The organism is Geomonas sp. RF6 (assembly GCF_021044625.1).
Taxonomy (GTDB): domain Bacteria; phylum Desulfobacterota; class Desulfuromonadia; order Geobacterales; family Geobacteraceae; genus RF6.
Genome location: NZ_CP087999.1, coordinates 2,562,544 through 2,612,500, shown reverse-complemented (window position 1 = coordinate 2,612,500; position 49,957 = coordinate 2,562,544). Strand labels below are relative to the sequence as shown.

General features: G+C 61.4%; 50 protein-coding genes (1 of these 50 cut by a window edge). 12 read left to right on the top strand and 38 right to left on the bottom strand.

The annotated features are described in order from the left end of the window. Positions 1–234: 234 nt before the first annotated feature. Positions 235–828, bottom strand: coding sequence for a helix-turn-helix domain-containing protein (locus LPW11_RS11260; protein WP_230998221.1), 594 nt, complete (start codon positions 826–828; stop codon positions 235–237). 166 nt (positions 829–994) lie between these two features. On the opposite strand from LPW11_RS11260, the gene LPW11_RS11255 reads away from it, so the two are divergent. The 5 genes from LPW11_RS11255 to LPW11_RS11235 all read left to right on the top strand — a co-directional run bounded on the left by LPW11_RS11255 (position 995) and on the right by LPW11_RS11235 (position 5,563). Beyond that, a complete protein-coding gene (locus LPW11_RS11255; protein WP_230998220.1) occupies positions 995–2,428 on the top strand; it encodes a DegQ family serine endoprotease in 1,434 nt (477 codons plus the stop codon). A gap of 58 nt (positions 2,429–2,486) precedes the next feature. Beyond that, positions 2,487–2,750, top strand: coding sequence for a hypothetical protein (locus LPW11_RS11250; RefSeq protein WP_230998219.1), 264 nt, complete (start codon positions 2,487–2,489; stop codon positions 2,748–2,750). 82 nt (positions 2,751–2,832) lie between these two features. Further along, entirely contained in the window at positions 2,833–3,789 is a 957-nt protein-coding gene (locus LPW11_RS11245) for an RluA family pseudouridine synthase (protein ID WP_230998218.1), read from the top strand. Between the two features lie 53 nt (positions 3,790–3,842). Further along, positions 3,843–4,637 (top strand): peptidoglycan editing factor PgeF, encoded by a 795-nt coding sequence (gene pgeF / locus LPW11_RS11240; protein ID WP_230998217.1) that lies wholly within the window; start codon positions 3,843–3,845, stop codon positions 4,635–4,637. A 74-nt stretch (positions 4,638–4,711) separates the two neighbouring features. Further along, positions 4,712–5,563 (top strand): hypothetical protein, encoded by an 852-nt coding sequence (locus tag LPW11_RS11235; RefSeq protein WP_230998216.1) that lies wholly within the window; start codon positions 4,712–4,714, stop codon positions 5,561–5,563. 74 nt (positions 5,564–5,637) lie between these two features. Here LPW11_RS11235 and LPW11_RS11230 read toward each other — a convergent pair whose 3' ends face one another. The 8 genes from LPW11_RS11230 to LPW11_RS11195 all read right to left on the bottom strand — a co-directional run bounded on the left by LPW11_RS11230 (position 5,638) and on the right by LPW11_RS11195 (position 16,716). Next, the gene (locus LPW11_RS11230) at positions 5,638–5,805 is read right to left on the bottom strand and encodes a hypothetical protein (protein ID WP_230998215.1); all 168 of its coding nucleotides are present in this window, start codon (positions 5,803–5,805) and stop codon (positions 5,638–5,640) included. After that, positions 5,802–7,262 carry a glycogen synthase GlgA gene (glgA, locus tag LPW11_RS11225; protein ID WP_230998214.1) on the bottom strand — a complete coding sequence of 487 codons (1,461 nt, stop codon included), beginning with the start codon at positions 7,260–7,262 and terminating at the stop codon, positions 5,802–5,804. Before glgA ends, LPW11_RS11230 begins: the two co-directional genes overlap by 4 nt. A gap of 131 nt (positions 7,263–7,393) precedes the next feature. Beyond that, complete coding sequence (locus LPW11_RS11220) at positions 7,394–8,419, bottom strand: galactose-1-phosphate uridylyltransferase (protein WP_230998213.1); 1,026 nt, start codon at positions 8,417–8,419, stop codon at positions 7,394–7,396. Positions 8,420–8,640: 221 nt separating this feature from the next. Continuing rightward, positions 8,641–10,818: a glycoside hydrolase family 57 protein gene (locus tag LPW11_RS11215; protein WP_230998212.1), complete on the bottom strand. Its 2,178-nt coding sequence runs from the start codon at positions 10,816–10,818 to the stop codon at positions 8,641–8,643. A gap of 130 nt (positions 10,819–10,948) precedes the next feature. Further along, positions 10,949–13,468 (bottom strand): mannose-1-phosphate guanyltransferase, encoded by a 2,520-nt coding sequence (locus tag LPW11_RS11210; RefSeq protein WP_230998211.1) that lies wholly within the window; start codon positions 13,466–13,468, stop codon positions 10,949–10,951. Between the two features lie 71 nt (positions 13,469–13,539). Further along, positions 13,540–13,908 carry a response regulator gene (locus LPW11_RS11205; protein WP_230998210.1) on the bottom strand — a complete coding sequence of 123 codons (369 nt, stop codon included), beginning with the start codon at positions 13,906–13,908 and terminating at the stop codon, positions 13,540–13,542. Position 13,909: 1 nt separating this feature from the next. Next, the gene (locus tag LPW11_RS11200; RefSeq protein WP_230998209.1) at positions 13,910–15,532 is read right to left on the bottom strand and encodes a sensor histidine kinase; all 1,623 of its coding nucleotides are present in this window, start codon (positions 15,530–15,532) and stop codon (positions 13,910–13,912) included. Between the two features lie 500 nt (positions 15,533–16,032). Next, a complete protein-coding gene (locus tag LPW11_RS11195) occupies positions 16,033–16,716 on the bottom strand; it encodes a Crp/Fnr family transcriptional regulator (RefSeq protein WP_230998208.1) in 684 nt (227 codons plus the stop codon). A 637-nt stretch (positions 16,717–17,353) separates the two neighbouring features. Between LPW11_RS11195 and lptF the strand changes: the two genes are divergently transcribed. From lptF to LPW11_RS11180, 3 genes are all read left to right on the top strand, one after another. Continuing rightward, positions 17,354–18,517 (top strand): LPS export ABC transporter permease LptF, encoded by a 1,164-nt coding sequence (lptF, locus tag LPW11_RS11190; RefSeq protein ID WP_230998207.1) that lies wholly within the window; start codon positions 17,354–17,356, stop codon positions 18,515–18,517. Further along, on the top strand, positions 18,514–19,593 hold the full coding sequence (gene lptG, locus LPW11_RS11185; protein ID WP_230998206.1) for an LPS export ABC transporter permease LptG: 1,080 nt from the start codon (positions 18,514–18,516) through the stop codon (positions 19,591–19,593). Before lptF ends, lptG begins: the two co-directional genes overlap by 4 nt. Before the next feature lie 106 nt (positions 19,594–19,699). After that, positions 19,700–20,590 carry an IPT/TIG domain-containing protein gene (locus LPW11_RS11180; protein WP_230998205.1) on the top strand — a complete coding sequence of 297 codons (891 nt, stop codon included), beginning with the start codon at positions 19,700–19,702 and terminating at the stop codon, positions 20,588–20,590. Positions 20,591–21,039: 449 nt separating this feature from the next. Here LPW11_RS11180 and LPW11_RS11175 read toward each other — a convergent pair whose 3' ends face one another. The 4 genes from LPW11_RS11175 to LPW11_RS11160 all read right to left on the bottom strand — a co-directional run bounded on the left by LPW11_RS11175 (position 21,040) and on the right by LPW11_RS11160 (position 24,164). Beyond that, positions 21,040–21,456 carry a VOC family protein gene (locus LPW11_RS11175; RefSeq protein WP_230998276.1) on the bottom strand — a complete coding sequence of 139 codons (417 nt, stop codon included), beginning with the start codon at positions 21,454–21,456 and terminating at the stop codon, positions 21,040–21,042. Positions 21,457–21,540: 84 nt separating this feature from the next. Beyond that, positions 21,541–22,266 carry a cytochrome c biogenesis CcdA family protein gene (locus LPW11_RS11170; protein WP_230998204.1) on the bottom strand — a complete coding sequence of 242 codons (726 nt, stop codon included), beginning with the start codon at positions 22,264–22,266 and terminating at the stop codon, positions 21,541–21,543. A gap of 36 nt (positions 22,267–22,302) precedes the next feature. After that, positions 22,303–22,809, bottom strand: coding sequence for a TlpA disulfide reductase family protein (locus tag LPW11_RS11165; RefSeq protein WP_230998203.1), 507 nt, complete (start codon positions 22,807–22,809; stop codon positions 22,303–22,305). Then, positions 22,806–24,164, bottom strand: coding sequence for a sigma-54-dependent transcriptional regulator (locus tag LPW11_RS11160; RefSeq protein ID WP_230998202.1), 1,359 nt, complete (start codon positions 24,162–24,164; stop codon positions 22,806–22,808). Before LPW11_RS11160 ends, LPW11_RS11165 begins: the two co-directional genes overlap by 4 nt. Before the next feature lie 1,026 nt (positions 24,165–25,190). Here LPW11_RS11160 and LPW11_RS11155 point away from each other — a divergent pair. Beyond that, the gene (locus LPW11_RS11155) at positions 25,191–25,742 is read left to right on the top strand and encodes a beta-class carbonic anhydrase (protein ID WP_230998201.1); all 552 of its coding nucleotides are present in this window, start codon (positions 25,191–25,193) and stop codon (positions 25,740–25,742) included. Positions 25,743–25,768: 26 nt separating this feature from the next. On the opposite strand, the gene LPW11_RS11150 is transcribed toward LPW11_RS11155, so the two are convergent. From LPW11_RS11150 to LPW11_RS11140, 3 genes are all read right to left on the bottom strand, one after another. Then, complete coding sequence (locus LPW11_RS11150; RefSeq protein ID WP_230998200.1) at positions 25,769–26,029, bottom strand: hypothetical protein; 261 nt, start codon at positions 26,027–26,029, stop codon at positions 25,769–25,771. Between the two features lie 234 nt (positions 26,030–26,263). After that, on the bottom strand, positions 26,264–27,232 hold the full coding sequence (locus tag LPW11_RS11145) for a polyprenyl synthetase family protein (protein ID WP_230998199.1): 969 nt from the start codon (positions 27,230–27,232) through the stop codon (positions 26,264–26,266). Between the two features lie 362 nt (positions 27,233–27,594). After that, positions 27,595–28,095 (bottom strand): hypothetical protein, encoded by a 501-nt coding sequence (locus LPW11_RS11140; RefSeq protein WP_230998198.1) that lies wholly within the window; start codon positions 28,093–28,095, stop codon positions 27,595–27,597. A 482-nt stretch (positions 28,096–28,577) separates the two neighbouring features. Here LPW11_RS11140 and LPW11_RS11135 point away from each other — a divergent pair, with 482 nt between their 5' ends. Further along, positions 28,578–30,188 carry a glucose-6-phosphate isomerase gene (locus LPW11_RS11135; protein ID WP_230998197.1) on the top strand — a complete coding sequence of 537 codons (1,611 nt, stop codon included), beginning with the start codon at positions 28,578–28,580 and terminating at the stop codon, positions 30,186–30,188. A 151-nt stretch (positions 30,189–30,339) separates the two neighbouring features. Here the strand turns inward: LPW11_RS11135 and rsmI are convergent, their stop codons facing one another. From rsmI to LPW11_RS11065, 14 genes are all read right to left on the bottom strand, one after another. Then, on the bottom strand, positions 30,340–31,170 hold the full coding sequence (rsmI, locus tag LPW11_RS11130) for a 16S rRNA (cytidine(1402)-2'-O)-methyltransferase (protein ID WP_230998196.1): 831 nt from the start codon (positions 31,168–31,170) through the stop codon (positions 30,340–30,342). Positions 31,171–31,304: 134 nt separating this feature from the next. After that, entirely contained in the window at positions 31,305–31,745 is a 441-nt protein-coding gene (locus LPW11_RS11125; protein ID WP_230998195.1) for a DUF4149 domain-containing protein, read from the bottom strand. A 103-nt stretch (positions 31,746–31,848) separates the two neighbouring features. Further along, on the bottom strand, positions 31,849–32,229 hold the full coding sequence (locus tag LPW11_RS11120) for a YraN family protein (protein WP_230998194.1): 381 nt from the start codon (positions 32,227–32,229) through the stop codon (positions 31,849–31,851). 200 nt (positions 32,230–32,429) lie between these two features. Next, complete coding sequence (locus LPW11_RS11115; RefSeq protein ID WP_230994357.1) at positions 32,430–33,425, bottom strand: IS30 family transposase; 996 nt, start codon at positions 33,423–33,425, stop codon at positions 32,430–32,432. Between the two features lie 89 nt (positions 33,426–33,514). After that, positions 33,515–34,207, bottom strand: a complete 693-nt coding sequence (locus tag LPW11_RS11110; RefSeq protein ID WP_230998193.1) for a ribonuclease HII — start codon at positions 34,205–34,207, stop codon at positions 33,515–33,517. A gap of 587 nt (positions 34,208–34,794) precedes the next feature. Beyond that, positions 34,795–35,151 carry a 50S ribosomal protein L19 gene (gene rplS, locus LPW11_RS11105; RefSeq protein WP_230998192.1) on the bottom strand — a complete coding sequence of 119 codons (357 nt, stop codon included), beginning with the start codon at positions 35,149–35,151 and terminating at the stop codon, positions 34,795–34,797. Between the two features lie 136 nt (positions 35,152–35,287). Then, entirely contained in the window at positions 35,288–35,854 is a 567-nt protein-coding gene (locus LPW11_RS11100) for an RNA methyltransferase (RefSeq protein WP_230998275.1), read from the bottom strand. Then, positions 35,854–36,579, bottom strand: coding sequence for a tRNA (guanosine(37)-N1)-methyltransferase TrmD (gene trmD / locus LPW11_RS11095; protein WP_230998191.1), 726 nt, complete (start codon positions 36,577–36,579; stop codon positions 35,854–35,856). The genes LPW11_RS11100 and trmD overlap by 1 nt, the downstream gene beginning before the upstream one ends. After that, complete coding sequence (rimM, locus tag LPW11_RS11090) at positions 36,576–37,091, bottom strand: ribosome maturation factor RimM (protein ID WP_230998190.1); 516 nt, start codon at positions 37,089–37,091, stop codon at positions 36,576–36,578. Before rimM ends, trmD begins: the two co-directional genes overlap by 4 nt. 2 nt (positions 37,092–37,093) lie before the next feature. Next, entirely contained in the window at positions 37,094–37,324 is a 231-nt protein-coding gene (locus LPW11_RS11085) for a KH domain-containing protein (protein ID WP_230998189.1), read from the bottom strand. A gap of 50 nt (positions 37,325–37,374) precedes the next feature. After that, positions 37,375–37,635, bottom strand: a complete 261-nt coding sequence (gene rpsP, locus LPW11_RS11080) for a 30S ribosomal protein S16 (protein ID WP_230998188.1) — start codon at positions 37,633–37,635, stop codon at positions 37,375–37,377. A 116-nt stretch (positions 37,636–37,751) separates the two neighbouring features. Further along, positions 37,752–39,104, bottom strand: coding sequence for a signal recognition particle protein (gene ffh / locus LPW11_RS11075; RefSeq protein WP_230998187.1), 1,353 nt, complete (start codon positions 39,102–39,104; stop codon positions 37,752–37,754). 477 nt (positions 39,105–39,581) lie between these two features. Beyond that, positions 39,582–40,178 carry a sulfurtransferase-like selenium metabolism protein YedF gene (yedF, locus tag LPW11_RS11070; RefSeq protein WP_230998186.1) on the bottom strand — a complete coding sequence of 199 codons (597 nt, stop codon included), beginning with the start codon at positions 40,176–40,178 and terminating at the stop codon, positions 39,582–39,584. 10 nt (positions 40,179–40,188) lie between these two features. Next, positions 40,189–40,446 (bottom strand): DUF3343 domain-containing protein, encoded by a 258-nt coding sequence (locus LPW11_RS11065; RefSeq protein ID WP_230998185.1) that lies wholly within the window; start codon positions 40,444–40,446, stop codon positions 40,189–40,191. An 89-nt stretch (positions 40,447–40,535) separates the two neighbouring features. Between LPW11_RS11065 and LPW11_RS11060 the strand changes: the two genes are divergently transcribed. Both LPW11_RS11060 and LPW11_RS11055 read left to right on the top strand, forming a co-directional pair. Then, positions 40,536–40,793, top strand: coding sequence for a hypothetical protein (locus LPW11_RS11060; protein WP_230998184.1), 258 nt, complete (start codon positions 40,536–40,538; stop codon positions 40,791–40,793). After that, positions 40,786–41,259 carry a DUF721 domain-containing protein gene (locus LPW11_RS11055; RefSeq protein ID WP_230998183.1) on the top strand — a complete coding sequence of 158 codons (474 nt, stop codon included), beginning with the start codon at positions 40,786–40,788 and terminating at the stop codon, positions 41,257–41,259. Before LPW11_RS11060 ends, LPW11_RS11055 begins: the two co-directional genes overlap by 8 nt. Positions 41,260–41,589: 330 nt before the next feature. Here LPW11_RS11055 and LPW11_RS11050 read toward each other — a convergent pair whose 3' ends face one another. The 8 genes from LPW11_RS11050 to LPW11_RS11015 all read right to left on the bottom strand — a co-directional run. After that, on the bottom strand, positions 41,590–41,979 hold the full coding sequence (locus tag LPW11_RS11050) for a GxxExxY protein (RefSeq protein WP_230998182.1): 390 nt from the start codon (positions 41,977–41,979) through the stop codon (positions 41,590–41,592). 299 nt (positions 41,980–42,278) lie between these two features. After that, positions 42,279–43,049, bottom strand: coding sequence for a tRNA1(Val) (adenine(37)-N6)-methyltransferase (locus tag LPW11_RS11045; RefSeq protein ID WP_230998181.1), 771 nt, complete (start codon positions 43,047–43,049; stop codon positions 42,279–42,281). Between the two features lie 9 nt (positions 43,050–43,058). Continuing rightward, positions 43,059–45,545 carry a YfhO family protein gene (locus LPW11_RS11040; RefSeq protein WP_230998180.1) on the bottom strand — a complete coding sequence of 829 codons (2,487 nt, stop codon included), beginning with the start codon at positions 45,543–45,545 and terminating at the stop codon, positions 43,059–43,061. 196 nt (positions 45,546–45,741) lie between these two features. Beyond that, positions 45,742–46,929: a glycosyltransferase family 4 protein gene (locus LPW11_RS11035; protein ID WP_230998179.1), complete on the bottom strand. Its 1,188-nt coding sequence runs from the start codon at positions 46,927–46,929 to the stop codon at positions 45,742–45,744. Next, entirely contained in the window at positions 46,926–48,008 is a 1,083-nt protein-coding gene (locus tag LPW11_RS11030) for a glycosyltransferase family 4 protein (protein ID WP_230998178.1), read from the bottom strand. The genes LPW11_RS11035 and LPW11_RS11030 overlap by 4 nt, the downstream gene beginning before the upstream one ends. Positions 48,009–48,015: 7 nt before the next feature. Then, a complete protein-coding gene (locus LPW11_RS11025; protein ID WP_230998177.1) occupies positions 48,016–49,026 on the bottom strand; it encodes a glycosyltransferase family 2 protein in 1,011 nt (336 codons plus the stop codon). 11 nt (positions 49,027–49,037) lie between these two features. After that, positions 49,038–49,928, bottom strand: a complete 891-nt coding sequence (locus tag LPW11_RS11020; RefSeq protein WP_230998176.1) for an alpha-1,2-fucosyltransferase — start codon at positions 49,926–49,928, stop codon at positions 49,038–49,040. 7 nt (positions 49,929–49,935) lie between these two features. Next, on the bottom strand, positions 49,936–49,957 hold the end of the coding sequence (locus LPW11_RS11015) for a glycosyltransferase family 4 protein (RefSeq protein WP_230998175.1). It continues 1,151 nt past the right edge of the window; 22 of the gene's 1,173 nt are visible here — the last part of the coding sequence; its start codon lies beyond the right edge, outside the window; its stop codon occupies positions 49,936–49,938.

The window sequence follows — 49,957 nt, the reverse complement described above, 5'->3', positions numbered from 1 at the left end:
GAAGTCAACGCAATATTTTCAACGAAGCGGTTAAATCTTTCTTACAGAATTGGAAGCCCTGCCGGAGAGCTCGATGTGCCCCTCCACCCCTTACTGCCAGAGGCCGGTTCGTGCCGCCGGAAATTCATACTGTATTGTCCGGCGACAGCGGCACAGGAATATATACTAGCGCACGCAGCGGGGATGTCAACGGGGAAAATAGCTGATGTATAGGAAGAATTTGCCGCGGCCGCCCTACCCCTTTGTGTACAGGACCGCCACCGCGCGGGCGCGGCTCTCGCCAACCGAGATGTAGCCGTGCGGCTCCGAGGATTCATAGTAGATGCTGTCACCGGGGAAGAGGGTCATCACCTCGTCGGCATAGTGGAACTCCAGCTGGCCGTCAAGGATGTAGAGAAACTCCACCCCTTCGTGGCTGTAAAAGAGGGAATCGTCCCACCCCCGCACCTCGAACTCCACCATGAACGGCTCTACCTTCTTCTGGCGGAACCCCGGCGCGAGCGGCTTGTACATGTATCCCTGGATCGAGTCTTTCCCGGGGCGGCGCTGGCTGCCGCCGAGCGCCTCGCCGCGGGTGAGTACGAATTTCTGCTTCTCCCCCGCCTCCTCGAAGAAGTAGTGGATTCCCACCTTCAGCCCCTTGGCGATCTTTAGCAGGGTGGCGATCGGCGGCGTTACCTGGTCGTTTTCGATCTGCGACAGGAGTGGCTTCGAGAGCCCGGTCGTGTCGGCAAGAGCCTGCAGGGTGAGCCTCTGTTCCTGGCGCAACCCCCGGATCTTCTCCCCCAGCTTCATCTCCTTTATTTCCTGGCGAATCGTCTCTTGCACGCGCTATTCCTCCGTGTGGAATATATATGCAAAACACACTCTTGCGTCAAGGGGGAAAAACGAGGGTTCACGCAGGTGCGTAAATGGGCGAATCGGTTGACATCAGTAGGTTTTTTGGCTAGTCTTAACGCGGTTTCAGCCGGTTAGCCCATCCAAGGAGTAGTTCATGCGAAGCTTCCGTGTCGTCGCCATCATCCTCCTCGTCTCCTGCGCCCTCGTTGCCTGCAAGAAAAAAGAAGGGGTCACCTACTACGAATCGACGCGCAAGGAGAGCGCAGAACCTCCCGTCAAGGAAGTCCCGAAAGACATTCTCGTCACGCAGCAAGCCTTCACCAATCTCGTCCACAAAGTCACCCCGTCCGTAGTGAACATCTCCACCATAGGGAAAAAGAAGCTCGTGCGCCCCTTCTTCGAGTTCTCCCCCTTCTTCGAGGACTTCTTCGGCGACGGTGGCGGACGCCCCCAATACAAGAGGGAGAGCAGCCTCGGCTCCGGGTTCATCCTCAACAAGGATGGCTACATCGTCACCAATGACCACGTCGTGCGCGATGCTGAGACGATCAGGGTGAAGCTCTCCAACGACAAGGTGTACACAGGCAAGGTCATCGGCGCCGACCCGAAGACGGACATAGCGGTCATAAAGATCGACGTGAAAGGTCCGCTTCCCGCCGCCGTCCTTGGCGACTCCGACAAGCTGCAGGTCGGGCAGTGGGCTGTGGCCATCGGCAACCCCTTCGGGCTGGACCGCACCGTCACCGTCGGCGTCATATCCGCGACCGGCAGGTCCGATATGGGGATCGAAACGTACGAGGACTTTATCCAGACCGACGCCTCGATCAATCCCGGCAACTCCGGCGGGCCGCTCCTTAACATATATGGAGAGGTCATCGGGATCAACACCGCCATCGTTGCCGCCGGCCAGGGGATCGGGTTCGCCATCCCGGTGAACATGGCGAAGCAGATCGTGACCCAGCTCATCAGCAAAGGTAACGTCAGCCGCAGCTGGCTTGGCGTCTCCATCCAGACGGTGACGGAAGATGTGGCCCGCTCCTTCGGTCTCTCCAAGGCAAGCGGCGCACTCGTCAACGACGTCGTCCCCGGCGGCCCCGCCGCAAAGGCCGGAATCCAGCAGGGGGACATCATCACCCGCTTTGCCGGCACCGAAGTAAAGGACGTGCGCCAGCTCCAGAGGACGGTGGCGGACACGCCGGTCGGGAAACGGGTAGAGGTGGAGTTCGTGCGGGAAGGAAAGACGCTGAAGGTCTCGCTCGTTACCGCCTCCATGGAGAAGGCCCAGACCCAGGCGCCGAAGTCGAGCGAGCGCGCCACGGAGCTTCTGGGGATCGCGGTGGACGAGTTGCCTGACGAGCTGAAGGCGAAGGGTCTTTCGGGGGTCATCATCACCAATGTCGACCCGGACGGTATCGCCGCGGAAAACGGCATCCGCCCCGGAGACATCATCCTCTCCATCAACCAGAGGAAGGTGAAAAACAGCGCCGACTTCACCCGGGCCATGAAGGACGCCGAGGCGAAAGGATCCGCAGCACTCCTCGTCCGCAGGGGGAACGCAAGCATCTACTTCGCCTTAAGATTAAGGTAGTAAGTTGCAGCGAATCGGGGTATAGTAGGCCGCTGAAATTTACCGCCAGGGGAAGAACATGAGCCTCATAGTGAATAGCGATCAGGCAAGGAGGCTTGCCAGGGCAATCATATCGGACGTGGCGATCTACAACCGCGAGAAGGTGGAGCAGGGGATCAAGGAGGACAACATCTTCGACCTCCTGAAAGAGCAGCTTGCGGAGGGGCGCGAACATTTCGAGTCCCGGGTCGCCAAGGAACTGGCGGAGTCCAATCTCTTCGACCTCGCCGTCGTCGATGTCCTCATCAAGCGGGCCGGAAAGATCGAATCGACCATCTGGTAGGACCGCACAACAGAAACCTACGAACGAGGGCGGGTTCACACGAACACGCCCTCTTTTTGTGGAGCATAAAAGACAGGGAAGCATGGAACCGATCGAACTAACCTACCCCGCCGAAGCTGAACCGGAGCGCCTCGACAGCTTCCTGGCCCGCAGCATCCCCGAGATAACAAGATCCGCTGCAACACGCCTCATCGAGGGGGGAAACGTCACCGTCAACGGGCAGCCGCAAAAGCCCTCCCTGAAGTTGAAAGGAGGGGATGCCCTGCGCGTGCTGATCCCTCCCCCCGTCCCGGCGGAGCCGCAGGCGCAGGAGATCCCGCTGGAGATCCTCTTCGAGGACCCGGATGTCGTCGTGGTGAACAAGGAGGCGGGGATGGTGGTCCATCCAGGCGCCGGCAACCCGGAGGGGACGCTGGTGAACGCCCTCCTTTCCCACTGCCGCGACCTCTCCGGCGTCGGCGGAGAGCTGCGCCCGGGGATCGTGCACCGCATCGACAAGGACACCTCCGGGACGATCGTGGTGGCCAAGAGCGACCGAGCCCACCTCTCCCTTGCGGAGCAGTTCAAGGAGCACACCATAAAGAGGGTGTACCTCGCGCTGGTCTACGGTTCGCCGAAGACGGACCGCGGCAAGATCGAGTCGACGATCGGGCGCCACCCGGTGGACCGGAAGAAGATGTGCGGCAAGGCGCGGCACGGGAAGCACGCGGTCACCCACTGGCGGGTGCTGGCGCGCTACGCCGGAGTCACCCTGATGCAGATGCGGCTGGAGACCGGGCGGACCCACCAGATACGTGTGCACCTCTCCGAGTCCGGCTTCCCGCTCCTCGCCGACGAGGTATACGGCGGCGGCTCCCGCCTCGCCACCATAAAGGACCCGGTGCTCAGGCGCCTGGTAAAGGATCTGGGGCGCCACGCGCTGCACGCGAAGACCTTGGGCTTCCTGCACCCGGTGACGGGGGAGTACCTGGAGTTCGATACCGATATTCCCGCAGACATGGCTGCGATTGTTGATTATCTGGAAGGGAAAGGGGAATAGCCCCTCCCTCACCTCCGTTACGGAGGATATGAAGTCTTGTGAGGACGCCTGAAATGGAAATGCAAAGGACAGGGAAGATCCAGTATCTCAAGCCGAAGCTGGCGGAAAGCGTTGCCGCCGGCTTCACCACCCGCCACGAGGGGGTATCGCGCCCCCCCTACAACTCCCTCAACCTGGGGACGAACACCCTCGACTCCCCGCACAGCGTGGAGGGTAACCGCAGCCTGCTGGCCCGGGCCTTCGGCGGGACGCTGGACAGGTTTCTGACCGTGACGCAGGTGCACGGCACCGACCTCCTGGTGATCGACACCCCGAACCCCGAGTACGGGCACTTCCTGAAGCTGGAATGCGACGGGATCGTCACGAACCAGCCCGGTCTGATGATCGCCATCTGCACCGCTGACTGCGTACCGATCCTGCTGCACGACCCGGTGCGCCAGGTCGTCGCCGCGCTCCACGCCGGCTGGCAGGGGACCGCAAAGAACATCGCCGGGAAGGGGGTGGAGGCGATGGTGAACCTCTTCGGCAGCGCACCGTCCGACATCCTCGCCGCCATCGGCCCCGCCATCGGCGCATGCTGCTACGAGGTGGACGCACCGGTGCGCAACTCCTTCAAGGAGCACGGCGCCCCCTTCGAGCTCGCCTCCGAGGTGAAGGAGGAGGGTAAATGGTCGCTCGACCTGGTGGCGGCAAACCGTGCGCAGCTTGCCGATGCCCGCATCCCTTCCGGCCAGATCGAGATCTCCGGGGAATGCGTCTCCTGCAACTCCGACCTCTTCTTCTCGTACCGGCGCGATGGCGGGGACACCGGGAGGCACGCGGCGTTCATCATGCTCCCGGAGCGGTAATTAAGCTGGCGCGACGGCAGCGCTTTTGCTATAAATGCGCTGCAATTCAATACCCCTGCAGGAGGAACAAATCGATGCGCAAGCTCTTCCGCCTTTGTTTTGTCGTCGTGGCGTCGCTCTCCGTCTTCGGATGCGCGGCGGACCACTACAACGTGCCGCGGGAAACGCTGGAGAAGAAGGTGAAGGTCGTAGGTGTCGCACCGTTCATGGTCGACCCGCAGTCCGACATCAGGCACCCGGAGAAAGAGGTAGTCTCGAACCTTGCGAAGGATGCAAACCAGAAGAACGAGAAGGAGCTGATAGCGCGGCTGCGGGAGACCGGCATCTACTATTCGGTGCGCCAGGTCGACGGTGACCCCGCCGAGCTCTACACCCGGCTCCTGGCACACCGGGAGCGCCGTGACGACGCCGGCATCATCTACAACAAGTACTTCTACAAGAAAGAGGAGATCAGGCAGCTCCTCTCGGCGAACGGGCTCGACGCCATCCTCCTCGTGACGGTGAACGGCCTCACCAGGCCCGGGAAGGTATTTGCCAGCAACTTCCTCTCCTACCTGGAGACGGAGTACAACTATCTTGCGCTGAGCGCGCAGCTCATCGATGCGGAGGGGAACACCCTCTGGGAGTACCCGAACTTCCGGCAGGGATCGCTCTCCTACGAGATGCTCCTGCCGCTGCAGTACCCCGATTTCGACGAGGCTGCGGCGAACCTGAGCGACAAGGTCGACGTGAAGTTCAAGACGGTGGCGGGGATAAAGGCTGCATTCGCACAGGGGAAACCGTCCAAGTTTCCGAACGGCGGGGAGTTCTCCACGCTGTACGGACGGCACTTCGACGAGATGATCTCGCTCCTCACGCCGAAGAAGTCGATTGTCGAGCGGATAACGAAGAAAGAGACCGCGAAGCCCGCGGCGGAAAAGCAGTAGTACTTCTGGATAAAAGAAAGGAAAAGGCCGGGGAGAGATTCCCGGCCTTTTTCGTGCACGCGCCCTGGCGCTATCTAGAGCTCCTCGTCGAGCTCGGTCTCCGCATCCTCTGCATCCTCCGTGTCCTCTTCATCATCGTCGAAATCCTCATCCTCCACCCGCTCGAGGAAATGCTTGTTGCTCTCGATGATGCGCCGGATCTCGGCGGCGAGTCCTTCCAGCTCTTCGGCTTCCACACTCATGCGTCACTCCCCCTCCGTGCCAGCGCCTTCCGGTACAGCTCCAGATACTTCTGCGCCGAAGAGTGCCAGGAAAAATCACACGCCATGCCGCGTCGCATGAGCTTTTTCCACAACGTCCGGTCCTGATAGGCATTGAGCGCACGGGAGATCGCGTCCCACAGCGCTTCCGCGGTGAATTCATCAAAGAGGAAGCCGTTCGGCTGGCGGTCTCCGTCCAGCGGATCGACGATGCTGTCGGCGAGCCCCCCGGTCCGGCGCCCGATCGGCACGGAGCCGTAGCGCATGGCGATGAGCTGCCCGAGGCCGCACGGCTCGAACTGGGAGGGCATGAGGAAAATGTCGCTCCCGGCGTAGATCCGCGGCGCGAGCCCGTTGTCGAAACCGCTGGTAAAGGCGATGTTGCGGGCCCCGGCGGTCTTTGCGTCCCTGAAGGGCTTCAGGTAGCGCTCCTCGCCACTGCCGAGCACCACGAGCTGCAAGGGAGCGGCGGCAAGCTTCGGCAGAAGCTCGCAGATGAGGTCGAACCCCTTCTGCGCCACGAGGCGCGACACCATCCCGATGAGCGGTATATCGGTAGAGCTGTCCAGCCCCATCTGGCGCTGCAGCCCCACCTTGTCCACCACCTTCCCGGAGAGGGAGGCGGGGCTGTAGTTCTTCATGATGTCCTTGTCGATCGCCGGGTTCCACTCCTCGTTATCGATCCCGTTCAGGATGCCGTACAGGTCGTCCTTGCGCTGGTGCAGCACGCCGTGCAGCCCGCACCCCATCTCCTCGGTCTGGATCTCCCGGCAGTACCCCTCCGAAACGGTGGTGACGATGTCGGAGGCGATGATCCCCCCTTTCAGAAGGTTGATCTTTCCGTAGTACTCCAGGTTATCCATGGTGAAGCACGCCTTGGAAAGCCCCATCTCCGTGAGAGTCTCGGGGGGGAAGAGCCCCTGGTAGGCCAGGTTGTGGATGGTGAAGATCACGCCGGTCTTGGTGAAGAACGGATCGTCCTTGCGCTCGTGCCGCAGCAGATGCGGCACCAGGGCGGTCTGCCAGTCGTGGCAGTGAATGATGTCGGGACGGAAGTCCATCTTCTTCAGCAGCTCGAGGACGCACCTGCAGAAAAAGGAGAAGCGCAGATGGTTGTCGGGGTAGTCCCCCGCGGCCGTGCCGTACAGTTCCTCCCGCGCGAAATACTCCTTGTTTTCTATGAGGTAAACGGGGATCTCCCCGAGAGAGGCCTGACGCAGGAACCCCTTCTTCTCGGTGCTCCCGACCATGACCGAGGCGCTCTTTCGCCCCTTGCGGACCACCATACCCCCCTTCTCCACCATGGCGTAGAAAGGCATCATGATGCGCACGTCGTGCCCTTGTGCCTTGAGCGTCTTCGGGAGGGCGCCGGCCACGTCGGCCAACCCGCCGGTCTTGGCAAAGGGAGTGACCTCGGAAGCTACAAACAGGATCTTCATGCAAAGCCTCTAGGAAAACAGGTTATGTTTCAGGTTCAAGTGGTAAGGCCGGAGAACAGGCCAATCTTCATGCCATATCACAGGTGGCGTTGACAGGTCAACATATAGACTGCCGCGGCTCAGCTCCGCCGCTACACCTCCGCCTCGCGCAGGAAAGCGGCGGCGTCCTCCGGGGAGGTGGGGTTTATGTAGAAACCGGTTCCCCACTCGAATCCGGCAATCTGGATCAGGCGCGGCACGAGCTCGATGTGCCAGTGGTAGTCGTACTCCAGCGAGCCCCAGTACTGCGGCTTCCCCTGCCTGTGCTGCATCGGGGGGGCCGTGTGCAGGATGAAGTTGTACGGCGGGTCCCGCAGCACGCACTTCAGGCGGCAGAGCATATCCTTCAGTGCCTGGGCCAGCTCCACGAGGTCAGGGTCCCCCAGAGCCGCGAAGTCGTGCCGGTGCTTCTTCGGGAAAAGGCGCAGCTCGAAGGGGAAACAGGAGGCGAAGGGGGTGACCGTGACGTAGCTCGCGAACTCCTTTACCACGCGAGCCCCTTCCGATATCTCGAAGTCGATCAGGTCACAGTAGATGCACCGCTCCTTCGTGGCGTAGAAGTCGCGGCAGACCTTCATCTCCGTGGCGGCGACCGGCGGGGTCAGCGGCACCGCGATGAGCTGGCTGTAGGAGTGGGAAAGCCCGGCGCCGGCGCGGATGCCGTGGTTCTTGTAGAGCACCATGTAGCGCAGGCGGGGGTCATTCCGCAGGTCCAGGAAACGGGCGCGGTAAGTCGCCAGCACGTCCGTGAGTTCAGCCACGGTAAGATCCGCAAGCCCCCTCTCGTGGTCCGGCGTCTCGATGATGACCTCGTGCGCGCCGACCCCGTTCATCCTGTCGTACGGCCCGTACCCCCGCGTCTTCGCCTCCCCCTCGATGCACAGCGCGGGGTACTTGTTGGGAATTACTCTCACCCGCCAGTTCGGGGAGTTCGCCCCACCGTCTGAGCGCAGCGCGTAGATCTCGTGCGGAGTCTTGTCCTCGTTCCCATAGCAGAAGGGGCAGGTGGTGAGGGAAGACTCCTCCGGCTCCATCTGGAAGTCTCTCGGCCGGCGCCCGCGGTCGGTGGCGATTATCACCCAGTGCAGCTTCACGGGATCCCATCTCAATTCGGACATACACCCTCGCCTTGAAAAGTCAGCTCCCTCGCCGGCCTTTGGGGAGCCGCGCTGGAACGTCCCCTCCCCCCTTGCGGGGGAGGGACAGGGTGGGGGGGAAGGTGCCACCACTTCAAAGATGGCAGCTTCACCCTCCCCCTGTCCCCCTCCCGTCGGGGGAGGGGGGGACCGAAGACGCTAACATATTGCTCCTTTCCGCGACGGCCGCGGGAAGGCTCCGCTCAGATCACCCAGGTCTCCGTCTCCAGCTCCGGACCGGCGTATTTCAGCGGGAGGGGGGTGTCGACGGGCCAGCGCCCCAGTTCTTCCCGCTCGCGCGTCAAGGTAAGATAGCCAAAGAGCTTGTCGCCGGGGGAAAGGGCGAGCGCCTGCACGCTGACGGCGGCCTCGGCGATACGCGCGATGCGATAGCGGCAGCGCGAGCCGCACCCGCTCCATCCGTTCTCCCCCTTTACCAGCAGCTCCCCCTCGTGCGCGCCGACCTCCATGTCGAGCCGAAATTCGCGGCCGTGGATCAGGTACAGGGAAAGGATGTCCCCCTCCCGGAAGGTCCGGTCCAGCGACTGCACGCCGTCGATGCGGAAGAAGAGATCGTGCTCGTCGAAGCCGTAAAAGAACGACTGCAGCACGCTCTCGCCGGCGTGCATCGCCGAGAACTGCTTCGTGAGATCGAAGAGCCCCGCGGCGAGCCACTCGAAGTAGTCGGCGACGATCCCGGTGATCTGCGGCGTGATGAGGGCGGCCGGCTCCCGCACCAGGCCGGCCGGGGTGTGCTTCTTGATCGGCTCGAAGAGCGCGTGCGGCACTTCCAGACCAAGGAGCCGGTACACGCTCATCAGGTGACGCCGAAAGAGGAGGTCGAAGATCCCGCTGTGGGCGGAAAAGTGATCGTCCCCGTACCACCAGAACCAGTCGCTCCCCTCGGCGGCGAAGAGCTCCCGGCACACTTCCCGCGCCAGCACGCTCTCGGAGCTCCCCCCGGCGAGCACCCCCGCCACCTCCGGCGCATGCTGCCGCGCCGCTTCCCTTGCCTCCTCCACCAGGTCCCAGGCCAGATTCTCCTCCGGATGCCCGACCCAGATCCCGTAGTTCGCGTTGATCCAGGACCCCGGATGCACGCTCCCCAGGTGCCTGCGCGCCGGGACCCGTTCCAGCACCTCGGAGAAGGTGGCAAGTTCGAGACCGGGGGTCGCCGCCACCGACTGGTAGAGACGGGTCAGGAACGGGCGGCCGTTCTCCGGGAAGTACTCCCAGGCGTTCTCCCCGTCCAGTATGACGGGGGCGACCGTGCTTCCCGGGAGCCGCTGCCGCACCTCCCGCACCCGCGACACGAAGTCCGCCACCGCCCTCTCCGTATCCCACTGCGAGTAGGTGAAGCCGATCAGATCGGAGAGCGCGTGGTCACGGAAAAAGAGGGAAAGCGCGCCATCCTGATACGAGTACGGATGGTACAGCGCCTCCCGGTCCTTCCCCAGCCCCCCCTGGAGAGAGTGCGCCAGCACACCCTCGTCGCTGGCGCCCCAGCGGATGCCGCACTCCCGCATCACCCCCAGTGCGGCGTCGCTCACCGACCCCTCGGAGGGCCACATCCCGGCGGGGGAGAAGCCGAAGGTTTCCCGGAAAAGGGCGATCCCCGACGAGACCTGCTGCCGGGCATCCTCCGGATGCTCGAAGCGCCGGGAAGGGAGCCGCACCTTCGGCATGGCGACCCGCGCGCTGCGCATGTCGCACAAAAGGGGGAGGATCGGATGAAAGAAGGGGCTCACGGAGATCTCGATCTTTCCTTCCTCGTGAAGCCTCCTGTACAGCGGGATGATCTCGGAAAGAAGCTGGCGCTGCCGGTCGAAGAGGAGCTCCTTGTCACCCTCGCTGAAGTTCTTCCCCTTCCGTACCAGCTCGCGGATCTCCGGGTAGCGCCGCCGCGCGGCCTCACCGGTCCAGGCGAGGAAGAACCACACCTGGAGGTCGAGAAGGTCCTGATCGCGCAACGCCCGCAGCCGCTCCCGCGCCCCCCTCCCGGCCCCGTCTCCGGCAAGGCAGTAGAGCTCCAGGTAGCGGGGGTACGGCTCGATCATCCTCTGGCGGTTCGCGGAGAAAAAGTTCTCCAGCACGAAGAGGCGCTCCTCCTCGCTCATATCCGCCGGCGGCATGGCGCCGCGTATCAAAAAGGGATCCTTCGCCTCCCCCGCGGCGTACTCCGCAATCTGCAGCAAGAGGGAGGGGACGAGGTTGAAGACCGCCTTCGCACCGGGGACGCTCTCCACGATGCACGGCATGTCGTAGTAGTCCTTCACCGCGTGGAGATAGGTCCAGGGGAGGAGGTACTCACCGCGCACCGGGTCCTTGTAATACGGCTGGTGCATGTGCCACAGGAACGATACGTAGAGCGGGTCGGCCATCGATAACCCCGTGGGATGCGTTTTCCCGATCAGGCTCCCTCACCGTGCCGGAGGGGTGATGGTGGGGGCGGACCAGAGCGGAAAGATGACATGAAACAGCCCCCCTCGCCGGCAAGGGGGGCTCGGGACGTCAGGGAGTAGCTCCCTGCAGCTCCTTTTTCCACCGCTCCACCTTCTGGCGGTACTCATCCATGAGCTTCTGCGCGTTCCTCGGCTCCCTTGCCTCCGCCACCAGATGGATCACCGGGTTGTACTGGTCCGGCAGCACGAGAATCCAGTCCTCTCCCACACTTATCTTTATGCCGTCGATGAAGCTCGCCTCCTTGTCGAGGCTGTCCTCGCTCATCTTGCGCATGACTCCCCCCTTCATCTCCCAGACGCACGGTATCTTCCCCTGCAGGAAGGTGCGCTTCGGCAGGTCCTCCATGACCTCGGAGAGGGGGGTGCCGGCGGAGGCTGCGAGTTCCAGCGTTTTCGCGATGGTGAACATCCCGTCAAAGGCCGCCTGGAAACGGGGGAAGGCGAAGCGTCCTCCCATCGTCCCCGCCAGCACGACCTCCGGCGAGAAGGCAGCCTCTATCATGGAACGCTCGGCGCTCTTCGTGCGGCGCACCGAGCAGCCGTGCTCCGCGGTGATCTGCTCGAGAATCGAGGGAGCGGAGACCGGCGCCACGAACGCCCCCTTCCAGCCGCGCCGCAGGGTGAGGGCCACCATGAGGGGGAGAAGCTGCGCCGGAGAGTAGATCGCCCCGGTCTCGTCCACCAGCACGACCTCCTCCACCGTCGGGTCGACCCAGAAGCCGGCGCACGCCTCCAGCGTCACCACGATCTTCGCGAGCTGCTGGAGGCTCTCCGGCTTCTCCTCCGCGCGCTTCGAGCCGCGCTGCTCGTCCAGATAGGTATTGAGACCTATGACCTCGCACCCCATCTCCGTGAGGATCGGGGGGAGGATCTGCCCCGCCGGGGAGTGGTTGAAGTCGATCACCACCTTCGAATTCAGGCGCTTCATGAGGTCGAGGTCTATCCCCCGGAAGAAACCCTCGCGATAGAAATCGACCACGTGCGGGAGCTCGGAGATCCCCCCCGGCTCCATGTGGTGCGCGCGCCGGAAGTTCTCCTTGTAGAAGATACGCTCCACGTTTTTCCCCATGGAGCTGGAGAAATCGAGGCCGTCCGCGTCGAGAAAGACGATCTCCGTGGAGGTCGGATCGTTGTTCGCCTGCCTGAAGTGCACCCCGCCGACCTCGCCGAAGGTGCGCAGCTTGTAGCGCAGGACCGGCAGCGGGATCATCTTCACGTCGCGCACGTTCACACCGGCGGAGAGAATCCCCCCGAGAAAGCTCCTCTTCAGCATGCGGGAGGAGAGGGTGGCGTCGCGCCCGACGAGGACGTGGCTTCCTTTCGGCAGCGAGGTGCCGTAGGCGCAGCCGAGCTTCGCCACGAACTCGGGGGTGAGCTCGATGTTGGTGAGCCCCCTGATCATCTCCCCCTCAAAGAGGGACTTCTTCCAGCGCTCACCCCAGATGAGATTCCCGGTGACCGTGGCGCCGGACTCGATGACCTTGCGGGGCCAGATCTTTACGTCCGGCTTCACGTACGACTCCTCCCCGATGGAGGTATCGTCAGCAACCACACCCCCCTCTTCCATGACGACCCCCTGCCCAACGCTCACGTTGTTGCAGATCACGCAGTCATTGACGCTGGCGCCCTTCTTCACGTAGACGTTATCCCAGATCACGCTGCGATTGAGCTTCACCCCCCCCTCGATGGTGCAGTTCCGGCCGATCACGCTGTCCTTGATCTGGGCGCCTGCATGCACCTGGGTGTTGTCGCCCACCACGACCGTCCCCTCCATGAGGGTCGTCTCCGCCAGCCGGGCGTCGGAGCCGATGCGCAGATCCTTCCCCACCAGATCCTTCTTCGGCTCGTCGATGCGCACGTTCACCAGCCCCTTCAGGATGTCGTGGTGCGCCTCGCGGTAGGAGTCGGTGTTGCCGATGTCGCGCCAGTACCCCTGCACCGTGAAGCCGTACAGCCCCTCCTGGTTCTTCAGAAGGAGGGGGAAGAGGTCCTGGGAAAAGTCGAAATTCTCCCCCTGCGGGATGTATTTGAATATCTCCGGCTCGAGGACATAGATCCCGGTGTTGATGGTGTCCGAAATCACCTCGCCCCACCCCGGCTTCTCCAGAAACTGGGTGATCCTCTTCTCCTTGTCCGTGATGACGACGCCGAACTGGAGCGGGTCCTTCACCGAGGTAAGGGTGATGGTGGCGAGCGCGTTGTTGGAGGTGTGGAAGTCCACAACCTCCTGCAGGTTGAAGTCGGTGAGCAGGTCGCCGCTTATGATGAGAAAGCGGTCGTCCAGGTACTTCTCGGCGTACTTCACCGCCCCCGCCGTCCCCATGTCCTCTAGAGGGGTGACGTAGGTGATCTTCACACCGAAGTCGGCGCCGTCCCTGAAGAAGTTCTTGATGACGCTCGGCTGGTGGTACAGAAGCATCACGAGGTCCGTGATCTCGTACTTCTTCAGGAGTTCTACTATGTGCAGCATGATAGGGCGGTTCATCAGGGGAACCATCGGCTTCGGGAGGTTGCAGGTCAGCGGTTGCATACGGGTGCCGAAGCCCCCCGCCATAATGACAGCTTTCATAGATCAGTGGCTCCTTCGTGTGTGTAGTCGGGTTGTGGTCGGTTCACTTTTCTACGTTCCCGCGCCGTACCTTAAGCCGCGCGGTTCTTCTTCGCAAGCACCCGCTGGATCTCGTCCTTCAGCTCCTGCATGTCGCTCGACTTCACCACGTAGCCGTCGGCGAGCCAGGCGGAGAAATCGTCCTTGTAACAGGAAAAGGCGGTGCAAAGGATCACGGGCAGGGCATGGCGCTCCTTCACGATCCGCTGCAGCAGATCGATGCCGCTCTCGTTTTTCAGCTTGATGTCCAGGATGACGAGGTCGAAGGAGCCGTCGCGGAATTTCTCCACCGCCTCCAGGGCCGACGCCGCCGTCACCACCTCGTACCCCTCGTCCGTCAGTTCCTGCGCGTAAAGAAGCCTGATGTTAGCCTCGTCGTCTACTACAAGAAGTTTTGCCATGTCATGGGTTCTCCTTTCTGATTGCAAGTGTGATCGTATAGCTGTTCCCCCCTTCGGGGCGGGTGGCGACGGAGAAGTTGGAGCCGTGCCGCTCCAGGATCGTCTTGCAAAGGGACAATCCGACCCCCTCCCCCATCTGCTGGGTTACGAAAAAGGGCGTGGTGAGCGCCTCCAGTGCGGACTCCGAGAGGGGGGGCGCGTCGTCGCTTATGCGGATAAGTACTTCATCCCCCTCGGTGAGCGTTTCCACCTTCAGGGTCCCCCCCCGCTCCATGGCGGAAAGGGAGGTGGAGACGATGGCCCGCACGCAGTAGTCGATCTGCTTGTAGTCCATGCGCACCATCGGAAGCTCGGGGGAAAGGTGGCGCACCGCGTGCATCCCCGCCTCCTCCAGGGCCGGGGCGAGCTCGTCCAGCGAATTCACCACCAGCTCGTTCACGTCCCAGAGGTCGAGCACCGGGTGCAGGCTCTCCGAGTAGCTCAAGACCTCGGCGAGCACCTCCTCGAGCTGCTTCGTCTCGCGCACGATGAGCTCCAGGTGGGCGCGCCGCTCATCCTTTTCGGCTGTCCCCTTCAGAAGGGTGCGGGCGAAGCCGCCGATCACCATGAGGGGATTCCTGATGGAGTGGGCGATACTGGAGGTGATCTTCCCCACCAGCGCCATCTTCTCCATCTTCACGATGAGGGTCTGCTGCTCCCGGAGCTTCAGATTCGCCAGCTTCTGCTTCTCCACCTCCTCCTGGAGCCGCTCGTAGAGGGAGGCGCGCTCGAGGGCAAAGGCGACGGGGAAGGCGAAGGTTTCCAGCGACTGCATGTCCTGCAGGGTGATCGGCTTGTGGGTGATGCAGTTGTCCGCGATGATGATCCCGATGCGCCGGTTGCGGGAGATGAGCGGCATGATCAGGAAGGTGTCCACCCCGAGGATGCGGGCCAGTCCCCGGTCGAGCTCCGGGTTGTTGAGCGCGTTCTCCACGAGAATCGGCTTCTTCCCCTTGAGGGCCCTGTTGAAGATGTGCCCCTGATCGGAGAGGGGGACGGTGAGCTGCTCCAGGATGTCGTGGAACTTCACCTTCTCGGAGGAGAGCTTCGTCTTCTGGAAGTTCTTCGCCATCTCCTTCAGGGTGAATTTGCTGCGCCCGATATCGTCCCAGGTACGCCAGGCCTCCTCGTAGTCCTTCGGGCCGACGCCGAGGTACCCCTTTATGTTCTGCCTCTCCTTGTCCGTCATGAGCAGGAAGGCGCGGTTCATGCCGAACCCCTTCCCCGCGGTGATGGCGGTCATGGCGACCGAGAGGACCTCGTCCAGGTTGAGCGACGTCTGCAGCACGAGACCGACCTCGCGCAGGAATCGGAACTCGCGGTTCTTGCTGTTCAGGAAGCCGAGAACCGTCCCCATCTGGGCCTTGTGCTCCTGAAATTCGCTGAGGATGTAGGGGATGACGTCCGCAAGGGGGAACCCCATCTCCTTCATCCGTGCCAGGTCGTTCTTGAAACGGGGACAATCGACGCACTTCTCCACCACCCTGCGCCGATGGGACTGGCACAAGTCCTCCTCACCTTCACCGATGTAGGGGCACTGCTCGGGGGAAATCTCCCCGTAACTCCAACAGCATTCCCAGTCCAAGGGACCTCCGGTCGCGCTGAGCCCGGCCGGGCTCAAGGGAAGGTCCGGCATCCCGGGAAGAAGTGTCTCCCCGGCTGCACGGACCCCTCCCCGCATAAAGAAAAAATGTCGTGGAAATAATAATTTACCACCGGAGACGAGACACTGGCAACCCGCAGGGAGCGGGGGGAGGGTGTGCTGCTGCCGGGGCGATTTCAGGCGCGATATTAGGTCGAAGGGGCACTCCCGAAACGGCAGAAGTATATCAGCAGGGTTTTCGATGGCAACAGAAAAGTGAGAATTTTAATATAATTGTTAATTAATAAAATAGTGAATGTTGTGGGCGGGAAAAACGGAAAACGGCAGTGGAGCGACCGGCGCGGGTGCAGCTCTTCGGAAAGGATCGTATATGGGGTGGGATGGGAAATGAGTCGTGAGAGGAGTTGTCGCCAATGAAATGTGAACGGGAGGAAGGGGTTGAAATGCCGCCACCGCGGTCGGTGGCGGCTGGAAGAGTGTACCTACTTGCCGGAGACCAGCCGCAGCTTCTCCATATCGAGGATCACCACGCGACTCCCGTCGACCTCGATGACCCCTTCATCCTTCAGCTTCCGGAAGGTGCGCGAAAGGGTCTCGCTGACGGTGCCGAGTCTGGAGGCAAGCTCCCCTTTGCGCATGTCGAGTTCCAGATAGGTGCGCCCCTGGTAGCTCGTGGACTTGCGCTCAGCAAGCTCCAGGAGGTACGAGGCGAGACGGGCCGGTGCATCGGCGAAAGATAGCTCCTCGATCTGCCGGGCGAAGCGGCGCAGCAGAACGGAGAGTGAGGCGATGAGGTTCAGTGAAAACCGGGGATTGCGCTCCAGGAGCCCCATGAAGGCGTCGCGCGGGAAGTACAGCGCCTCCCCCCGCTCCACCCCTTTCGCTTCCGCCGGGTAGCTGCCGTCACCGAAGAAGGCGGCCTCCGCGAAGGTCTCCACCGCGTGGACCATGTGCAGCACCTTCTCGCGGCCGTCGGGGGAGATCTTGCAGAGCTTCACCGCCCCCTTGGCGAGGAGGTAGAATCCTTCCGCCTTCTCCCCTTCGGTGAAGAGGGTTTCCCCCTTGGCAAAGGGGCGACGTACCGCGATTTCGGCGACTTCGGCGAGATATTCGTCCGCCAGTCCGGAGAAGAGCAGGGCCTTTTTTATAATGTCCTTGTTTTCCATGCATCCCTTTTACCTTAAAGAGATTGTCGAGGTAAAGAAAAAAGCCGGCAACGTGGCAACCATTGACACCGACGCGACAGCAAGGGCGCATCTCCCCCTCGGGAAGATTCATCCGGGAGTTGCGGGGAAGCAAGGACCTGTGCGTTATCAAGGAGAGGCGAGGCCTTACGTTCCCCCCTTTGCGAAGGTTCATCCGTGACTTCCGGGGGAGCGTCGGTACACTGCCACGAAGCACTGCAGAAGGCCCAACGTTCCCCCCTTTGCGAAGGGGGGGCAGGGGGGATTTGATCTTCAAGTATCCTCCAGAACCGCAGCCCGTTTAAGAGTACATCTCGGTCGTCGAAACGCAGTGCTGCGGCAGTTCTAAAGATCAAGGACATAGGCCCAGCAGTTTTACCAAACTGGATCAAACAAAATGCTGAGACCACAGGAGTTGCGGCACTTTGCAGGACGGTCCTGGCCAAGTCAAATCCCCCCTGTCCCCCCTTCGCAAAGGGGGGGACCCGAGGCCTCGTCTAGCACTTCGTGAAAAAACTCCTAGCTCCCAAGATCGCCAGATGAACCTTCGCATACGCGCCGGCAGCTCTGGCCCCGGCTATTTACTTCCCTATCGTACTGATGTAAGATGCAGGACTTCATGAAAAAGACCCTGCAGCGCTACATCTTCAGTGAGATCCCCGCTCCTTTCCTGGTGGGAATGATCACCTTCACCTTCGTCCTCCTGATGGGGAGGTTCCTGAAGCTCGCCGAGATGGTGGTGGAAAAAGGGGTCCCCTTCACGGACGTCCTCCGGCTCATTACCTACCTTCTCCCCTCCTTCTGGCTCTTCACGCTTCCCATGGCGCTTCTCCTGGCGGTGCTTCTCGCCTTCGGCAGGCTCTCCGGGGACAGCGAGATCACCGCCATGAAAAGCTGCGGCATCAGCCTGTACGGACTCCTCCCCCCCCCGATGATCTTCGCGCTCATCACCACGATCGGGTGTGCGGCAGTAACCATGTACGGTGTGCCATGGGGGAATTCCGCCTTCAAGACGCTCTTTGTGAAGATTGCGCAGTCGAGCGCGGGGGTGGTGATAAAGGAGAAGGTGTTCAACGACACCTTCCCCGGCATGGTGATCTATGCCGATGAAATCGACCCGAAGCGCCAGACGCTGGCCGGCGTGATCATCCACGACGAGCGGGATTCGAAGGAGCCGGCGACGGTCTTTGCCAAACGGGGCGCACTCATTGCCGACCCGAAGCAGAAATCGATGGAGTTCCACCTGCAGGATGGGAGCATCCACCGCACCCAGGGGAAGGGCGATTACAAGATGGTGCAGTTTGCCGAGTACAACCTGCGGGTCTCCCTCAACAAGGAGGAAAAGGCCCACGAAAGGAACGAGACGGAGATGACCCTCGCCGAGCTGAGGCACCCGAAGGGGAGCTTCTCCAAAAAGGAGCTCCTCGACATGCGGCTCGAGTTCCACAACAGGCTGGCGCTGCCATTCTCCTGCTTCGTGTTCACACTGCTGGCCATGCCGCTCGGGATCCAGAACAAGCGCTCCGGGAAGGCGGCAGGATTTTCCCTCAGCATCGCGGTGCTCCTCCTGTACTACATCGCGCTTTCCGGCTTCAAGACGCTGGGGCAGCGCGAGATCGTCCCCGCCTTCGTCTCGAGCTGGGGCCCCAACGTCCTTTTCCTGGCCCTCGCGCTCTACCTCTTCAAGAAGACCGCCGAGGAGGAGCCGCTGCCGCTGACCCAGTTCTTCGGCTCCCTCGTACGCCGGTTCCGGGCACGCTTCTCCAGGAGGGGTCGGGGATGAGAATTCTTAATATGTATGTCGCGCAGATCTACCTGCGCTTTTTCGCCCTGTGCCTCGGCGCATTCACCGCGATCTACCTCGTCGTGGACTTCATGGAGCGCATAGCCCGCTTCACGCGCGCCGGCGCCCACTGGTACCACACAGCCCTCTATTTCCTGTGGAAAACCCCGGAGATCGTGGGGCAGGCGGCGCCCCTGGCGGTCCTCATGGCGACCTTGCTCACCCTCGGCACCCTGTCGATGAACAGCGAGCTCACCGCCATGCGCGGGTGCGGCGTGAGCCTTACCCGGATCAGCAGCCCGATCCTCTTCCTCGCCCTCATCATCAGCATCCTCTCCCTCTTTATCGGTGAGCTCGTGCTCCCGAAGAGCTTCGCGCAGAGGAGCTACATCCAGCAGGTGCTGATAGAAAAGAAGAACCCGAGCACCTTCTTCCGGCAGCACAACATCTGGTACCGCGACCAGGGGACGATCCTCAGGGCGGCGCTCTTCGACCCGGAAACGAGCACCCTGAAAGGGATCACGCTGTGGGAGCTCGACAGGAGCCTCACCCCCACCCGGCGGGTCGATGCCACAAGCGGCATCCTCACCTCCAGCGGCTGGGTCTTCAGCGACGCGGTCGTGCGCGACATCCGCTCCGGCGAGCCGAGCGGCACCAAAACCGTCTCCTCGCTGCACGCCCCCCTGAATCTCCTTCCGGACGACCTGAAGGTGCTGGGAAAATACTCGGACAACATGACGATCGAGCAGCTCAGGCGCTACTGCGACAAACTGCAGGCCGGAGGGTACGACCCGACGCGGTACCTCGCCCAGATGCACGGCAGGATCGCCCTTCCCTTCAGCTCGGCGATCATGGCTTTCCTGGGGATCCCCTTCAGCCTGCGCAGCAGCCGCTCCAGCGGGATAGCGGTCGGCATAGGAGTTTCTCTGGCCATCGGCTTTCTCTACACCATCATCAACTCCGTCATCCTCTCCTTCGGACAGGCGGGGGTCCTCCCCCCGGTGGTGGCGGCGTGGGCGACCAACTTCATCTTCCTCATGGCCGGTATCTGGCTCTGCCTCACCGTGGAGAGTTGACAAGGTAGAGGTGCATGATCTAATTAAACCCGCACCTTTGCGATAGATTTCCTTTGCAATGATTTTTACCGGCTGCGCGCCGGCTTGAGACAGGAGGAGAACCAGCATGCATCGCCTGAGTGCCGTCCTCGTCACCCTTTTCCTTTCCCTCACCATCCCGGCAGCACACGCCCAGACCGCCAAAAAGGGGGGCGCCGAAAAGCTTCCTGCGATCGCGGTACTGAGCATAATCCCGGCCCAGGCGGAGCCGGGTATGACCGTCACCATGAGCGGAACGGGATTCACCGACCGCACGGTCGCCTTCCTCGGCAGCTCTCAACTCCCCACCCGGGTCATCAACCCGAAGCTCCTCTCGGTGGACATACCGGATCTGGCGCCGGGGCTCTACGCCCTCTTCCTGAAGCGGGAGGACGGCTCCACGAGCAAGCCGTACAACTTCCTGATCCAGCCGTTGAAGCCGGTCGTCGCGGGGCTCACCCCGGAGACGGTGTACCAGTGCGCGAGGGGGCGCGAACGTGAGGTGACGGTGCTCGGCAAGAACTTCTTACCGGGGAGCCAGGTCATCTTCGACGGCGGAGCGATCGGCACCCGCTTCATTTCGTCCGACTCCATATCGTTCACAGCCCCCGGCGTCGCAGGGGGGCTGCATCAGGTGCAGGTAAAGAACCCTTCGGAGGCGGTATCGGGGTCCGCCGCCCTCTACATAGAGGGAAAGCCGGAGATCTTCAACATCACCGTCGGGAACGACTTCGTGAACTTCTACGAGCTGATCATCAGCGGCAGGAACTTCACCAGCGACTCCGTCCTCGTGGTCGATGGCGACAAGGTCGGTTCGGGGAGGCCGGCGGTGGGGGACCGTGACAGGGTAATCTATATCGGATGCGAGCAGCTCATCTACCAGCGCTACCCCTACGATCCGACGGCGAAGGAGCACAGGCTGCAGGTACAAAATCCCGGCGGAGAGGGAAGCAGCGTCATTTCCCTCAGCGCACCGTAGCCCCCGCCCCCCGCGCTATCGCGCGGAGGAGTGGAAAAACCAAAGGGGACAGGCTGTTTTTTCTGCAGCCTGTCCCCTTTCTCTGTCCCCTTTTTTCAGGCTCATCCGAGAATTCCGGGGGAGCGTAGGTACATTGCCACGAAGCACTGCAGAAGGCCAAATGTTCCCCCCTTTGCGAAGGTTCATCCAGGAATTCCGGGAATTCAGCCCGGTCCCTTCCGTTGACGTGAGGGGACACTAGTGGCGCCGCGCTGGAGCACAGGCTTCCCAGCCTGTACCGCGGCGCCAGCCGCGCGGTCTGTGGCGGCTGCGCCGCCATCGCAGGCAAGATGCCTACGCTCCAGCGTGGGGGCACCCGAATTCTTTGTAGCGCGTTCCCCAGAATTCCCGGAAGACCCTTCGCAAAGGGGGGGACGCGAGGCCTCGTGCCACCCCCGATGAGCCTCTCTTCAGCGGGCTCCGCCGCCCCTTCGTTCCCCCCCTACCCTCTCCTCCAGCACGACCAGATATCCGTCCGGGTCAAAACACCACAATTCCAGCGTGCCGTACGGCTTTTTCTCCAGGAGATACAGGAGATCGAGTTCCTCCTCCTGCAGGGCGAGATAAATCTCCTCGATCCCGGTTACCGTCAGGTGCAGCGTCATCCCCACCCCTTTCGGAAAGCTGGTGAGGCGGTCGATCAGCACCGGATGGGCCCTCAACACGTCCGCCTCCTCGACGAAGATTACCTGTGCCCCCTCCCACTCCATCACCAGATGCTCCGGCGCACCGGGAGGGGTCAGGGCGCGCTCCACCGGCATGTCGAGGATCCCCTCGTAAAAAGCCTGCGTCGCCCCGAGATCAGCCACTGCCAGCTGTATCACCATCCTTGGCTGCCCCACCGCGTCTCCTTTCTTCCAGATCGATGAAGCTGCGATTCGTGCAGCGGCCGGGATCTTCCTCCTGCGGCGCTACTCGCCGTACAAGGAGCTCATGTATCTGCTGAAAATGGTCAGGTAATTGGTAAAGAGGAGCACCCCCACGATCATCAGGAAGATACCGGTGATGATCTCGAAGAGGCGTATGTACCGCTTGAAGCGGGCGAAAAGCACCAGGAACTGGTGCATGGCGAGAGCGGAGAGGAAAAAGGGAATGGCAAGACCCATGGAGTAGGCGAGAAGGAGTACGACTCCGCGCGTCACCGTCTCCTCCGTGGCGGCGACCATGAGGATCGATGCGAGGACCGGTCCGATGCAGGGGGTCCATCCGGCGGCAAAGGCGATCCCCACGAGAAAGCTCCCGGTATACCCCGCCGGCTTGCGGTGGATCGTCAGTCGCTTTTCCCCCAAGAGCGACCCGATGTTGAGCACTCCGCTGACGTGCGCCCCGAAGAGGACGATCAGCACCCCGCCTGCCCTGCGGATAGCCGTCATGTGCGACTGCAGGAAACCGCCGATGAGGGTCGCGGAGACACCGAGGAGCACGAAGACAAAGGTGAAGCCGGCGATGAAGAGGAGAGAGTGCAGCACCGTCTGCTGCCTCACCTTGTGGGTGGGGTGCTCAGCCTGCAGGTCGGCAAAGGAGAGGCCGGTAAGATAGGTGATGTAGGACGGGATAAGCGGGAGCACGCACGGCGAGAGAAAAGAGAGGAGCCCGGCGATAAACGCCCCGATCATGGTTATTTCGTTTCCTGGCATGCTCCCCTCCCGTCCGTACCGGCCGCAGGCTCCCCGCTACTTCGCGGCGAGCTCCTTCAGCGCTCCCACCACCTCTGGTCTGTCCCACTCCAACGGCCCGATAACCTTCTTTACTATGATACCCTTCTTGTCCACGACGAAAGTCTCCGGCACCCCCGTCGTGCCGTACCGTTTGGCGACCTTCTGGTCCGCGTCCAGCAGGACCGGGAGGACGGTGTTCGAGTCTTTCAGGAAGGGGTCAACTTCCTTCTTCCCTCCGTCATTCACCGATATTGCCAGCATCTGGAACGGCTGACCGTCCATCCCCTTGTTGAGCCGCACCATGGAGGGGATCTCCTCGCGGCAGGGGGGGCACCAGGTCGCCCAGAAATTCACCAGCACCACCTTCCCCTTCAGGGAGGAAAGGGAGACGTCGCGCCCGCTCAGGTCCTTCAGCGTGAAGTCCGGCGCCGCGTTACCTTCGATAGCGGGGGCCTCGCTGCGTGAACAACCGGAAAGCGCCAGCGTGACGCAAAAGAGCGCCCGGATCCACCAAAGCTTCATTTTTTCCTCCCCTGCTGCATTATATTGTACTTCTCCATGCGGTAAATAAGGGTGTGACGCGGAATCCTCAGGAAACGCGCCGCAGCGGTCTGGTTCCAGCCGTTGCGCTCCAGCGCCTCGAGGACCACCTCCATCTCCAGCTGCTCCAGCGAATATCCCCCCGGCGGGAGGCGATTCCCCTCCGTCTTCACCGGTGACGCAGTGATCTTCTCCGGCAGCTCCTCTCTCCCTATCACGTTGCCGTTTCTCATGATGAGAAGGCGCTCGACCGTATTTTCCAGCTCCCGCACGTTTCCAGGCCAGCTGTAGCGCTGCAGCTCTTCCAGCGCATCGCGCGAGAAGGTCACCCCTTCGCCGCCGTACTTGGAGGTGAAGTAGCGCACGAGGAGCTCGATGTCCTCGGGCCTCTGCCGCAGGGGGGGGAGCTCCAGGGGGATCACCGAGAGGCGGTAGAAGAGGTCCTCACGGAATTTTCCCTGCGCGATCGACTGCTCCAGTTCGGCGTTCGTTGCTGCGAGGACGCGAACGTCCAGCTTTTCCTCGCCGCGCCCCCCCACCGGCTCCACGACCCGCTCCTGCAGCACGCGCAGGAGCTTTGGCTGGAGATCGAGGGGGAGGTCGCCGACCTCGTCGAGAAAGATGGTGCCCCCCTCTGCGAGCTGGAACTTCCCCGCCTTGTCCCGGATCGCCCCGGTGAAGGCCCCCTTCAGGTGGCCGAAGAGTTCGCTCTCCAGGAGGTCGCGGGGGATGGCGGCGCAGTTTACCGCCACAAAGGGGGCATTGCGCCGGGAGGAGCCTGCATGGATGGCGCGGGCGACGAGCTCCTTCCCCGTTCCCGACTCCCCGGTGATAAGGACGGTGGCCTCTGTGTCCGCGACCTTGCGCACAACTGCGAAAACAGACTCCATAGCCTTGGAGATGCCGACGATGTTCCTGAAGTCGACCTTCTCGGAGAGCTCCTGCTTGAGCAGCCGGTTCTCCTCCGAGAGCCCCTGAAGCTGCAGCCCCTTTGCCACCGTGAGCTTCAGCTCTTCGCGGTTCACCGGCTTGGTGAGATAGTCGAAGGCGCCGAGCTTCATCGCCTCCACCGCCGTATCGATCGCGCCGAAGGCGGTAAGGACTATCACCACGGTGGCTGGAGAGCGCTCCTTCACCGCCGAGAGGAGCTGAAACCCGCTCATCCCGGGCATCTTCAGGTCGGTGATGACCAGGGGGGGATTGAGTTCGCCAAAGAGTGCGAGCCCCTTCTCGCCGTCGGCGGCTGTATGGACCTCATACCCTTCCTGCTGCAGGTTGTATTCGAGGACCCGGCGAAAGGAACTGTCGTCATCCACAATGAGAATTTTCTGGGGCATCGTCGTCCTAACTGTGCAGTATCTCTTGCAGCAATTTTTAACCTATTTGTCAGGACAGCACAACCCATTTGTTTGCGCGGGGCGCAGGGGCGGAGCGGCCTCGTGGCTGGAAGAATGGGGCCGACTCTACTTCCTTCTCCCAGGGGAAGCTGAGGAGACGAGGTGCACGCCAATTCGAGGGGAGTGGCCTTTGCGTTCCCCCTATGCGAAGGTCCATCCGGGAAGTCCGGAGGAGCCGCAGTATGTTCCTATGAAGGACGCACGAGGCCTCGCGTCCCCCCCTTTGCGAAGGGGGGACAGGGGGGATTTGGCTTGGCCAGGACCGTCCTGCAAAGTGCGCAACTGCTGTGGTCTCAAGCAGTTTGTTTGATTCCGCTTTGCAAAAAGTGGTGGGGCCTATCTCGTTGATGTTGATCTTGAGGCTGTGGCAGCACTGCGGTTCGAGACGACCGAGATGTACTGTTAAACGGGGTGCGGTTCTGGAGGAGAGTTGAAGATCAAATCCCCCCTGCCCCCCCTTCCTGAAGGTTCATCCGGGAATTCCGGGAATTCAGCCCGGTCGCTTCCGTTGACGTGAGGGGACACTAGTGGCGCCGCGCTGGAGCACAGGCTTCCCAGCCTGTACCGCGGCGCCAGCCGCGCGGTCTGTGGCGGCTGCGCCGCCATCGCAGGCAAGATGCCTACGCTCCAGCGTGGGGGCACCCGGATTCTTTGTAGCACGTTCCCCAGAATTCCCGGAAGACCCTTCGCGAAGGGGGGAACGTTACGCCTTCTGCAGTGCTTTGAGCTATGTACCCAGCTTCCCCGGAATTCCCGGATGAGCCTCCACAAAAAGGGGGGGGACGTGAGGTCTCGTGCGGCGCTTCGTTGGAACGTACCTACGGTCATGCTCCGCTGTGATCTCGGGAACTTCCGGAAGGACAGAAAAAGAGTGGTAAGATTTCACCCTTAATGATAATTTTGACCGGCCGGACAGCCGCCTGTGGCGGCTGCTACACGAAGAAAAGAAAAGGAGATCGACACCATATGTCGGATACGCTGCTCGAGAGAATACTGGAGGCAAACAGCAAGTTTGTCCGCCCGGGAGCGTTCCCCCCGCTCCCGAAGAACCCGCAAAAACAGTTCGCCATCTTCACCTGCATGGATACCAGGCTCGTCGACTTCCTGGAGCCGGCGATGGGGATCAGCCGAGGCGACGCCAAGGTGATAAAGAATGCGGGGAATACCGTCATCGACCCGAACGGCGGGGTGATACGCAGCCTCGTGGCGGCGGTTTTCATGCTGGGGGTGGAGGAGATCTTCGTGATCGGACACCGCGACTGCGGCATGGCTGATGTGGATATAGACTCGCTGAGGGGGAGGATGACGGCGCGCGGCATCGAGGAGAGCGCCATCGACGCCCTGGTCCCCGAGCTCGGTCAGTGGATCGGGGCCTTTTCCTGCCCGGAAGAGAACGTCTCCCGCGTGGTGGGAATCATCCGGGACAGCCCCCTCATTCCGCGTGACGTGCCGGTGCATGGCCTCATATTCTGCCCCAACGACGGGCACCTCGAGGTCATCTGCAACGGTTACGAGTAAGGTAGGTGAGGGTGTGGCAGCCGCTGCTATGCCCTCAGTCTTCTCCCCCGAACCGGGAGCCCGAGGTAGCTCTGGGTGATTTCCCGGGTCCCCACCGCCAGCGGAAGGAGGTCCTCATGCTTTTTCAGCACGTCATGGGGGGTCGATCCGTCCGTGATAATGACATCCCCCTCCCCAAGGCACGTTTTGGCAAAGAAGCGCCCTGAAGCGCTGCTGAAGACCTCTATGGTAAAGGTTTCCCCGTTCAGTTCCAGATTGGATGAATGAATCCGCGTCTCGTCGCCCACACCAGCCTCCACAGTGCTAATCTTGTACGGCGCTTAAGATAGCAAAAAATGGTCCAGAGATTGGGGGCGCTGCAGATTTCCCGGCGAGAGAAGAGGGAAATGGTAAGGATGCCAAGGGGAAAGGATGGTTAGATAGAAAGAGGGGCTCCCCGACCGGCCGCGCCGGCGCCAGGGAGCCCCTCTAAATTTCGTGCCAATATTGGCAACGGCAGTTAAATAACGGAACGGCTGCTGTTATTTAGCGCGGGTAACGACGTATTCTGCCAGCTCCGCCAGGGCGTCGCGGGCGGGAGACGGCGGGAACGCCTCCAGGTGCTTCTTGCACTGCGCCACGTGGCCGCGGGCGGCCTCTATGGTGTGCTCGATCCCGCCGTAGCGGTGCACCAGGCCGAAGACCTGGGCGAAGTCCTCGTCGGAGAGGAGGTCCTTTTCCACGATCCCCCCGATCACCTCGCGCTCGTCGGCGGTGCAGCACTTGAGGGTGTGGATCAGCGGGAGGGTGATCTTTCCTTCCTCGAGGTCGTGGCCGATACTCTTGCCAAACTGCTCCTCGGTGGCGGTGTAGTCGAGGATGTCGTCCATGAGCTGGAAGGCGACCCCGAGTTCCATCCCGTAATCCGTTATATTCTGGCGCAGTTCCGGCGAGACCTCGCCGAGAATGGCGCCGACTTCGCAGGCAGCCGACAGGAGGATAGCCGTCTTGCAGCGCACGACTTCAAGGTAGCGCTCTACGGTGATGTCGAGGTCGGAGGTGCAGACGAGCTGCAGCACTTCCCCTTCGGAGATGATGGTGGTGGCATCGGCGAGCGCCTTCAGGATCCGCAGGTCGCCGTCCGCGACCATGAGGGAGAAGGACTTGGAAAAGAGGAAATCGCCGACGAGCACGGACGCCTCGTTACCCCAGAGGGTGTTGGCGGAGGCGAGGCCCCTTCTCAGGTTCGCATTGTCTACGACGTCGTCATGAAGAAGGGTTGCGGTGTGGATGAACTCGACGACGCTGGCAAGGGGAACGCTGCGCTCGCCGAAGTAGCCGCAAAGCTGCGCGGAGAGGAGAAGGAGGGCCGGTCTGATGCGCTTTCCGCCACTGGAAAGCACATACTCCCCCACCTTGCGAATCAGCGGTACGTCCGACTGCAGGTCCTTCTTAAACTGCAATTCCACATTCTTCAGGTCTTCCCCAATGAGGGCAAGCGCTGCATCCATAAACATGCCTCGAATCTTAGACTGGCTGAACCGCCGGGCGCCGGAAAAATGGGCGTAGGGAGCGGGGAACTCGCAAGTAAATTGCGCATGGTCCGCGATGGTGTATTCACTCCGGAGTGACGGCGCACTGTAACAAATCCCGCACTACAATTCAAGGCATTTCCGAGGTTTCTGCGAGTGGTGGGGGGGAGGAAGCGCCGCTGCAGAGGCTTTTGAGGCGGGGGTCGAGCCCTTTTTGCGACCCCGTCCTCCCACCTCAACTCTCAGTAGCGCCTCACCCCGATGGGGAGGGTCCTGCCGGGTTGGAGCCCCCGTCGCCAGGGGCGAAGCCCCCCGATTCGTGGGAGCCGGGGAGAGGAAAGTCACTCGACGGCCGCAGCCGACTCCGGCTCGAACTGGAGCAGGCCGCAGCGGCTGAGCTCCCGGTCGAGCTTCATCCGCGTGAGCCCGAGGGCGCGGCAGATGCTCTCCATGTCACAGTTGTAGCGCTCCATGGCCATCAAAAGGAGCGCCTTTTTGAGCGACCCGGAGAGCTTGTCCATGACATGCGTCTTCGCCATCGCGGAGATGAGGACAAAAAGGGGACCGAGATTCTTCTCGAAGAGGCGGGCGCTCGCGTCGATGTTGGCGTCTGCCTCCGATATTTTCGCTGCGTCCAGCTTTTTCATCCGCACCATGTTGGAGACGAACTGGTCCATGTTTTCCTGTACGTAGCGCAGCGTGTCCCAATGGTTGTCCACCACCAGCACCTCGGCCGGGGCCTCAAGCTCCGTGACTCCCGCTTTCTTGACCAGGACCACCTCAACGCAACGGAACGCCGAGTTTCCGGCCATCTCTTTTGCATCACGGCATCTGTATCCCATGACACCCTCCTTGATCCGCTCTATTCGTGATGCAGCGCCCGCACTTGCGTTTTGTGCTGAGCCATCCGGGGGCTCCTCTTCGGAAACCCCTCTCGGCGTGGTCGCCACTTTCTTTTCCATTGCCGGTGTTATTACAACAGCCGTACCATCGGAAAATGTTCCTTAAAAGCGTTGTATTGTCGGGAGTTTGCAAAGAGGGGTGTGACCCGGGTCACCCTCCAACGTGCCGTGCGATGTTCACCTGCTGCACAACATTTCTCTCGCTATGTTCAAAAGAGGTAAGGGAGTTATGGGGGGGTGCATTGAGCGTGCTTCTGCCAGGAATGGCATTGGGCTATCACTTCACTTGAATAACCACTAATCTGTGCTACTATGCCCCGTGTCGATCGGGCAGGGTCTGCCCGCGCACTGTCTCAAGCGATCCACCTGCAGTTGTGCCCCACCGACCTACTGTCACATCCAATCCGACAAAAGGAGCCACCATGGATAAGCTGACCCTCTGGGCGCGCTACAAAGAGCGCCTCTGCGCATGCAGTGACCTCGGCCTCATCCTTGATACAAGTCGCATGAATTTTTCTGACAGCTTCGTTTCCGAAATGGAGCCGCGCATGCAGGAGGCGTATCGGGCCATGTCGCTTCTGGAGGGGGGAGGTATCGCCAATCCGGACGAGCGCCGCATGGTAGGACACTATTGGCTGAGAGCGCCCGAACTCGCGCCAGATGGTGAGCTCGCCGCAGAGATCCAGTCCACCGTCACGAGGATCCGCTCCTTTGTCGAGAGCGTGCACAGCGGCTCCGTCACAGCGCCCGGAGGCTCGCGCTTCAGCCGTCTCCTGGTGATCGGCATCGGCGGCTCCGCGCTGGGGCCCCAGTTCGTGGCGGACAGCCTGGGAGGGACGGTCGACAAGATGCGTCCCTACTTCTTCGACAACACCGATCCCGACGGGATGGACCGGGTGGTCTCGGAACTCGGCGATGCGTTGCGGGAAACGCTGGTGGTGGTGATATCGAAAAGCGGCGGCACGAAGGAGACGAGAAACGGGATGCTAGAGGCGAAGAAAGCCTTCACCTGGGCCGGACTCGATTTCCCCCGCTATGCCGTCGCCATCACAGGGGTCGGGAGCGAACTCGACCAGACCGCATCGCAGGAGGGGTGGCTCGCGCGGTTTCCGATGTGGGACTGGGTAGGGGGCAGAACCTCCGTCACCTCGGCGGTCGGCCTTCTCCCTGCAGCGCTGCAGGGGGTGAATATCGAGGAGCTGCTGGAAGGTGCCCGCCTGTGCGACCGCATCACGCGGCAGCCGGACACGAAGAAGAACCCCGCCGCGCTCCTTGCCCTCTCCTGGTATCACGGCACCGGCGGCACCGGTGCGAAGGACATGGTGATACTGCCGTACAAGGACAGGCTTCTCCTCTTCTCCCGCTACCTGCAGCAGCTCATCATGGAGTCGCTCGGGAAGGAAAAGGACCTGGAAGGGAAAGTCGTGCGCCAGGGGATCAGCGTCTACGGGAACAAGGGGTCCACAGACCAGCACGCCTACGTGCAACAGCTGCGGGAGGGTGTGGCGAACTTCTTCGTGACCTTCATAGAGGTGCTCAAGGACCGCGAGGGGAGATCGATGGAGGTGGAGCCGGGCGCCACCACCGGCGACTACCTGACCGGATTCTTCCTCGGCACCCGCAGCGCGCTTTACGAAAACGGGAGGGAATCGGTGACGATCACGGTGGAGGAGATCTCCCCGGCATCGATCGGAGCGCTCATCGCCCTGTACGAGCGTGCCGTCGGCTTCTACGCCACCCTCGTGAACGTCAATGCCTACCACCAGCCGGGAGTCGAGGCGGGCAAAAAGGCGGCAGAGGCGGTGCTGAAGCTGCAGGGAGAGATTGTGAAGCTGATGCACGCGCAGGAAGGGAAGGAATACACCGCCGAGGAGTGTGCCGAGGCGCTCGGCTCGCGCGATGATGCGGAGACGGTTTTCAAGGTGCTCCTGCACCTGGCGGCAAACCCCGATCACGGGATCGTCATGGAGAGGTCGGAAAGGATCTGGGAGAGCCGGTTCAAGGGAGCGGCACTCGGTTTCTACGAGATATAGGGAAAAGCAAAAGCATTAACGAACCGCGAAGGCGCAAAGAGCGCGAAGGGAAAGGCCGCGAAGACTGCTGAGAACGGTGAAAAACCGCCCCAAGTCAACGAGCCTTCCTTTGCGTCCTTTGCGTCTTTGCGGTTTAAAAGGGTTTTTGACTTTACCCCTTCACCCGCAGCGCCTCCGCGTAGACCACCCCTTTCGGCAGTCCTGTCTCGGCAACCACCCGTTTTACCGCGTCCTTCACGGTCACCCCTTCATCGAGATAGCGACGCAGCAGATCCTCCAGCGGAGGCGCTTCCTGCTCCACGTCCTCCTCGGCAGCGGACACGAGAATCGCCACCTCGCCGCGCACCTCACGCCCCTCAATCTGGTCGATGACCGCGGAGACGCGCCCGCGCAGGAATTCCTCGAACATCTTCGTGAGCTCACGCCCTACCACGATTTCGCGGTCCCCAAGGATCTCCAGCATGTCGCGCAGCGACGCCACGACCCGCTTCGGTGATTCGTAGAAGATCACCACCCCCTTCTCCGACGAGAGCGCCTGCAGCCGCTCCTTTCGCTTCCCCTGCTTGTTGGGGAGAAATCCGGCGAAGGTGAAGTGGTCGGTGGGGAGACCGGACGCGCTCAAGGCAACAATGGCGGCGCAGGCCCCCGGCAGCGGCACCACGGAGATCCCCGCGGCAACGGCGTCGCGTACCAGCTGGTATCCGGGGTCGGAGATGCAGGGGGTGCCGGCATCGGTGATGAGCGCCACGGAGAGCCCTTCCTGCAGCTTCTCGAGGATCTGTGCGCCCTTCAGCGTCTTGTTGTGGTCGAAGTAGGAGGTAAGGGGCTTGGAGATCCCGAAGTGGCTCAGGAGCTTGCGGGAGTGGCGGGTATCTTCCGCGGCAATGAGATCTACTTCCTTGAGGATGCGCAGCGCCCGGAGGGTGATGTCCTCCAGGTTTCCGATCGGAGTAGCGACAATGTAAAGAGTTCCTGGCGACATAGGGGGTTGAATCTAGCACACCCCGCCGCCCATTGCAAACTCTGCCCCTCTCCCCGGTGGCCCCTTGGTTTGCTCCGTAGCATCTACGGAGGCTGGTTAGCTGCTAACCGCCCGATAGACGCGCGGCGGCCGGATCAGAAGAGCGCCACGAGGGTCGCGCCGCCGACGATGACGAGGAGGTTGCACCCGGCCGATACCCCGTGCAGTTTGGAAAACTCCTGGCGCAGCGGATCGTCCTTGCTGGTCTGCTCGAAAGAGCCGATCTTTCGCTTCAATTCCGCCGCGCGCGGCTCGATGACGAATGCCTGCACCGAGCAGAGGATGAGCATCACCACGATGATCGCGGAGCTGGTGGTGAGGAAGTACCCCCTGACAATGGCGCGGGCAATGAGGGCGACGACCCCGCAGGCGAGCCCCCAGCGGAAATACCCGGGGAAGAGGAGCCCCACGATGCGGCCGGCGACGTCCCTCATCTCGTTTCGGAAAAGGGTGGGGGTAAGGACGAAGGTGAAAAGGGCGGCGCCGCCAAACCAGAGCGAGACCGCAAGACGGTAGAGGACGATCAGTATGCGCACGCTTTACCTCACCAGGGTGGAGTGATCCCGCCTGCCGCGGGAGTAAATGCCGGGCCATCTTGAGTCCCCGGCGCAGCTGCCGGCTCGCCCTCTCATCCCAGGTTCATTCAAAGGCGAGATCAAAGGCGTTGCGGACATGCTCGATTTCCGGCAGGTCATCCTTGCGCAGCACGATGGCGACGACATCGAACCGCGCTTCAGCATCGTACAGTTTCTTTTTGGAAAGCCACACCAGCGCCGCCTTGGAGATCTGGCGCTGCTTGAAGGGGGTCACCGCCAGCTGAGGAGGACCAAAGATCCTGTTTCTCCGGCATTTGACCTCCACAAAAACTATGGTCCGACCTTCTCTGGCTATTATGTCGAGTTCACCACAGACACAGGTGAAATTTCTCTCAACAATGGTGAATCCAGCACCTTTCAAAAAGGTCACTGCAATCGACTCACCCATTTCGCCGAGAGACTGGTTGCTGCCTGCTCCCTGCATTTATCCCCCTATGCCAGTCGTGACTGCAATGTCGGACGACCAATGCCTTGAACAGCTTAGCCAACTTCAGGAAATCTGCAACGATGGTTGCGATGGAAAGAAAAGAACCTTGTGCGTCTGCAGGACAAAATCCAGTGAACTCTGTCCAGTACCTTATAATTCAAGACCTGACCCCGGGGGAAGACTACAGGAGGGTGAATTCAAGTTGTAAATGCACCACCGAATGATGCACGCAGAACTTCCGCAGGAGTCCGGTAGCCGAGGCACTTTCGTGGTCGATCGTTGACCTGTTTCACGACCTGCTGAATTTCTTCCTCTGATAGGGTCCTGAAGTCGAACCCCTTCGGAAAGTAGTGCCGCAAGATGCCGTTTGTGTTCTCATTGGTGCCACGCTGCCAAGACGCATAAGGATCCGCGAAATACACGGTAAGCCCTGTCTTAGTTTCCAGATCTTTGAATTCCGCAAACTCACTACCGTTATCAACGGTTACTGTCTGGCAGAGGATCTCGGGCAGAGGGCTGAAGCACCTCGCGCTATGATCCGTCATGGTTGCGGCCCTTCTGTCTGCGAGTCTTGCGGCAAGTAAAAAGCGGCTCTTGCGCTCAACGTACGTGGCAAGGTTTCCTGCGCCTTTCGCACCGTGCAGCGTGTCGCCTTCCCAGTCCCCAAATCGTTCTCTGGTACCAACTACTGCCGGCCTCTCCTTAATTGAGACTCGACCCGGAATGAACCGCCGTCCTGCGCAGTAGCGCGTTTGCCTACGGCGATTCCGCCTCCGACGGCGAAGATGCTTGTGAAGCTCGCCACCTTCTCTGGCGTCTAGGTAAATCCAGCGGTAGATGGTTTCATGACTGATGCGCATCGCCCGGTCCATTGGGAAATCCATTTTGAGCCTGGCGGCAATGGCTTCAGGTGGCCAATCCAGCATCAATTTCTCTTCAACGTAAGCGACCAGATCGGCGTTGTCCTGCCGCCGGAAAGACCTGGGCTGGTGACGACGTTTAAGCGCAGTGCCATGCGTGAAGGTGTACCAGTAAACTCCATCGGGGTATGTCGGGCCGTTGCGCGCAATCTCGCGCATGATGCTTGTGTGATGGCGTCCAAGCCTACGGCCGATTTCGCGAAGGCTAAATTTCGCCACCTTCAAATGGCTGATGACATATCGCTCATTTTCTGTAAGATGCGTGTGGGACATGGCGGGCTCCTCCTGGGGTATGTGTTGGTCGCGCTTCACACACTACCAGATTTGCCTGTCATGTCCTGCTTTTACATCAACTGGTGCAATTAAGAATAGAATCCACCGAGCAGAAGGTTTTGAGAGGAGGAAGCAGCCGGCACTTCCGGGAGATGTTCCTTCACGCCGGAGAATGACTTGCGATGAATGGGGCAGGGGCCAAGCTTCGCGATGGCGTCGAGGTGGGAGGCCGCAGCGTACCCCTTGTGGTCGGCAAAGCCGTAGCCGGGGTAAAGCGCGTCGTACTCGAGCATCAGGCGGTCCCGGGTAACCTTCGCGATGATGGAGGCGGCCGAGATGGAGAGGCTGAGGGAGTCCCCTTTTTTAATCGTACGCTGCGGCGTGGGGAGCGGGATTTTGGAGATCCCGTCTATGAGGATGAAATCAGGTGCGGGAGTGAGGGCAGCCACCGCCTGGCACATGGCATTGAGGGTGGCCTGGAGGATATTGATGTCGTCGATGAGGATATGGTCGCCGATGCCGACGCCGACGGAAAGCGCCTCCTTCATGATGACATCGAAGAGCTCGTCGCGCTTCGCAGCGGTGAGCTTCTTGGAATCGTCCGCCCCCTCGAGGATGAGCCCCTCTGGAAGGATGACCGCCGCGGCGACGACCGGTCCGGCGAGCGGCCCGCGCCCCGCCTCGTCGACCCCCGCGACGTAGCGATAGCCGTGGCGCAGCGCCTCGGCCTCGAACCACAGGGGGTCCGTCGGGGAGTTGTCGAAAAGATTCAGGGTCGTCATATTTGCAGGGGCCGCTCCGGAGTGGACAGTACAACAAAGTGTTCGATACATCAAGGTAGAATGCGGTTACCTTATCTTTCAAGGAAGCAGGCGCCCATACACAACGGGGGTCAGGTCTTGAAATATAAGGTTACTGCAGTCGAAAAGGCTAAAATTCAAGACCTGACCCCCTCAAGTTGACCCCCTCAAGTGACCAAGTCACGGGCAACTAAGCGCCGCACGTGACCTCGCGTCCCCCCCTTTGCGAAGGGGGGACAGGGGGGATTTCACTTTGGCCAGTACCGTCCTGCAAAGTGCGCAACTGCTGTAGTCTCAAGCCATTTTATTTGATTCCAGTTTGCAAAAAACAGGTGGTGCCCATGTCGTTGATCTTTAGACTGCCGCTAGTGTTCGACAACCGAGATGGACTGTTAAGCGAGCTGCGGTTCTAGAGACTTGAAGATCAAATCCCCCCTGCCCCCCCTTCGCAAAGGGGGGAACGTTAGGCCTTCTGCAGTGCTTCGTGGCAATGTACCCAGGCTGCCCCGAAATTCCCGGAAGAACCGCGCCGGATAAAAAAAAAGCCCCGTTTCCGGGGCTTTTCTGACTTACTGACCTGCGACGTACTTTCTTTCCTTGATCCTCGAAGCCTTGCCACGCAGCTTGCGCAGGTAGTAGAGCTTCGCGCGACGGACCTGACCGCGGGTCACAACTTCGATCCCTTCGATCGACGGGGAGTGCAGCGGGAACACCCTCTCGACGCCAACGCCGTTGGAAATCTTGCGCACGGTGAAGGATTCGCGGATCCCACCGTTCTGACGGCCGAGGCACACGCCCTGGAACGCCTGGATACGACTCTTGTCGCCCTCGACGATCTTTACCTGCACCTTGACGGTGTCGCCCGGCAGGAACGGCGGGATGTTCTTCTTCATCTGCTCCATTTCGATGTAATCAATCTTGTTCATTTATCGCTTCCTCCTTTATCTGTAGCCCGAAGACCTGAAGTTATGAGCTTTAGCAGAACAGCCGTACTGACAAAGCCTCTGGTACCAGTTATCCTCCCGCGGAAAACGCCGGAGGCGCAAAGAGTGTCACTTCGAACTAGCGCCCGAAAAGCCGATCCAGCATGATCGCCGCCGCGGAGCGCACAGAAAGGTGGTTGTAGTCGCCACCCCCGCTGATCGGCTCCAGCACGTAATCACTCTGGTCAAAGATTTCTTTGCTCAGCCCCCAGCCTGTGCCGAGCAGCAAGAGATACGGCTGCTCAGGCTCCTCCAGGAGACCGGATAATTCCTTGAAGCTGATACTGTTCGGTCGCCCCGCGGCGCCCGTCACGACCGTCTTCGCCCTCTTCCCCGTGCGCTTCTCGATGTCGGCCAAGGCCAAAGCGATCGAGCTCTCGATCTGTATCGTCTCCAGCGCCGCCTTCCGCTTCGGATTGTAGGTGGCGCCCCACCCCTCGAGCCAGTGCAGCCTGATCTTTTCCACCAGCTTCTGCTGCTCGACCACCGGGGTCACGATGTAGTAGCGCGAGATTCCGTAGGTGCGGCCGGAACGGGCTATGTCGTGTATGTCCAGATTGGTCACCGCGGTCGCCACCAGGTCGCCGTTTTTGTCGTAGACCGGGTAGTGGACCAGAGCGATGCTTAAATTCTGCGCGTTGGCCATCATTTTCGCCCCTCGTTGAGGAGCTTCTTGTCAGCCGCGGAAAGCTCCATCGCGTCCAGCAGCTCCGGGCGGCATGCCCGAGTCCTCAGGAGCGATTCCTTCCGTCGCCACTTGGCGATCTCCGCGTGATTGCCCGAGAGGAGGATGTCCGGCACCTTCAGCCCCCTGAACTCCGGCGGCCTCGTGTACTGCGGATATTCCAGAAGCCCGTCGGCGAATGAGTCCTCGTGGGCCGAGGCGTCGCAGCCGAGCACCCCCGGAACGAAGCGGGCGACGGCGTCGACGATCACCGTCGCTGCGAGCTCCCCTCCGGTGAGGACGAAGTCCCCCAGCGAGATCTCGTCATCGACAAAAAGGGTGCGGACCCTCTCGTCCACACCTTCATACCGTCCGCAGATGATGATGAGTCCCGGCTCCTGCGCGAGCTCCCGCGCAACCGAGTGCGTGAAGGGGCGTCCGCAGGGGGTGGTGAGGACCACCCTGGAGGCGGGGTTTTCCTTCTTCACCGCCTCGATGCAGCCGGCCAGCGGCTCGACCTTCATGACCATCCCGGCGCCACCGCCGTACGGGTAGTCGTCGGTGACGCTGTGCTTGTCGAAGGCCCAGTCGCGGATGTTGTGCAGCCCGAACTCGATGAGTCCCGCGGCCGCAGCCCGCTTCAGTATGCTCTCCGTCAGCGGTCCGTCGAACATCGCCGGGAAGAGCGTCAGAATGTCGAATCTCATGGCTCGAGGAGTCCCTCGGGGAGGGCCACGGTCATCGTCCCGGCAGGAATGTCCACCGCAACGATCACATCCTCCAGCGCGGGGATCAGCACCTCGCGCCCGTCCTTTGCCACCACGTAGACGTCGTTGGAGCCGGTCTCTATGATATCCACCAGCTCTCCCAGGTGCTCCCCCTCTGTGGTGGAGACCTGAAGACCGAGGAGATCCGACCAGTAGTATTCGTCTTCCTCGAGCTCCGGGAGCTGCTCGCGCAGCGCCAGGATCTCGCCCCCAACCAGGTGCAGCACCTGGTTGATATTGTCGAACGGCTTCAGTGAAAGGATCACCCGATTGCCGTGGAGCTGCGCTTTCACAACGGGAAAGGTTTCGGCCGCCCCGGAGGCGACCTTCACCTGGACCGATTTGAGCGCGAGAAGGCTCGAGGCACTTCCCGCAAAGGGGATGACCCGGAGTTGCCCCCGGACCCCGTGGGTACCTTGGATTTTGCCGATCACTACGGTTTTGCTGGACATCACTACTCTACTATCTTGAGGATCGCCTTCTTGTTGTCCTTTGTAGAAACAGCATTGAGAAGAGTGCGGATGGCCTTCGCCGTGCGCCCTTCCTTTCCGATTATCCGCCCCATATCCTCTTTCGCCACAGTGAGCTTGATGACTGTCGTTTCTTCCTCAAACTCCTCGGTTGCTCTCACCTGACTCGGATCATCTACAAGCGCTTTGGCAATGGTCTCTACAAGCTCTTTCATGTCGATATCCTTCTGTAGTGTGGGATACCCGGCGGACCGGAGCTGCATCTTTAGACGGCCTTGTACTTCTCCCAGATACCTGCCTTCTTGAGGATCTGCTTAACCGTGTCGGTGGGCTGGGCGCCCTTGCCGAGCCATTCGAGAGTCTTCTCTTCAGACAGGTTTGCCACGGCCGGGTTCTTGTTGGGGTCGTAGGTACCGACGTTCTCGATGAAACGTCCATCCCTGCGTGCACGGCAGTCCGCAACAACTACCTGGTAAAAGGGCTTCTTCTTTGCGCCGGCGCGAGCGAGCCTGATCTTGATCGACATCTTTTCCTCCTGGTGTTCTCGGACCTTTTCGGTCCGCTACTGTTATTTTTAAAGGTGTTTTTCCGAACGCTTTACATTCTACAACTCTCTGGCGGGGAGCGCCCACCTTTATCTCTTTAGAAGGGGAACATCCCCTTCCCGAGTCCCTTCATGAGCCCCTTCGGCCCCATCTTCTGCAGCTGCTTCATCACCTTCTGCGCCTCGGTGAAACGCTTCAGGAGCTGGTTCACCTCCTGCACGGAGGTGCCGCTCCCCTTGGCGATGCGCAGGCGGCGGCTGCCGTTGATGATGCCGATGTTCGTCCGCTCCTTCTGGGTCATGGAGTCGATGATCGCCTCGATCCGCTTCATCTCCTTCTCGGAAGGCTGGGCGCCCTGCATCTGCTTCATCATCTTCCCCATGCCGGGGATCATTCCCATGATCGACTCGAGGCTCCCCATCTTCTTGATCTGCTGAAGCTGGGCCTTGAAGTCGTTCAGGTCGAAGGTGCCGCTCTTTTTGAGCTTCTGCTGGAGGCGCTCCGACTCCTTCTCGTCCATCGTCGCCTGCGCCTTCTCGATGAGGGTGAGGACATCACCCATGCCGAGGATGCGGGAGACGAGGCGGTCGGCGTGAAACACGTCGAGCGCGTCCATCTTCTCGCCGAGGCCGACGAACTTCACCGGCTTGCCGATGACCGCCTTGATGGAGAGGGCCGCGCCCCCCTTGGCGTCGCCGTCGAGCTTCGTGAGGATGACGCCGGTGATGCCGAGGCGCTCGTTGAAGCCGGAAGCGACGTTCACCGCCTCCTGGCCGGTCATGGCGTCGGCAACGAAGAGGATCTCGCGCGGCTGCAGCGTATCCCTGATCCCCTCCAGCTCCTCCATGAGGTAGTCGTCGATCTGGTGACGGCCGGCGGTGTCGAAGATGACGGTGTCGAAGCCGTTCAGCGCCGCGTAGCGCTCCGCGTTCTTGCAGATGTCCAGCGGCTTCTGGTCCGCGCTCGACTCGAAAACCTCGATCCCGAGCTGCTTGCCGAGAATCTTCAGCTGGTCGATAGCCGCCGGGCGGTAGACGTCGGCGGGGACGAGAAGCGGCTTCCTGCGCTGCGACTTCAGGTACCGGGCGAGCTTGCCGCAGGAGGTGGTCTTCCCGGAACCCTGGAGGCCGACCATCATGAGGCAGACCGGGGGCTTCGCCGCGAGGTCGAGGGAGTTGTCCTCCCCGCCCCCCATGAGGGAGACGAGCTCGTCGTGCACGATCTTGATGACCTGCTGCCCCGGGGTGAGGCTCTGCAGCACGTCGGTACCGACTGCGCGGGTGCGGACCTTTTCCAGGAACTCGCGGACGACCTTGAAGTTCACGTCCGCCTCGAGGAGCGCCAGGCGGACTTCGCGCAGGGCATCCTTCAGGTTTTCCTCGGTCATCACCCCCTGGCCGCGGAGTTTCTTGAAGGCCAGGTCCAGCTTATCTGAGAGAGCTGAGAACATCGCTTGATCTCGTAAATAGTCGTAACTTCGAAGAAAAAAACTGCCTGGCGATCCGCGCGGCCAACATGGGCGCGCAGCTATCCCTGGCAAAGGAGTCACTTTAGTGGAAAAGGTCGCACTATGTCAAGGAAAATTCTCCAGAGAAACTGAAGAATTGCGGCGGGGACAGGCACGCACACCCTCCTCTCCCCCCGCCGCCGGAGGCCGATAATGTAGGCCGGGATAAGCCGAAGGCGTTCCCGGCATTAAGACCCTGCCTTGCTGCCGGAAACGCTCCGCTTATTCCGGCCTACATTGCACCAGAACACGTTCCCCCCTTTGGGAAGGTTCATCCGGGAATTCCGGGGAGTAGCGTGGGTGCACCACGAAGCGCTGCAGGAGCCTAACGTTCCCCCCTTTGCGAAGGGGGGGCAGGGGGGATTTGTCGTTCCCGGGATTCCGTTCGCCCCTCCACATCAGCATCGGCGACCTTGGCTGTTATACCCGCAGCACCAGGCGCGCCCCGGTCATGCTCTCGGCGATGGTGTACATGTTGGTTACCGCCCCCGCCGCGAGCTTCTCCTTCTTCTGGAAGAAATCGAGGCACACGCCGCAGGAAAGTACCTCCACCCCGAGATTCCCGAGCGCCGTCAGCGCCTCGATCACTTCGGACCCTTCCGCCGCGAGAAGGACGCCGGTGTTCAGGAAGAGGATCCGGTCCGGCAGCTGCGGCACTTCCTTCAGGGTCATGATGAAGTTCCTCATCAGGAGGCGGCCGAGCTCTTCCGGCCCGTCGCCGAGGCGGTCGGAGCCGATGAGCATCACCAGCGGCCCCTGCGCCGCACCTTGCGCGGCCTGCACGGGAGCACCCTGCTGCGGCACCGCGCCGCCGGCGGTCACCGTGAGGGCATAGCCGCCTGCCACCGTCTCCTCGCTCACACTGTAGCCGCGGCTCTCCGCAAACCTGCGCACATTCTCCCGCGGCGCGCCGTCGTCCAGCAGCACCCGCAGCCCCGCACCATCCGCCTCAAGCGCCTTCTTCACCGAGACAACCGGCATCGGGCACGCCATCCCCCTCACATCCAGATCCTTCATCGACTCTCCTTTACTCGTTGATCCGCTCGAATCCTTCCCCCGCCTTGCGATACAGCTCCTTCGGGAGAAGCCCCGCCTCGCCGAGCGCCCCCTCCACCTCGGCGCAGATCCCCTCCGGGTAGCGAAGCGCCAGACCGCAGTCCGTCGTGATGGTCCGCGGTGCGGGAATCATCAGGACGTCCAGCTTTTTGCCCTTCAAAATCTTCTCGGCCTCCATGATCCGGTGTACCGAATTGAAGACCGCCACACGGTCGCCGTCTCTTACCACAACAACTCTCCTTTCGCGGCCAGCGGCGCCAGATCCGCATTGACAAAGGGTGGCTAAATCCCTAGTATTATCGACTTGCGAGGTAAAAAATGCAAATAGCCTTAAAAGTACTGCTGCTTCTCACCCTGGCCAGCGCCGTCAACATCCCTCTCGGTTACTGGCGTCAGGGTTGCGAAAAATTCTCCCCCACCTGGTTCTTCTTCGTCCACATCTCCATCCCCTTCATCATCATCATGAGAATGAAGCTCGGACTCGCCTGGCCCTTCATCCCCTTCTCCCTCGCAGGAGCCGTATCCGGGCAGCTTGCCGGCGGCAGGGTGTACCGCAAGAGGAACTGCCTTGGCTGACGAGAAGCGCCGCCGGATGTACCGTCCCGCCCCCGTCTCCTCCCTCATCGAGAGCGTCTTCGCCGGCACCGCAGCGGGGAAGAGGCTGCATGAAGGGCGGATCTGGGAAGTATGGGAGGAGGCAGTCGGCAAAGGGATCGCCAAGCACGCCACGCCCGTGGCATTCCGGGAAGGGGTGCTGACCCTCAGGGTAGACAGCGCCCCATGGATGCAGCAGCTCACCTATCTGAAGAAGGACCTCATCACCAAGGTCAATGCACTGCTCGAAGAAGAGATGGTGCAGGACATCTTTTTAAAGGCCGGGCAAGTGAAGCTTCCCCCCGCCCCCCCGCCGTTCAAGCCGAAGCGCCGTCAGCTAACAGAAGCAGAGCGCGCCTGGGTAGTGGAACAGGCGCAGGAAGTGACCGACCCCGAGCTCCGCGCCGTCTTCGAAAACCTCATCAGGAAAGACCTGGAAAGCCGGTAAAAACCAAGTCCAACCCCCACCGCAAAGACGCAAAGAACGCAAAGGAAAATCCGCAAAGAAAACCTTTTTGACTACAGGTTGTGCGGATCCCTTCTTTAATGTACCGGACAGCGCGCCTTCAGATTTTGCCTCATCCAATTTGTCTTGCTTTTCCTTTGCGCGCAGTTCTTTGCGCTCTTTGCGGCTTTGCGGTAGGTTTTCGCCTCTAGCCTTTCGCCTTTGGCCCGTCCGCATCCGGAAAGACCTGGAAAGCCGGTAAAAACCGAGCCTGACCCCCACCGCAAAGGCGCAAAGGGCGCAAAGGAAAATCCGCAAAGAAAACCTTTTTGACTACAGGTTGTTCACCATGCGGCGGATCCCTTCTTTCATGTACGGGACGTGCCAGTTCAGGATGAAGCCCAGCTTCGACTCGTTCATCTTCAGGTAGGTCAGGAGTTGCGCTTCGTGAATAGGCAGAATCTTCTCCACCGCCTTATGCTCAACCACCACTCTTCCCGCCACCAGCATGTCGATGCGATAAGCATCTTCAATGCAAAGGGGGCCATACTTGATAGGGAGCAGCATCTCGCACTGCACCGTTAAGCCGTGCTGCTCCAGCTCATAGGCAAGGCACTTCTGATAAACCGACTCGAGAAGTCCGGGGCCCAATATGCTGTGAACCTTGATGGCACAGCCAAGGATAATGCGGCCGATTTCCTCGATATCCATATCCGTATCCATCCCCCCTCCTCCATTCCATTTGAGTTGTCAGCGTCTTCAGATTTGCTCTTGCCTATACCCCTTCTTCTTCTTGCAGCTTTGTTCCGTTCCAGAAGTTGCTTTGCTTTTCCTTTGCGGCAGTCCTTTGCGCCCTTTGCGCCTTTGCGGTGGGTGTTAGCCTTTTTGGTCTTTGCCTTTCCCTGCGGTGGGTGTTAGCCTCTAGCCTTTTTCTTCTTTTGCCTTAGCCTTTCCCCTAAAGGCGTTGCCTTGCTTTTCCTTTGCGGCAGTTCTTTGCGCTCTTTGCGCCTTTGCGGTGGGTGTTAGCCTCTAGCCTTTTCGTCTTTCGCCCAAGCCTTCCCGCGATGGATCCTCAGCTTCTCTTCGCTGTACGCCCCATCTTGGTCGCGCACGGTCATCGGGGGCTCTACTCTCAGCTCTCCGCTTCTCCCCTTCACCAGCTCGATCAAAAACATCCTCGCATCTGCGCCGCTGTTCCCGTGCACCATCCTCAGCCTCAGCGGCGCGAGCTTCAGTGCGGCGGCGTGCGCCATCAGCTCCGCCAGCCTGCACGGATGATAGATAAAGCAGATCCGCCCGGACGGCTTCACGAGATACTTCGCCGCTGCCATGAAATCAGCCAGCGTCGCCGTCGTCTCGTGCCGCGCTTCGTCGCGGCCTGCGCGCGGGCTGATCTTCCCGGTGCCGGGGCGCCGGTACGGCGGGTTAGAAACGACGAGGTCGAAGCTGTCCACCGCAAAGCGCCCTTTCAGGGAAACGACATCCTCCTCCACGATCTCCACCCGCGCCATGAGCCCGTTCAGCTCCACATTGCGCGCAGCGATCCCCGCCATCTCCTCCTGGAACTCCACGCCGACCACCTGCGCCGACGGCGCCAGCCGCGCCAGCACGAGCGCCATGACGCCGCAGCCGGTACCGAGGTCGATCACCCGCTCACCCTCGCGCACCCCCGCGAAATCGGCCAGCAGGAGCGGGTCTAGGGAGAAGCGGTAGCCGTGCCGCGGCTGCACCAGCTTGAGGTCGTAGCCGGTGAGCTGGTCCAGCGTCTCCGTCTCAGGACATTTCAGAGGCACGGGATTCCCCTACTCCCCTTCCACCTGGAGGGCGCCACCCTGCACGGGGACGCACGCGCACCCCTTCGCGCGGCGACGGAGCACGACCTCTCTTCCCAGCATGAGGGCAAAGAAGGCAAAGGAGGCGAGGGTGACGTACTTGCCGACCTTGAACGGCACCGGGTCAAAGACGAAGACGACCTTGTGCACGCCGGGGGTGAGGTAGATGCCGCGCAGCACATGGTTCACCGGGTAGATCTCGGTCGACTTCCCGTCCACCGTGGCCTGCCACCCCCTGTAGTACTTCTCACCGAGAACGAGCATGGAGTTGGTCGCCACCGCCGCGTCGACCTCGATCCTCTCACCCTGGTACAGCGTCACCCGGGTCTCCCCTGCGGAAGCGGGCTGCGGGTCGTTGGCGCCGATCATGGGGATCGGCGGGGCAGACTCCACGAGGGCCACACGGCGCGGGTCGAAGGCCGGGTTCTGCAGGACGGAGATCGTCTCCTGCGGCTGCACCAGTGCCACCGCGGGGACCAGCCACGCCTTCGGCAGAACGCTCTTGTTCTCAGCGATGACGCTGCCATTTGCCTGGAAGACCGGCGCGAACTTCACCGAAAGGGCCGCCTTTTCCTTTTCAAACTCTTCGGCGGGGAAGACGAAGTAGCGGACATTCATGATGTCCGGCATCGCGGAGCCCGGGTTGAAACTGTCGAGGAACTCCTGCCAGCGCCGCTGCTGCACCGCATTGGAGGTGAACATCACCGGCACCCCGGCCGACACGTACGGCATCGGGTCGGACCCCATCGGAAGCGTGCGGTACTCCTTACCCTGCTTCGCCAGGAACTCGATCTCGGCAGGCTTCTTCTCGGTGACCCTGTGAGGAGCGTCCACGAGGAACAGAAACTTGGAGTTGATGCGCCCGACGTCCCCGAGAAAGAGGACAAGAAGGATGACGGGGAGGATCTTCGCCGTGACCACGCCGCGGCGGTACAGGAGGAAGGCGGCTGCAAACAGGGCGGAAAGCCCGGCGGCGATTGCCGTCTCCGTCGTCAGGTTCCCCCAGCGCTGCATGACGAGCTGTTCGCTGGAGGGCTCGTAGCGGGTCGGCTGCGCCAGCATTTCGATAAAGCGCTCGATCCAGTACTGCCGCCCGAAGTGCTCCACCGCGAGGAGCACAAGAAGACAGACGGGGAGGAAAGCTATCCCGCTGACGTAACGCTTGAAGGCCCTCGTGCCCCGCACCGCCGGATCCAGGAGGAGGTCAAGCCCGAGCGCGGAGAGGACGCCCAGCCCCAGGACCGGGATGAACATTATCATCTTCGGCACCCGGAATCGGTTGATGCCCGGGAAGTAGTCGAAGAGGAGGTTGTAAAAGGGTGTGTATTTCCCCATGGAAAAGAGGATGCCGCCTACTACCGCGATCATGGCGAGGAGAGTGTAGCGGTCGCGCCGGAACATCAGGGGCAGCGGCAGCAGCAGCCAGGGAAGAAGCCCCATATAACTGACGGTCTGGGTAAAGTTCATCCGCCCCCAGTAATAGGAGTCGATGTTCTTGGGGTTTTCCCCCCCTTCCTGGCGCGAAAGACCGAACATACCGGGGATAACGAAGGCCGCGACCTCCTCCGGAGGGAGAGACCAGGACATCGCCTCCTCCCTGGCCAGCCCCCCCTTTGCCTGCGGGGTGCTCCCGGATGCCGCCTGCACGTTCGCCCCGCTGTTGGCGCCGCGGTTCGTGTCGGTTGACCAGTCGGCGAGGGGGAGGAGGGATATGGCTACAGTGGTGAGGAAAAAGACCATCGTCGCCACATTGAGCCCCAGCACGTGCGCGATCCCCCTCGCCCCGGGGTTCTCTGCACGAAAGATCCCGATGGAGCGAACGACGCCATAGGTGCCGATTGCGAGGCAGGTGTAGTAGGCGATCTGCCAGTGGATATTGAAGAACTGGAAGGCGAGGAGAAATCCGGTAGCAAGGAAGTACACGCACCTGCGCGTCTTGAACCCCTTCTCAAAGAGGTAAAAGGCCCAGGGGGCGAAGACGATAGTGGCTATCTTCATGACGTGCCCGGCATTGACCAAAGAGGCCTGCTCCGGGGCAACTGCGAAGATGAGCCCCGCCAGGGAGGCCGCCAGGCGGCTTGCACCGATGATGCGACAGTACAGGTAGGTACCGATGGCGCCGAACCACAGGTGCAGCACGATGAACCATGCGACGCTCGTAGGAGGAGGAATGATCTGGTAGATCAGGTTGCGGAGGTTCATGAACTGCAGGGAGACGGTCCCACCCCCGACGGAGGTGCCGCCGTTTGTGAGCATGTCCCATCCTGCGCTGGACAGATCGATGTGGAAGCAGGCTGCGGCCCCTTGCTTTACCACGTCAAGCACATACCAGTAGTACTCGTTCTGGATGTCCGGCGCCCGAATGATCTGGTGGGTAAAGAGAATCCTGGAGAAACACAGGAGCAGCACGGCCAGCAGGCCAGCAAGCGCCAGCAGGTCCTTTTTCCTATCTGTCATTCGTAACACTCCTTGATATCGGCGGAAGAGATGTCGGCCGGCCTTGGCCCCGCCGGTGATGCAACTGCGGCATTATCCACATATTTCACGTTCTGCGCAATGGGAAGGTTTGACTGCACCGCGACGAAGGGGGAGGTGTAGCCGGGAAGGGAAGATGTGCCGTCGACGAAAGAGACCGGCGCCCCTACCGTCCCTGCTAAACGAGCCTGTTGTAGAAGGCAGCGAGCTCTCCCGCCGCCCCCGCCCAGTTGAACCTCTCCAGCAGCAGTGCCCGCCCGTTCGTCCCGAGTTCCGCACGCCGCACGGGATCGCGCAGAAGCGTCACGACCTGTTCGACCATCTCGTCCCAGCGTTGCGGGTCGCACAGCACACCGGAGCGCCCGTTCACTACATATTCGGCCAGCTGTCCGACCCGGTCCGCCACAACCGCCCGCTCCGCCAGCAAGAGCTCGGTCAGCTTCGCGGGGCACTTGGTCCGGTTGATGAGGTTGTCGGCAAAGGGGTAGATCGCCACGTCCCCCGCCGCCAGGTAGTCGGGAAGCTGCGCGGGCTCCACCCACCCGGCCACGACGAGAGCCGAGAGAAAGCCGCGTTCCCGCGCCGCGGCAAGGAGGAGATCCTCCTCTCCTGCGCGCCCTTTTCCTACCACGAGGAAGCGGGCTTGGGGGACCTGCCGGTGGATCTTCTCGAAGAGCTGGTGCAGCTTTTCCTGGCTGAACTCGAAAAACCTGGTGTAAAGGAGCACCACCGGCGCCTCCGGGGGGATTCCCAGGGCTGCCCGGGCCTTAGCCCCGTCCCCTCCCGGGACGGAGGAGACGCAGTTTGGCAGATACAGGAGCCTGGACGGCGGGACATCCATGCGCCCAACCAGCACCTCGAGAGCCCGGCTTGCCACGCTAACCCCCACCGCCTGCCTCGTCAGCCACTGCTCCTGAAAATGGTAGAAGCGCTTCTCCACCCCCGAGTAGTCATGAAGCTCATTCATCCCCCCGGCCCCTTCCCAGTCGTCCGTGTCCAAAAAGAGCGGCGGAAGTCTCACCCCCACCCGCTGCAGCACGATGTGCAGCATGGCGGCAAGGCCGCCGTACCCCTTCGGCTTGAAGAGGTGCACGAGATCCGGCTTCTCCGAGAGGGCCGCGCGGAACATGCGCCAGGCGAGGATGGGAGCCGCGAGCACCTTGTGCCTCGGTCCGAGCTCCACATTCTGCAGAGTGACGCCGCGCACGGTCTCCTTCTTTCCGGAGTCTTCGGGGTTGGTGTAGGGAGGGGCGATCACGACCACCTCGTGGCCGAGGTGCTGCAACTGCGCCGCGAGAGGAATCATCCTTGCGAGAACGGTCCCTTTGGGGCGGATGCCGAACGGTGCCAGAAATACCATTTTCATCGCCGGCAAACCTCCTCGTACAGTTCGTGGTACTCGTCAATGCGCCGCACGATGTCGTAGCGCTCCCGCATGGCGCGCCACGCCGCGCTTCCCATGCGGCTGCGCAACGCCGGGTCCGCGAGGAGCTCCTCTATCCTCGCGGCAAGGGCCTGCACGTCCCCCGGCTGCACCAAAAATCCCGTCACCCCGTCCTGCACTACTTCGCGCATCCCCTCCAGGTCATGTGCCACCACCGGAATCCCGCAGGACATCGCTTCCACAAGCGCCATGCCGAACGACTCGGTGAGCGAGGTATGCACCACCACAGCGGCTTCCCGAAAGACGCTGAAGACATCGCCGGTGGGGCCGGGGAAGAAGACGCGGTCAGCAAAGCCTTCTTTTGCCGCATAAGCCTTCAGGTCGTGGACGTACTTGTGGGCGGAGAGGCCGGTCGTACCGTAGAGCCACAGCTCGGCGTCCCGGTCGCGCAGGCGGGAAAATGCCTCGAGGAGGAAGTGCTGCCCCTTTCTCTGGTTGATGCTTCCGACCATCACGACCTTGCGCCCCCGCCCGTGGTGTACGGCAGGAGGGGTGCTGTCGAACGCCATCGCGTTGACGATGGTGCGCTTTCCTCCCGCGGGGATCGATTTGAAGTGCTCCGCGCAGGTGTGCGAGCAAAAGACCACGCAATCGGCGGCGGCCATCGCCTTGCGCACCCCGGACGCGACGTTCCCCGGGAGCTCATGCAGGTGATAGATTGCCCTCATCCGCAGCAGCTTCGCGAAAAGGACGGAACAGGCGAGCTTCGTGCTGTGCACGTGGACCAGGTCGAACACCCGGGAGAGCCACAGCAGCCGCAGGTTGAAGAGGAAGCGGTTCATCCTCCACAAAAAGGGGCGGCGCTTGCCGAATACCCGCACATCTACCCCCTCGGCGCGCAACACCTCGGCGTACGGTCCGTCGTAGGCGAAAAGGACGCACGGTGTGACCCGGGAGCGGTCGAGGGCACGCACCTCGGCAGCCATGACGGCAGGAACGCCACTTCTGCGGGAATCGTGCAGCATGTACAGAACCTTCAGCGGTTGCCTCATCTCGCGCATCTTTCTCCTATCGGTTTTTCAGCTGATCCAGCAGGTAGCTGGCGACGAAGCGGTAGCCGAGTGAGGTCTCCTTCAGCAGCCGGGGGAAATAAAGGGCCCGCGGCGACAGGTGCCCCCGGGAGACGCCCTTCTTGCAGAAGACCAGCCACCGCTCCAGAAGGGTGTGGGAGAAGGCCGGTTCCGGAAAGTACCCCGCCTGATCGTTCAGGCTCTTCAACCTGCACAGCCACTCCTCGCCACGGACAAAGACATCGGTCACCGAGTCGCAGCAGCAGGTGGAGATCGCCTGGTGTATCTCCATCTCCTCCGGCGACGGTTCGATCCCCAGCGCCCGCAGCTGTCTCAGACGGACCTTCCCGGCGGTACCTCTCTGGCCAGAAGCGGCAACCTGGGTGATCTGCCCCGGATGCACGCGGTACTGCAGCAGCACCTCGGGGAGGTTGGCGAGGTCGCAGTGCCGGGACGCCCTCTCCCACAAGTCGAAGTCCTCGGCATTCTTGAACGCGGCGTCATAGTAGAGGGCGTGATCGAGGAAGAGCTGTCGGCGCAACAGCACCGTCGGGTGCCCCATCATGGAGTCGAAAAGGAGACCGCACCGGATGCTGTCCGGGTCTGTGCTCCAGCGCAGCGTCTTTTCCTGCCCCCCGAACTTTCGAAACCAGGTCCCGCAGATCCCCACTGAGGGGTTTCTCTCCAGAAAGGCCACCTGCTTCGCAAGTCTTTCCGGCAGGCTCACGTCGTCGGCGTCCATGCGCGCGACAAAATCGCCTCTTGCGAGCTCCAGCCCTTTGTTGAGGGTGAAGATCAGCCCGGAATTCTTTTCGTTGTGCACCAGGCGGATCCGGGGGTCGTCGAAAGATTCCACAATGGCCACACTGCCGTCGCTGGAACCGTCGTTGATGACGAGAAGTTCGAAGTCGGCGTACGTCTGGCGAAGAATGCTGTCAATTGCCTCCCGTAGGTGCGCTTGGCTGTTATACACCGGCAGCAGGACCGTAACCCTTGGCTGTATCTTCACAACACTCCCACTCATAGCCGCAGCCACTCCGGCGGGCACAAATCGTCGGTGCAGACGTCGTTGCGGTTGAACCACCTCTTCGGCGCGATCACGAACTGCCCAGGGGCGTCCGCCAGCCACGCCCCCCACCAGCTGAAGGAGCTGTTGGCGATGATGTGGTGCTTGCATCGGGTCATTAGCCTCAGGTCCTCGTAACCCTTATCGGGGCCATTGTGGTGAAGATATGTGGTGGGGGCGGCGATCTTCAGGTTGTCCTTCACCCACTGCGGTTCATCGGAGAAGACGAAGAAATGGGCCTGCGGCACCCGCTCCAGCATCGTCTGCACTGCCTGTGCGTAGTACTCGAGGCTGCTGCTACCGTGGATATTGCCGATGGCGGGGTTCGAGACGTAGTCGCCGCGACGTACGTGGAGGCTGACGCTGGTGCACCCCTCGATCGCTGTGGCGGCTACGAGGTTCGCGGCATCGGGGGAAGGCAGGAGAGTGAAGTCCTTGCGGATCACGTCCTCGAACTGCTCGAAATACCGGGGACTCTGCCAGTACCCGTCGAGGTGCAGATTGCCGCGCAACTCCAGTATCTGCGGATCGAAATGAAAATGACGCTCCCGTACCGACGACTTCCTTATAAGGAGCCCTGTACGCGCCAGAAAGCGCTTCGCCACCTTCGGCCAGCGGGTTACATTCACTCCCTGCAGCGCCCGGACCTCTTTGGGGGAAGCCGCCTCCTGCACAGTGTTGAAGACGTGCAACTCGTAATGACGCTTCGTGTCCCCGGCGGGGATCTTCTGGAACCACCCGAGGTCCAGCTTCAACGGCGCGTCGTTAAGAATGGCAAGGCTCCGTCCCGCCGCATACTGAAACATCTGGTTGCCGAGCCCGCCGCTCAGCCTGACGATGACCATACAGAGACTACCCTTTCAAAAGGTTCATA

Coding starts and splice junctions, on each gene's coding strand:
- glgA (WP_230998214.1), bottom strand. CDS start 7,262: ATGAAGATCCTGTTTGTAGCTTCCGAGGTCACTCCCTTTGCCAAGACC.
- rplS (WP_230998192.1), bottom strand. CDS start 35,151: ATGAACAAGATTGATTACATCGAAATGGAGCAGATGAAGAAGAACATC.
- LPW11_RS11195 (WP_230998208.1), bottom strand. CDS start 16,716: ATGGAAAACAAGGACATTATAAAAAAGGCCCTGCTCTTCTCCGGACTG.
- LPW11_RS11165 (WP_230998203.1), bottom strand. CDS start 22,809: ATGAAGCTTTGGTGGATCCGGGCGCTCTTTTGCGTCACGCTGGCGCTT.
- LPW11_RS11220 (WP_230998213.1), bottom strand. CDS start 8,419: ATGTCCGAATTGAGATGGGATCCCGTGAAGCTGCACTGGGTGATAATC.
- LPW11_RS11215 (WP_230998212.1), bottom strand. CDS start 10,818: ATGGCCGACCCGCTCTACGTATCGTTCCTGTGGCACATGCACCAGCCG.
- LPW11_RS11020 (WP_230998176.1), bottom strand. CDS start 49,928: ATGGTCATCGTCAGGCTGAGCGGCGGGCTCGGCAACCAGATGTTTCAG.
- LPW11_RS11050 (WP_230998182.1), bottom strand. CDS start 41,979: ATGGATACGGATATGGATATCGAGGAAATCGGCCGCATTATCCTTGGC.
- LPW11_RS11110 (WP_230998193.1), bottom strand. CDS start 34,207: ATGACGACCCTGAATCTTTTCGACAACTCCCCGACGGACCCCCTGTGG.
- LPW11_RS11170 (WP_230998204.1), bottom strand. CDS start 22,266: ATGCCAGGAAACGAAATAACCATGATCGGGGCGTTTATCGCCGGGCTC.
- LPW11_RS11210 (WP_230998211.1), bottom strand. CDS start 13,468: ATGAAAGCTGTCATTATGGCGGGGGGCTTCGGCACCCGTATGCAACCG.
- LPW11_RS11145 (WP_230998199.1), bottom strand. CDS start 27,232: ATGGATGCAGCGCTTGCCCTCATTGGGGAAGACCTGAAGAATGTGGAA.
- lptG (WP_230998206.1), top strand. CDS start 18,514: ATGAGAATTCTTAATATGTATGTCGCGCAGATCTACCTGCGCTTTTTC.
- LPW11_RS11135 (WP_230998197.1), top strand. CDS start 28,578: ATGGATAAGCTGACCCTCTGGGCGCGCTACAAAGAGCGCCTCTGCGCA.
- LPW11_RS11235 (WP_230998216.1), top strand. CDS start 4,712: ATGCGCAAGCTCTTCCGCCTTTGTTTTGTCGTCGTGGCGTCGCTCTCC.
- rpsP (WP_230998188.1), bottom strand. CDS start 37,635: ATGTCGATCAAGATCAGGCTCGCTCGCGCCGGCGCAAAGAAGAAGCCC.
- LPW11_RS11255 (WP_230998220.1), top strand. CDS start 995: ATGCGAAGCTTCCGTGTCGTCGCCATCATCCTCCTCGTCTCCTGCGCC.
- LPW11_RS11155 (WP_230998201.1), top strand. CDS start 25,191: ATGTCGGATACGCTGCTCGAGAGAATACTGGAGGCAAACAGCAAGTTT.
- LPW11_RS11245 (WP_230998218.1), top strand. CDS start 2,833: ATGGAACCGATCGAACTAACCTACCCCGCCGAAGCTGAACCGGAGCGC.
- LPW11_RS11040 (WP_230998180.1), bottom strand. CDS start 45,545: ATGACAGATAGGAAAAAGGACCTGCTGGCGCTTGCTGGCCTGCTGGCC.
- LPW11_RS11175 (WP_230998276.1), bottom strand. CDS start 21,456: ATGGTGATACAGCTGGCAGTGGCTGATCTCGGGGCGACGCAGGCTTTT.
- pgeF (WP_230998217.1), top strand. CDS start 3,843: ATGGAAATGCAAAGGACAGGGAAGATCCAGTATCTCAAGCCGAAGCTG.
- rsmI (WP_230998196.1), bottom strand. CDS start 31,170: ATGTCGCCAGGAACTCTTTACATTGTCGCTACTCCGATCGGAAACCTG.
- LPW11_RS11115 (WP_230994357.1), bottom strand. CDS start 33,425: ATGTCCCACACGCATCTTACAGAAAATGAGCGATATGTCATCAGCCAT.
- rimM (WP_230998190.1), bottom strand. CDS start 37,091: ATGTCCAGCAAAACCGTAGTGATCGGCAAAATCCAAGGTACCCACGGG.
- lptF (WP_230998207.1), top strand. CDS start 17,354: ATGAAAAAGACCCTGCAGCGCTACATCTTCAGTGAGATCCCCGCTCCT.
- LPW11_RS11100 (WP_230998275.1), bottom strand. CDS start 35,854: ATGGCCAACGCGCAGAATTTAAGCATCGCTCTGGTCCACTACCCGGTC.
- LPW11_RS11205 (WP_230998210.1), bottom strand. CDS start 13,908: ATGGCAAAACTTCTTGTAGTAGACGACGAGGCTAACATCAGGCTTCTT.
- LPW11_RS11140 (WP_230998198.1), bottom strand. CDS start 28,095: ATGGGATACAGATGCCGTGATGCAAAAGAGATGGCCGGAAACTCGGCG.
- LPW11_RS11250 (WP_230998219.1), top strand. CDS start 2,487: ATGAGCCTCATAGTGAATAGCGATCAGGCAAGGAGGCTTGCCAGGGCA.
- trmD (WP_230998191.1), bottom strand. CDS start 36,579: ATGAGATTCGACATTCTGACGCTCTTCCCGGCGATGTTCGACGGACCG.
- LPW11_RS11230 (WP_230998215.1), bottom strand. CDS start 5,805: ATGAGTGTGGAAGCCGAAGAGCTGGAAGGACTCGCCGCCGAGATCCGG.
- LPW11_RS11030 (WP_230998178.1), bottom strand. CDS start 48,008: ATGCGCGAGATGAGGCAACCGCTGAAGGTTCTGTACATGCTGCACGAT.
- LPW11_RS11060 (WP_230998184.1), top strand. CDS start 40,536: ATGCAAATAGCCTTAAAAGTACTGCTGCTTCTCACCCTGGCCAGCGCC.
- LPW11_RS11160 (WP_230998202.1), bottom strand. CDS start 24,164: ATGCCCCAGAAAATTCTCATTGTGGATGACGACAGTTCCTTTCGCCGG.
- LPW11_RS11085 (WP_230998189.1), bottom strand. CDS start 37,324: ATGAAAGAGCTTGTAGAGACCATTGCCAAAGCGCTTGTAGATGATCCG.
- ffh (WP_230998187.1), bottom strand. CDS start 39,104: ATGTTCTCAGCTCTCTCAGATAAGCTGGACCTGGCCTTCAAGAAACTC.
- LPW11_RS11180 (WP_230998205.1), top strand. CDS start 19,700: ATGCATCGCCTGAGTGCCGTCCTCGTCACCCTTTTCCTTTCCCTCACC.
- LPW11_RS11120 (WP_230998194.1), bottom strand. CDS start 32,229: ATGCAGGGAGCAGGCAGCAACCAGTCTCTCGGCGAAATGGGTGAGTCG.
- LPW11_RS11035 (WP_230998179.1), bottom strand. CDS start 46,929: ATGAAAATGGTATTTCTGGCACCGTTCGGCATCCGCCCCAAAGGGACC.
- yedF (WP_230998186.1), bottom strand. CDS start 40,178: ATGAAGGATCTGGATGTGAGGGGGATGGCGTGCCCGATGCCGGTTGTC.